Source organism: uncultured Tateyamaria sp. (genome assembly GCF_947488715.1).
Classification (GTDB): Bacteria; Pseudomonadota; Alphaproteobacteria; order Rhodobacterales; family Rhodobacteraceae; genus Tateyamaria.
This window is the reverse complement of record NZ_CANLAG010000001.1, coordinates 450,683-505,933: the sequence shown is the minus strand read 5'-3', so window position 1 is coordinate 505,933 and position 55,251 is coordinate 450,683. Positions and strand designations below refer to the sequence as shown.

At 60.8% G+C, this 55,251-nt stretch carries 57 protein-coding genes and 1 tRNA gene (1 of these 58 running past the window's edge); 23 read left to right on the top strand and 35 right to left on the bottom strand.

Features of this window, described 5'->3' with window-relative positions:
- Positions 1 to 65: 65 nt before the first annotated feature.
- The 3 genes from Q0936_RS02515 to Q0936_RS02505 form a co-directional block, all read right to left on the bottom strand.
- The gene (locus tag Q0936_RS02515) at positions 66 to 1,301 is read right to left on the bottom strand and encodes a biotin/lipoyl-binding protein (RefSeq protein ID WP_299297525.1); all 1,236 of its coding nucleotides are present in this window, start codon (positions 1,299 to 1,301) and stop codon (positions 66 to 68) included.
- The gene (locus Q0936_RS02510; protein WP_299297524.1) at positions 1,294 to 1,707 is read right to left on the bottom strand and encodes a hypothetical protein; all 414 of its coding nucleotides are present in this window, start codon (positions 1,705 to 1,707) and stop codon (positions 1,294 to 1,296) included. The genes Q0936_RS02515 and Q0936_RS02510 overlap by 8 nt, the downstream gene beginning before the upstream one ends.
- Before the next feature lie 93 nt (positions 1,708 to 1,800).
- On the bottom strand, positions 1,801 to 2,259 hold the full coding sequence (locus tag Q0936_RS02505) for an Lrp/AsnC family transcriptional regulator (RefSeq protein ID WP_299138724.1): 459 nt from the start codon (positions 2,257 to 2,259) through the stop codon (positions 1,801 to 1,803).
- 136 nt (positions 2,260 to 2,395) lie between these two features.
- Here Q0936_RS02505 and ald point away from each other — a divergent pair, with 136 nt between their 5' ends.
- Positions 2,396 to 3,514: an alanine dehydrogenase gene (gene ald / locus Q0936_RS02500; RefSeq protein ID WP_299297523.1), complete on the top strand. Its 1,119-nt coding sequence runs from the start codon at positions 2,396 to 2,398 to the stop codon at positions 3,512 to 3,514.
- Positions 3,515 to 3,628: 114 nt separating this feature from the next.
- On the opposite strand, the gene mscL is transcribed toward ald, so the two are convergent.
- Positions 3,629 to 4,057: a large conductance mechanosensitive channel protein MscL gene (gene mscL / locus Q0936_RS02495; RefSeq protein WP_299297522.1), complete on the bottom strand. Its 429-nt coding sequence runs from the start codon at positions 4,055 to 4,057 to the stop codon at positions 3,629 to 3,631.
- Positions 4,058 to 4,206: 149 nt separating this feature from the next.
- On the opposite strand from mscL, the gene Q0936_RS02490 reads away from it, so the two are divergent.
- Positions 4,207 to 4,905, top strand: coding sequence for a glutathione S-transferase C-terminal domain-containing protein (locus tag Q0936_RS02490; RefSeq protein ID WP_299297521.1), 699 nt, complete (start codon positions 4,207 to 4,209; stop codon positions 4,903 to 4,905).
- A gap of 27 nt (positions 4,906 to 4,932) precedes the next feature.
- Here the strand turns inward: Q0936_RS02490 and Q0936_RS02485 are convergent, their stop codons facing one another.
- The 3 genes from Q0936_RS02485 to Q0936_RS02475 form a co-directional block, all read right to left on the bottom strand.
- On the bottom strand, positions 4,933 to 6,537 hold the full coding sequence (locus Q0936_RS02485) for a GMC family oxidoreductase N-terminal domain-containing protein (RefSeq protein ID WP_299297520.1): 1,605 nt from the start codon (positions 6,535 to 6,537) through the stop codon (positions 4,933 to 4,935).
- A gap of 112 nt (positions 6,538 to 6,649) precedes the next feature.
- Positions 6,650 to 7,096: a YtoQ family protein gene (locus Q0936_RS02480; RefSeq protein ID WP_299297519.1), complete on the bottom strand. Its 447-nt coding sequence runs from the start codon at positions 7,094 to 7,096 to the stop codon at positions 6,650 to 6,652.
- A gap of 73 nt (positions 7,097 to 7,169) precedes the next feature.
- A complete protein-coding gene (locus Q0936_RS02475) occupies positions 7,170 to 7,799 on the bottom strand; it encodes a class I SAM-dependent methyltransferase (RefSeq protein WP_299297518.1) in 630 nt (209 codons plus the stop codon).
- An 84-nt stretch (positions 7,800 to 7,883) separates the two neighbouring features.
- On the opposite strand from Q0936_RS02475, the gene Q0936_RS02470 reads away from it, so the two are divergent.
- Positions 7,884 to 8,765, top strand: coding sequence for a LysR family transcriptional regulator (locus Q0936_RS02470; RefSeq protein ID WP_299297517.1), 882 nt, complete (start codon positions 7,884 to 7,886; stop codon positions 8,763 to 8,765).
- A gap of 13 nt (positions 8,766 to 8,778) precedes the next feature.
- Here the strand turns inward: Q0936_RS02470 and pheT are convergent, their stop codons facing one another.
- The 4 genes from pheT to pheS form a co-directional block, all read right to left on the bottom strand.
- Entirely contained in the window at positions 8,779 to 11,175 is a 2,397-nt protein-coding gene (gene pheT, locus Q0936_RS02465) for a phenylalanine--tRNA ligase subunit beta (RefSeq protein ID WP_299297516.1), read from the bottom strand.
- A gap of 85 nt (positions 11,176 to 11,260) precedes the next feature.
- Positions 11,261 to 12,082 carry a polyhydroxybutyrate depolymerase gene (locus tag Q0936_RS02460; RefSeq protein WP_299297515.1) on the bottom strand — a complete coding sequence of 274 codons (822 nt, stop codon included), beginning with the start codon at positions 12,080 to 12,082 and terminating at the stop codon, positions 11,261 to 11,263.
- 31 nt (positions 12,083 to 12,113) lie between these two features.
- Positions 12,114 to 12,326, bottom strand: a complete 213-nt coding sequence (locus Q0936_RS02455) for a phenylalanyl-tRNA synthetase subunit beta (protein WP_299297514.1) — start codon at positions 12,324 to 12,326, stop codon at positions 12,114 to 12,116.
- Positions 12,327 to 12,417: 91 nt separating this feature from the next.
- On the bottom strand, positions 12,418 to 13,491 hold the full coding sequence (gene pheS, locus Q0936_RS02450; RefSeq protein ID WP_299297513.1) for a phenylalanine--tRNA ligase subunit alpha: 1,074 nt from the start codon (positions 13,489 to 13,491) through the stop codon (positions 12,418 to 12,420).
- A 169-nt stretch (positions 13,492 to 13,660) separates the two neighbouring features.
- On the opposite strand from pheS, the gene Q0936_RS02445 reads away from it, so the two are divergent.
- Entirely contained in the window at positions 13,661 to 14,956 is a 1,296-nt protein-coding gene (locus Q0936_RS02445) for a hypothetical protein (protein WP_299297512.1), read from the top strand.
- Between the two features lie 52 nt (positions 14,957 to 15,008).
- On the opposite strand, the gene rplT is transcribed toward Q0936_RS02445, so the two are convergent.
- From rplT to pyk, 4 genes are all read right to left on the bottom strand, one after another.
- On the bottom strand, positions 15,009 to 15,374 hold the full coding sequence (rplT, locus tag Q0936_RS02440; protein WP_299138761.1) for a 50S ribosomal protein L20: 366 nt from the start codon (positions 15,372 to 15,374) through the stop codon (positions 15,009 to 15,011).
- A gap of 15 nt (positions 15,375 to 15,389) precedes the next feature.
- Positions 15,390 to 15,590 carry a 50S ribosomal protein L35 gene (gene rpmI / locus Q0936_RS02435; protein WP_027263382.1) on the bottom strand — a complete coding sequence of 67 codons (201 nt, stop codon included), beginning with the start codon at positions 15,588 to 15,590 and terminating at the stop codon, positions 15,390 to 15,392.
- 128 nt (positions 15,591 to 15,718) lie between these two features.
- Positions 15,719 to 15,940: a hypothetical protein gene (locus Q0936_RS02430; RefSeq protein ID WP_299297511.1), complete on the bottom strand. Its 222-nt coding sequence runs from the start codon at positions 15,938 to 15,940 to the stop codon at positions 15,719 to 15,721.
- Positions 15,941 to 15,969: 29 nt separating this feature from the next.
- Positions 15,970 to 17,415: a pyruvate kinase gene (gene pyk, locus Q0936_RS02425; RefSeq protein WP_299297510.1), complete on the bottom strand. Its 1,446-nt coding sequence runs from the start codon at positions 17,413 to 17,415 to the stop codon at positions 15,970 to 15,972.
- 102 nt (positions 17,416 to 17,517) lie between these two features.
- Between pyk and Q0936_RS02420 the strand changes: the two genes are divergently transcribed.
- The 3 genes from Q0936_RS02420 to Q0936_RS02410 are packed head-to-tail and all read left to right on the top strand — an operon-like array spanning position 17,518 to position 19,199.
- Positions 17,518 to 18,255 carry an N-formylglutamate amidohydrolase gene (locus tag Q0936_RS02420; protein ID WP_299297509.1) on the top strand — a complete coding sequence of 246 codons (738 nt, stop codon included), beginning with the start codon at positions 17,518 to 17,520 and terminating at the stop codon, positions 18,253 to 18,255.
- A gap of 42 nt (positions 18,256 to 18,297) precedes the next feature.
- Positions 18,298 to 18,612 carry a DUF1244 domain-containing protein gene (locus tag Q0936_RS02415; protein ID WP_299297508.1) on the top strand — a complete coding sequence of 105 codons (315 nt, stop codon included), beginning with the start codon at positions 18,298 to 18,300 and terminating at the stop codon, positions 18,610 to 18,612.
- Positions 18,609 to 19,199, top strand: coding sequence for an OsmC family protein (locus tag Q0936_RS02410; protein ID WP_299297507.1), 591 nt, complete (start codon positions 18,609 to 18,611; stop codon positions 19,197 to 19,199). The genes Q0936_RS02415 and Q0936_RS02410 overlap by 4 nt, the downstream gene beginning before the upstream one ends.
- A gap of 36 nt (positions 19,200 to 19,235) precedes the next feature.
- Here the strand turns inward: Q0936_RS02410 and Q0936_RS02405 are convergent, their stop codons facing one another.
- From Q0936_RS02405 to dgcN, 6 genes are all read right to left on the bottom strand, one after another.
- Positions 19,236 to 19,520, bottom strand: coding sequence for a hypothetical protein (locus Q0936_RS02405; RefSeq protein WP_299293818.1), 285 nt, complete (start codon positions 19,518 to 19,520; stop codon positions 19,236 to 19,238).
- Positions 19,520 to 20,413: an SPFH domain-containing protein gene (locus Q0936_RS02400; protein WP_299293815.1), complete on the bottom strand. Its 894-nt coding sequence runs from the start codon at positions 20,411 to 20,413 to the stop codon at positions 19,520 to 19,522. Before Q0936_RS02400 ends, Q0936_RS02405 begins: the two co-directional genes overlap by 1 nt.
- Before the next feature lie 100 nt (positions 20,414 to 20,513).
- Positions 20,514 to 21,374 (bottom strand): D-amino-acid transaminase, encoded by an 861-nt coding sequence (locus Q0936_RS02395; protein ID WP_299138779.1) that lies wholly within the window; start codon positions 21,372 to 21,374, stop codon positions 20,514 to 20,516.
- A 33-nt stretch (positions 21,375 to 21,407) separates the two neighbouring features.
- Positions 21,408 to 22,211 carry a hypothetical protein gene (locus tag Q0936_RS02390; protein ID WP_299293812.1) on the bottom strand — a complete coding sequence of 268 codons (804 nt, stop codon included), beginning with the start codon at positions 22,209 to 22,211 and terminating at the stop codon, positions 21,408 to 21,410.
- Between the two features lie 21 nt (positions 22,212 to 22,232).
- The gene (gene dgcA / locus Q0936_RS02385; protein ID WP_299293809.1) at positions 22,233 to 23,198 is read right to left on the bottom strand and encodes an N-acetyl-D-Glu racemase DgcA; all 966 of its coding nucleotides are present in this window, start codon (positions 23,196 to 23,198) and stop codon (positions 22,233 to 22,235) included.
- 63 nt (positions 23,199 to 23,261) lie between these two features.
- A complete protein-coding gene (gene dgcN / locus Q0936_RS02380; RefSeq protein WP_299138785.1) occupies positions 23,262 to 24,260 on the bottom strand; it encodes an N-acetyltransferase DgcN in 999 nt (332 codons plus the stop codon).
- 262 nt (positions 24,261 to 24,522) lie between these two features.
- Here dgcN and Q0936_RS02375 point away from each other — a divergent pair, with 262 nt between their 5' ends.
- A complete protein-coding gene (locus Q0936_RS02375; RefSeq protein ID WP_299138786.1) occupies positions 24,523 to 25,482 on the top strand; it encodes an L-malyl-CoA/beta-methylmalyl-CoA lyase in 960 nt (319 codons plus the stop codon).
- A 47-nt stretch (positions 25,483 to 25,529) separates the two neighbouring features.
- On the opposite strand, the gene Q0936_RS02370 is transcribed toward Q0936_RS02375, so the two are convergent.
- Complete coding sequence (locus tag Q0936_RS02370; RefSeq protein ID WP_366524811.1) at positions 25,530 to 25,934, bottom strand: lytic transglycosylase domain-containing protein; 405 nt, start codon at positions 25,932 to 25,934, stop codon at positions 25,530 to 25,532.
- A 210-nt stretch (positions 25,935 to 26,144) separates the two neighbouring features.
- On the opposite strand from Q0936_RS02370, the gene Q0936_RS02365 reads away from it, so the two are divergent.
- Positions 26,145 to 26,612: a DUF302 domain-containing protein gene (locus Q0936_RS02365; RefSeq protein WP_299295499.1), complete on the top strand. Its 468-nt coding sequence runs from the start codon at positions 26,145 to 26,147 to the stop codon at positions 26,610 to 26,612.
- 1 nt (position 26,613) lies between these two features.
- Here Q0936_RS02365 and Q0936_RS02360 read toward each other — a convergent pair whose 3' ends face one another.
- On the bottom strand, positions 26,614 to 27,066 hold the full coding sequence (locus tag Q0936_RS02360) for an Lrp/AsnC family transcriptional regulator (protein WP_299295497.1): 453 nt from the start codon (positions 27,064 to 27,066) through the stop codon (positions 26,614 to 26,616).
- Positions 27,067 to 27,138: 72 nt separating this feature from the next.
- Between Q0936_RS02360 and Q0936_RS02355 the strand changes: the two genes are divergently transcribed.
- Both Q0936_RS02355 and Q0936_RS02350 read left to right on the top strand, forming a co-directional pair.
- Positions 27,139 to 27,732, top strand: a complete 594-nt coding sequence (locus Q0936_RS02355) for a LysE family translocator (RefSeq protein ID WP_299295495.1) — start codon at positions 27,139 to 27,141, stop codon at positions 27,730 to 27,732.
- Between the two features lie 59 nt (positions 27,733 to 27,791).
- Positions 27,792 to 28,754, top strand: coding sequence for an acetyl-CoA carboxylase carboxyltransferase subunit alpha (locus tag Q0936_RS02350; protein ID WP_299138797.1), 963 nt, complete (start codon positions 27,792 to 27,794; stop codon positions 28,752 to 28,754).
- Here Q0936_RS02350 and Q0936_RS02345 read toward each other — a convergent pair.
- From Q0936_RS02345 to Q0936_RS02335, 3 genes are all read right to left on the bottom strand, one after another.
- Positions 28,751 to 29,824, bottom strand: a complete 1,074-nt coding sequence (locus Q0936_RS02345) for a PAS domain-containing sensor histidine kinase (RefSeq protein ID WP_299295493.1) — start codon at positions 29,822 to 29,824, stop codon at positions 28,751 to 28,753. The two genes, Q0936_RS02350 and Q0936_RS02345, sit on opposite strands and share 4 nt — an antisense overlap.
- A 62-nt stretch (positions 29,825 to 29,886) precedes the next feature.
- Positions 29,887 to 30,537, bottom strand: coding sequence for a GntR family transcriptional regulator (locus Q0936_RS02340; protein WP_299140116.1), 651 nt, complete (start codon positions 30,535 to 30,537; stop codon positions 29,887 to 29,889).
- A gap of 31 nt (positions 30,538 to 30,568) precedes the next feature.
- Positions 30,569 to 31,249 (bottom strand): SprT family zinc-dependent metalloprotease, encoded by a 681-nt coding sequence (locus Q0936_RS02335; RefSeq protein WP_363323278.1) that lies wholly within the window; start codon positions 31,247 to 31,249, stop codon positions 30,569 to 30,571.
- Positions 31,250 to 31,404: 155 nt separating this feature from the next.
- Here Q0936_RS02335 and Q0936_RS02330 point away from each other — a divergent pair, with 155 nt between their 5' ends.
- The 4 genes from Q0936_RS02330 to Q0936_RS02315 all read left to right on the top strand — a co-directional run bounded on the left by Q0936_RS02330 (position 31,405) and on the right by Q0936_RS02315 (position 33,145).
- On the top strand, positions 31,405 to 31,734 hold the full coding sequence (locus tag Q0936_RS02330; RefSeq protein WP_299138806.1) for a TIGR02300 family protein: 330 nt from the start codon (positions 31,405 to 31,407) through the stop codon (positions 31,732 to 31,734).
- Between the two features lie 90 nt (positions 31,735 to 31,824).
- Positions 31,825 to 31,900 (top strand) — tRNA-Ala (locus Q0936_RS02325).
- A 287-nt stretch (positions 31,901 to 32,187) separates the two neighbouring features.
- Positions 32,188 to 32,577: a MerR family transcriptional regulator gene (locus Q0936_RS02320; RefSeq protein ID WP_299295489.1), complete on the top strand. Its 390-nt coding sequence runs from the start codon at positions 32,188 to 32,190 to the stop codon at positions 32,575 to 32,577.
- The gene (locus Q0936_RS02315) at positions 32,546 to 33,145 is read left to right on the top strand and encodes a short chain dehydrogenase (protein WP_299295487.1); all 600 of its coding nucleotides are present in this window, start codon (positions 32,546 to 32,548) and stop codon (positions 33,143 to 33,145) included. Before Q0936_RS02320 ends, Q0936_RS02315 begins: the two co-directional genes overlap by 32 nt.
- Positions 33,146 to 33,151: 6 nt before the next feature.
- Here the strand turns inward: Q0936_RS02315 and Q0936_RS02310 are convergent, their stop codons facing one another.
- From Q0936_RS02310 to Q0936_RS02275, 8 genes are all read right to left on the bottom strand, one after another.
- Positions 33,152 to 33,766: a chloramphenicol acetyltransferase gene (locus Q0936_RS02310; RefSeq protein ID WP_299295484.1), complete on the bottom strand. Its 615-nt coding sequence runs from the start codon at positions 33,764 to 33,766 to the stop codon at positions 33,152 to 33,154.
- Positions 33,766 to 35,085 (bottom strand): phosphonate ABC transporter, permease protein PhnE, encoded by a 1,320-nt coding sequence (phnE, locus tag Q0936_RS02305; protein WP_299295482.1) that lies wholly within the window; start codon positions 35,083 to 35,085, stop codon positions 33,766 to 33,768. The genes Q0936_RS02310 and phnE (Q0936_RS02305) overlap by 1 nt, the downstream gene beginning before the upstream one ends.
- On the bottom strand, positions 35,082 to 35,933 hold the full coding sequence (phnE, locus tag Q0936_RS02300; RefSeq protein ID WP_299295480.1) for a phosphonate ABC transporter, permease protein PhnE: 852 nt from the start codon (positions 35,931 to 35,933) through the stop codon (positions 35,082 to 35,084). The genes phnE (Q0936_RS02305) and phnE (Q0936_RS02300) overlap by 4 nt, the downstream gene beginning before the upstream one ends.
- Positions 35,934 to 35,991: 58 nt before the next feature.
- The gene (gene phnD / locus Q0936_RS02295) at positions 35,992 to 36,900 is read right to left on the bottom strand and encodes a phosphonate ABC transporter substrate-binding protein (protein ID WP_299138855.1); all 909 of its coding nucleotides are present in this window, start codon (positions 36,898 to 36,900) and stop codon (positions 35,992 to 35,994) included.
- Between the two features lie 38 nt (positions 36,901 to 36,938).
- A complete protein-coding gene (gene phnC / locus Q0936_RS02290; protein ID WP_299295477.1) occupies positions 36,939 to 37,751 on the bottom strand; it encodes a phosphonate ABC transporter ATP-binding protein in 813 nt (270 codons plus the stop codon).
- 329 nt (positions 37,752 to 38,080) lie between these two features.
- On the bottom strand, positions 38,081 to 39,346 hold the full coding sequence (locus Q0936_RS02285) for an ABC transporter permease subunit (protein ID WP_299295475.1): 1,266 nt from the start codon (positions 39,344 to 39,346) through the stop codon (positions 38,081 to 38,083).
- Positions 39,343 to 40,149 carry an ABC transporter ATP-binding protein gene (locus tag Q0936_RS02280; protein ID WP_299295473.1) on the bottom strand — a complete coding sequence of 269 codons (807 nt, stop codon included), beginning with the start codon at positions 40,147 to 40,149 and terminating at the stop codon, positions 39,343 to 39,345. The genes Q0936_RS02285 and Q0936_RS02280 overlap by 4 nt, the downstream gene beginning before the upstream one ends.
- Before the next feature lie 113 nt (positions 40,150 to 40,262).
- On the bottom strand, positions 40,263 to 41,270 hold the full coding sequence (locus Q0936_RS02275; protein WP_299138865.1) for an ABC transporter substrate-binding protein: 1,008 nt from the start codon (positions 41,268 to 41,270) through the stop codon (positions 40,263 to 40,265).
- Between the two features lie 395 nt (positions 41,271 to 41,665).
- Between Q0936_RS02275 and Q0936_RS02270 the strand changes: the two genes are divergently transcribed.
- The 7 genes from Q0936_RS02270 (at position 41,666) to Q0936_RS02240 (ending at position 52,493) form a co-directional block, all read left to right on the top strand.
- Positions 41,666 to 43,060 carry an aminotransferase class III-fold pyridoxal phosphate-dependent enzyme gene (locus Q0936_RS02270; protein ID WP_299138867.1) on the top strand — a complete coding sequence of 465 codons (1,395 nt, stop codon included), beginning with the start codon at positions 41,666 to 41,668 and terminating at the stop codon, positions 43,058 to 43,060.
- Positions 43,061 to 43,428: 368 nt separating this feature from the next.
- Positions 43,429 to 44,886: a PLP-dependent aminotransferase family protein gene (locus Q0936_RS02265; RefSeq protein ID WP_299295471.1), complete on the top strand. Its 1,458-nt coding sequence runs from the start codon at positions 43,429 to 43,431 to the stop codon at positions 44,884 to 44,886.
- A 119-nt stretch (positions 44,887 to 45,005) separates the two neighbouring features.
- Positions 45,006 to 46,784 carry a sulfoacetaldehyde acetyltransferase gene (gene xsc / locus Q0936_RS02260; RefSeq protein ID WP_299138873.1) on the top strand — a complete coding sequence of 593 codons (1,779 nt, stop codon included), beginning with the start codon at positions 45,006 to 45,008 and terminating at the stop codon, positions 46,782 to 46,784.
- Between the two features lie 37 nt (positions 46,785 to 46,821).
- Positions 46,822 to 47,835 (top strand): phosphate acetyltransferase, encoded by a 1,014-nt coding sequence (pta, locus tag Q0936_RS02255; RefSeq protein WP_299295468.1) that lies wholly within the window; start codon positions 46,822 to 46,824, stop codon positions 47,833 to 47,835.
- Positions 47,832 to 50,642, top strand: coding sequence for a molybdopterin oxidoreductase family protein (locus Q0936_RS02250; protein WP_299295466.1), 2,811 nt, complete (start codon positions 47,832 to 47,834; stop codon positions 50,640 to 50,642). The genes pta and Q0936_RS02250 overlap by 4 nt, the downstream gene beginning before the upstream one ends.
- A 202-nt stretch (positions 50,643 to 50,844) precedes the next feature.
- Positions 50,845 to 51,621: a 4Fe-4S dicluster domain-containing protein gene (locus tag Q0936_RS02245; protein ID WP_299295464.1), complete on the top strand. Its 777-nt coding sequence runs from the start codon at positions 50,845 to 50,847 to the stop codon at positions 51,619 to 51,621.
- Positions 51,621 to 52,493 carry a DmsC/YnfH family molybdoenzyme membrane anchor subunit gene (locus Q0936_RS02240; RefSeq protein WP_299295460.1) on the top strand — a complete coding sequence of 291 codons (873 nt, stop codon included), beginning with the start codon at positions 51,621 to 51,623 and terminating at the stop codon, positions 52,491 to 52,493. The genes Q0936_RS02245 and Q0936_RS02240 overlap by 1 nt, the downstream gene beginning before the upstream one ends.
- A gap of 75 nt (positions 52,494 to 52,568) precedes the next feature.
- On the opposite strand, the gene dapA is transcribed toward Q0936_RS02240, so the two are convergent.
- On the bottom strand, positions 52,569 to 53,441 hold the full coding sequence (gene dapA, locus Q0936_RS02235) for a 4-hydroxy-tetrahydrodipicolinate synthase (RefSeq protein WP_299295458.1): 873 nt from the start codon (positions 53,439 to 53,441) through the stop codon (positions 52,569 to 52,571).
- A 136-nt stretch (positions 53,442 to 53,577) separates the two neighbouring features.
- Here dapA and Q0936_RS02230 point away from each other — a divergent pair, with 136 nt between their 5' ends.
- A protein-coding gene (locus tag Q0936_RS02230; protein WP_299295456.1) for a lytic transglycosylase domain-containing protein crosses the window boundary here: on the top strand, positions 53,578 to 55,251 show its 5' portion. 294 nt of this gene lie beyond the right edge of the window; the window shows 1,674 of its 1,968 coding nt (coding positions 1-1,674); its start codon is at positions 53,578 to 53,580; its stop codon lies off the right edge, out of view.

Here is a 55,251-nt window from a genome sequence, read left to right as displayed (position 1 = left end):
ACACGGGCTGGATAGCGGGTGCGTCTAAAGGAATACCTAATCCGCGTCGATTTTCACGACCTAATTCAGTGCCCTGTGAACACCAGTGTTTGCAGCGGCAACAACAGTGACCGGATACGCAGCCCCGCCGCATGCACCACGCCGACCGTTTCGACCACATGCAGGAACACGCGTTCCAGACCACCGATATTGGGATCGTGTGCCAAGCGGTGATGATTGTCGGTATAGGCATTGGCCATGCACCGGCTGCCGGGTGGAATGTCGTTGGCCTGCCCCGGGTAGAGGGGTTCAAGATAGGCCGTCACTGTGCCGGGCCGCCCTTGATTTTGCGCGTCCCCCAAGCGATCGGACGGACGCACCTGACCGGCGGCGATGACATCCTGAACTTCGACAATCACCATGGGCACCACCGTGAACGGTTTGGACATGCACATGATTTCGGCCACGCCGCCCTGTTTGACGACCTGTGCGGTCACTTGCGGAAAACCGGCGAGGAACCGATTGCGACCGGCATCGCTGGGCACCAGCACCCCTGCGGGCCGCAAGAGAGGGTTCACGATGTCGCCCTGCCGCAGGGACAGTTGTTCGATACGCCCGCTCACACCGGCATAGACCGTGAGTTTGGAGATCTCGGTTTCGGCTTGTTGCAACGCAGCCTGCGCGCTGGCGTGGCTGGCGGGCAATTGCACGCGGATCTTGTCATCAACGGCGCGCAGACCCGCCTGTGCTGCATCGACAGACGCCTGATTGGCCGCCACAGACGTCTGTGCCAGTTCCAGATCACGGTCGCTGACTGCGGTTGATCCACGCTGTTGCAAGGCCACCTGGCGTTCCAGATCAGCGCGCGACTGGGCCAGAGCGGCCTGTGCCTGCGCGATGCCCGCCTCGGCCTGTGCGCGTTCGGATTGGGCCAGCACCAGCGCCGCGTCGACTTCGGCCATTTGGCGTCGCGCGGTTTCTGCCGCCGCCTGTTGGCTGCTGTCATCAAGTCGGAAAATGGGGTCACCCGCGGCCACGTCCTGATTGTTGCGCACGTATACTTCGGCCACACGGCCGCCGCCTTCGGACAGGATCGTGACAGTGCGGAAGAACGAAGACACGTTGGTTGTGCTGGGGTGGTAGTAAAAGACGATTGTGATCATGCTGATGGTCAGCATCGCGCAAAGGGTAATGCCCCAGCGCAACTCGTACCACACCGTGAAAAAGTTGATCTCTTCGCCCCAACGCTTGCCCTGAAACTGACGCCGCAAAAGGTAATCGGGCAGGATGGTCACGAGGGAGCACAGCAGCAGCTCAAGCATGTGTCTTCTCCTCGTCAGGCGTATCGGACTGGGTGGGCATGTCGGGTTCCTGTGGCGCCGCATCACGCCCGGCAATGCGGGTGAGCGCCTGTGCCATCGCGTTCAGTGGCGTGACAATGTCCGGCGGGCGGAACGCGGCAAGCGCAAGGGCTGCAACCCAAAACAGGTTGTTATGCGTAAAGAGCGCAAGCATGGCCAGAACGCTGATCAGTTGAAGCTGGGTGCTGTTGCCCTTGTGCGCCATGCGTTCGGGCAGGGCGTGCAGGGTGAAATAAGCCACCCCCAAAAGCAGGATGAGCCCCACGACAAAGAAGATCATGACGGTGAACAAATAGTCGCTGCCATCCGCTGCCGTGATGAAGGATGGCAAGTGTTCGGGTGCCATGGGGTGCCGCGTGTCTGACATAAAAACCTCTGGGTGAATGCCCTATCTCAATATGCTTCGGCAGAGGCTAGTGGGGCCGATTTGACTTTGCCAGTGCAAATTGCGCCGGACCACTCAAACGGGCAGCGCGGTCGTCTTGAAAACGGTGCGCAAGGCAAAACTGGATTGCATCTGTGCCACGCCCGGCAGACGCGCGAGGTGCTGACGGTGGATGCGAGCAAAGTCTTCGGTCCCTTCGGCGACCACCTTCAGGATATAGTCCGCCGTGCCTGCCATCAGGTGACATTCCAGAACGTCGGGGATGCGCGCAACGGCCTTTTCAAAAGCCTCAAGCACTTCGTCCGCTTGGCCCTGTAGGGTAATCTCGACAAAGACAGTTGTGGGCACGCCCATCTTGCGTGCATCCAAAAGCGCGACGTAATCGCGGATGTACCCTGCCTCTTCGAGCCGCTGGACCCGGCGGTGGCAAGCGGACGCGGACAGGTGGACCGTTTCGCTGAGTTCGGCGTTGGGCATACGGCCCCGTTTTTGCAGGGCGGTCAGGATACGACGATCTGTTGCATCTAGGCTCATTGGCGCGAAATTCTCCTGCCCTTTTGTTCGTGCGCGCAACAATCTTCGACTGTTACCCGCAAACACGAACCTTCTTTCGTGACCGATTGCAAGCCTTGAGGCGCATCATGGCGACAAATTCAAAGGAGGATACCCCATGCATATCGGTTGCCCGACTGAAATCAAACCACAAGAATTCCGCGTTGGCCTGACCCCCAATGCCGCCCGAGAGGCGGTTGCACATGGCCACAAGGTGACCGTTCAGGCCGGCGCAGGCCTTGGTGCCGGGTTCGATGACGCGTCTTATGTCGCGGCAGGCGCGGCCATTGCGGCCAGTGCGGCAGACGTGTTCGCAACCGCAGATATGATCGTGAAGGTCAAAGAGCCCCAGGCCAACGAGCGCAAAATGTTGCGCGAAGGGCAGTTGCTGTTCACCTATCTGCATCTGGCACCCGACCCCGCGCAGACGCATGACTTGCTGGAGTCAGGATGCACGGCCATCGCCTATGAGACGGTGACGGATGCGCAGGGCGGCTTACCCCTGTTGGCGCCGATGTCCGAGGTTGCGGGCAAGCTGGCACCCCAGGTGGGTGCGTGGACCCTGCAAAAGGCCAATGGCGGGCGCGGGGTTTTGATGGGCGGTGTGCCCGGTGTCGGCCCTGCGCGTGTCGTCGTGATTGGTGGCGGTGTTGTCGGCACCCACGCCGCGCGCGTCGCGGCAGGCATGGGCGCGGATGTGACGGTGCTGGACCGGTCGCTGCCCCGGATGCGGTATCTGGATGATGTCTTTGGCGGCGTGTTCAAGACCAGTTTCGCGAGCGCAGGCAACACCGCTGAACTAGTTGCAGAAGCGGATATGGTTGTGGGTGCTGTTCTGATCCCCGGTGCCGCGGCCCCGAAACTGGTGACGCGCGCGCAACTCGGCATGATGAAACCGGGCGCAGCCATTGTCGACGTCGCCATCGATCAGGGCGGTTGCTTTGAAACTTCCAAGGCCACCACCCATGACGACCCGATCTACGAGGTGGATGGCATCATGCACTATTGCGTTGCCAACATGCCGGGTGCTGTGGCGCGGACATCGACGATCGCCCTTGGGAACGCGACCATGCCGTTTATGCTGGCGCTCGCAGACAAAGGTTGGCGTCAAGCCTGCGCGGATGATCCACACCTGCTTGAGGGATTGAACGTGCATGCGGGTCAGTTGACATACTACGCCGTCGGGAAGGCGCTTGGGATCGACGTTCTGGCCCCGGCGCTGGCGCTCAAACAATAAGACTGCGCCCAAGCAGAGGGATTGAGGTCCGAGTGTCCCCTGCCCTCACCAAAGAAAAAGGGCCGCCCCGCGATGTGCGGAGCGGCCCTTTGAAACAAGCGTTGCCTTGACGGTTTACTTGGCCAGCGAGTCGCGGATTTCCATCAGGATATCAAGCTCGCTGGGGCCTGCGGGGGCCTCTTCTTTGGGCTCTTCGGGCGTCTCGGTTGCGGCTTTGACCTTGTTAACATAGCGCACCAGCATGAACACCACGAACGCGATGATCAGGAAATTGATAATCGCCATGATGAACGAACCGTAGGCGAACACAGCCGCACCCGCCTCGCGCGCCGCTTCGAGGGATGCGCCGTCGGCCACGTCACCGGACAGCACGAAGTACATGTTGGTAAAGTCGATGCCACCCATGAACAAACCGATGAATGGATTGATCAGGTCGGCGACCAGCGACGACACGATTGCAGTAAAGGCCGCACCGATGATGATCCCGACGGCCATGTCCATAACATTGCCCTTGGCAATGAAATCTTTAAATTCGTTAAGCATTTCTAGTCCCTTGTTGGCTACTGCACGGTGCGTCTTGTCGCGCTTCGTGCGTGAGTGAACACCTGTTAACACATGATTTCACAGGGCAAAGGGTATTTTGCGGTCAGTTTTCCCCTATGTCTTCTGTCTATGACAACAGGAGATGTCCAATGGCTGACCTCAGCGCCTTCGCGATCACGCAAAAATGGAAACCGCAGAACCCTGATGTGCTGCAACTGTTTTCCTTTCCCACCCCAAACGGGGTCAAAGCCTCGATCGCGCTGGAGGAGATGGAAATCCCCTATGAAGCGCATCTCGTGACGCTCTCGGATGCGGATGTCAAAAGCCCGGAATTCCTGTCGCTGAACCCCAACAACAAGATCCCCGCGATCATCGACCCGAACGGGCCGGATGGCACGCCTGTGGGCTTGTTCGAATCCGGTGCGATCCTGATCTATCTGGCCGAAAAGTCCGGCAAGTTGATCGGTGAGACCGCCAGCGACAAAGCCAAAACGATCCAGTGGCTGATGTTCCAGATGGGTGGCCTGGGTCCGATGCTTGGTCAGATGGGCTTTTTTGTGAAGTTCGCTGGGTCGGCGTGGGAAGACAAACGCCCACAGCAACGATACGTCGACGAAGGCAAACGGCTGCTGGGCGTTCTGGATCGCCAGTTGGCCGACCGCGATTGGATCACAGGCCAGTATTCGATTGCCGACATCGCGATTGCGCCCTGGCTGAACGCGCTCAACTTCTATGAGGCCAAGGAGATGGTCGGCTGGGACGATCACAAGAATCTGGTGGCCTATCTCGACCGTTTCATGGCGCGGCCAGCAGTTGAAAAGGGCAAGAATATCCCGCCCCGCCCATAGCCAGCCATAGCGCGCAGCGGCCAAGCCTTACGCTGCGCGCATCCCCGCGCTGATCTTTTCAGCCATCATGATGGTTGGCGCATTGGTGTTGCCCCCGATCAGACGCGGCATCAGCGACGCATCCACCACGCGCAGACCGGTGACACCGTGCACCTTGCCCGACGGGTCGGTGACAGCCATGTCGTCAACGCCCATCCGACAGGTCCCCACAGGGTGATAGATCGTGTCGGCCCGCGCACGGATGTCAGCCTCCAACGCCGCATCGGATCCATCATGCGCATAGAGACGTTTGCCACGCCACGGATCAAGCGGCGGCGCGGACAGGATACCATCCATCTGGCGTGCGCCATGCATCAAAAGATCGAGGTCTCTTTTGTCGGACAAATATGCCGGATCGATGCGCGGCGGCTGCGCCGGGTCCGCAGACAGTAGTCCCACGTGGCCCCGGCTGTGTGGGCGCAACACGCAGACATGACAGGAGTAGCCATAGCGAAAATGGATCTTGCGCATGTGGTCATCCACGATGCCAACGACGAAATGCAGTTGCAGATCGGGACGGTCCGCATCCGGCGTTGACCTCAGGAAAGCACCACCTTCGGCAAAGGGCGAGGCGAACATCCCCGTCCCATCCTTGCGCCACCGCATGCCCGCCCGCGCCAGATCGGCCAAGCCTTTGGGCCCAAGTCCCACGACATCATCCCGCTTGGAATGAAAGCTGATGATGTAATCAAGGTGATCCTGCAAATTCCGCCCCACACCGGGCAGGTCATGCACCACGTCGATCCCGTGCTGGTCCAATTCGTCGCGCGGGCCAATGCCAGACAGCAACAACAGCTGCGGCGATCCAAAAGCGCCACCCGACAGGATGACCTCACGCGTGGCCTCAACCAGCTTGATCCGCCGCGCATGTTTGATCCGCACCCCGATGGCGCGGCCCTCCTGCATCTCAACCTTTTGTGCAACTGCACGGGTCAAAATCGTCAGGTTTGACCGGTCGCGGACCGCCTGAGGCAGATAAGCAGCAGCAGCCGAACACCGTTCACCCCGAGCCGCACCGCGATGCTGTTGTGTTACCTGATAAAGGCCAATGCCCTCTTGACGCGGCCCGTTGAAATCTTCGGTCGGGCGCAATTGCGCTTGCGCACCGGCCTCAACAAATGCGTGCGTGATTGTCCTCGGCTCGGATTGATCCGCAACCTGCAAGGGGCCGTCTGTTCCGTGCAGGTCGTCCGCCCCACGCACATTGCCCTCAGACATCCGGAAATGCGGCAAGACAGACGCCCAGTCCCAACCGTCGGCCCCCAGATCCGCCCATTCGTCGTAATCGCGTTGATGGCCACGCACGTACAACATCGCATTGATCGCACTTGATCCACCCAACGCACGCCCGCGCGGTTGAAACCCCCGTCGCCCGTTCAGCTCTTTCTGGGGTTCGGTCTTGAACGCCCAATTGTTGATCTTGGGCCGACCAGAGATCATCCCGGCCACCAACGCAGGCGCACGCACAAAGATGTCGCGCCCGTGCCCGCCGGCCTCAATCAAACACACCGAAATATGCGGGTCCTCGCTCAGCCGAGATGCCATCACACAACCCGCTGACCCGCCACCGACAATCACGTAGTCGAATTTCATGCGCCGCCTCCCTGTTGAGGCAACCCTACAGCGCACCCGTTCCAAAACAAGCGTGACCCTGGGTCGGTGGGCGGGCGCATTTGCCGTCAGGCAAACAGAGCCGCCCAGCGCCCTAACCGGGCAAAGCACCCGTCAGCACATAGCGCAGGATTTCCACGACTTGCGCGGGCTCCTGCGCAACGGCCAACGCTACTGCATCCACTTCCTTGAGTGCATGCGCATGGTCAGGGCCATGAAGAATGATCAGCGACTTGCCCAGCGCAGCGGCATAGCCCGCGTCAAAGGCCGCGTTCCATTGCTTGTACTGATCGCCAAAACGCACCACGACCACATCCGCGTCCGAAATCCCTTTGCGGGTGCGCATGGCATTGACCATCGCCCCCTTGTGATCGTGCCAATACTTGTCGGTCTCCGCGCCCAGGATCACCACACCACAGTCATCGCTTGCGGCGTGGTCGGTCACCGGCGCGGAAAATGTTACATCCAGGCCCTGCGCACCCTCGATGATCTGTTGGCGCCAATCGGTGTGAATTTCACCAGACAAATAGACATTCAGCATCCGCACGGTCCTTCTCTTGCGTTCCCGCTACCAATTGCGTCCGCACCCGGCAAAAGCAAGGGGCGAGCCTCGCTTACCGTCGCTTGGCCACCACAAAATGGTTCGGGGGCCGCACGGGGAAATTCCCTGTCTCGACGATGTCGAACCCCGCCCGCTCCAGCGTCGCATCAAGGGCCGATATCGTTTCAAACCGCACAAATGGAGCCTTCCCAAACCGCTGCATCAAAGGGATGGCCAATCGTATCAAGCTGAATTTCAGCCCCAGACTCCGCTCTCCGATGCAGGGCGTCTTTGAGATGAACAGCCCACCCGGTGGGATCAATGAATGGACGCGCGCCAATACGGCATCCAGATCGTCAATCAGATGCAACACGTTAAAGGCCATCACCACATCAAAAGCCATGCCGCTCAGATCATAGTGGAACACATCCGCTTGCATGAATCGAACACTGTCATGCCCGAACCGCGCATTGGCTTGCGCAATCATGCCCGCCGAAAAGTCGATGGCGAGGATTGACCCCGCATCCGGCGCCAGCGTCAACGCGGTGGCGCCCGTCCCGCAACCAAATTCCAACACGCGTGCGTCCGGTGCCAGGTGATCGCGGACACGGTCCAGCGTCAGTTCATAGGCGGGGACGTCATCAATCGCCTGCAAGGCGTATTTCGGGGCAATTCTGTCCCAGAATTTTGCATCGGGTTTCATCTGTGTCTCCTTTGCCTGCGCATATACTATGCCATTAGCCGCACCTGAATTGACGAGATTTGCACGGCAGCCATACAAATACGCATGGATAGAGGATTCGATTGGAACCACATGCGGGCTTTTCTGGCCACTGTCGATGCCGGGTCCTTGTCTGCGGCGGCGCGGCAATTGGGTTTGACCCAACCCACCGTTGGACGGCAAATCACGGCTCTCGAACAGGAATTGAAACTCGCCCTCTTTGAACGCACCGGGCGTGCCCTGCAACTGACGGACGCGGGGGCGGATCTGTTGGCACAGGCGCGCAGCATGTCCGATGCCGCCGCCCGGATTTCGCTGATGGCGCAGGGGCGCACACAGGCATTGGACGGCACCATTCGCGTGACCGCCTCCGACATGATGAGCGCCTATGTGCTGCCTGCCACCCTGATGCAGTTGCGCAGCGTCGCACCCCGGCTGCGCGTCGACGTGATTGCGGCGAATGACATCCGGGACATCCTCAAACGCGAGGCTGACATCGCCATTCGTCACGTCCGTCCAACCGATCCCGATCTGATTGCCCGACGGATCAGCGACGCCTCTGCCCACCTCTATGCATCGAAATCCTATGTGGCCGCACATGGGATGCCACAAGCCATTGCGGACCTTTCGGACCATGACTTTATCAGCATGGGCAATGACGACGCCTTTGTCGCTGCGATGGAGGAACGCGGGCTGCCCGTGGGTCACGACAACCTGCGCGCCGGGTCTACCAGCGGCATCACGATCTGGGAGATGCTGCGGCGTGGCTTTGGCATCTTTCCGATGTCAGACCACATTGCGGCACAATTCGACGACGTGGTGCGCCTGCTGGATGGTGTGACCGACCTGCGTTTCCCGGTGTGGCTGGTCACACATCGTGACCTGCACAACAGCAAACGGATCAGGTTGGTCTTTGACCTGCTGGCCGACGTGCTCGCCGACCAATAGGCGCGACCAGCCCTTATCCGCGCAGGGTGCCGCCGGTGGCTTTGGTCACCTTTTCCACGACCTTTTGTGCCACAGCTTCGATGTCCGCGTCCTTGAGCGTCACGTCACGCGGTTGCAGGCGCACGGTGATGGCCAGGGATTTCTTGCCCTCACCCAGGCTGCCGCCAATGAATTCGTCAAACACGCGCACATCGTCGATCAGCGCCTTGTCGGCCCCCGCAGCGGCGTTGACCAACGTCAAAGCCTCGACATCGGCATCGACCACAAAGGCAAAGTCGCGCTCGACCGATTGCAAGTCACTGATATCGAGCGCCTGACGGGTTGCGCCCGTCTTGCGTGGCATCGGAATTTCGGCAGGCCAGAGCGTAAAGGCCATGGCTGGCCCCTTGATGTCCATCGCCTCGAGAACGCGCGGATGCAGTTCACCAAATACGCCAAGCACCTTTTTCGGACCCAGACAGATTCTACCGTGGCGACCCGGGTGCCACCACTCCTGCGCACCGCGCATGATCTGCACCTTTGCCGGTGCGCCCATGGCGTTCAGCACAGCCTCGGCGTCGGCCTTGACGTCATAGACATCGACGGGTCGGGATGCGCCGTGCACGTCCTTGGGCCCTGTTCGGCCAACCAAAAGGCCGGACACCAAAAGATGCTGTTCACCCGGTTCACCACCGTGAAAGGCCGGACCGACCTCGAACAAGGCAAGGTCCATGAAACCCCGCGCCTGGTTGCGCGCAGCCGCTTGCAGCAAACCCGGCAGCAACGCAGGGCGCATATGGCTCATATCGCTGGAAATGGGGTTCTCAAGACGGGTCGTGTCATCGCCGCCGCCGAACAACACGGCCGAAGCCTGATCGATAAAGCTGTAGGTGACGCATTCGTTGTAGCCCAGCGCGGCCGCGGTGCGGCGGGCAATCTGTTCGCGACGCTGGATCGGGGTCATCACGGGCTTTGGCACACCTGTGGTCAAGCGCGGCAACGGACGGCCTTGGAGTTTGGTCAGGGATGCAACACGCGCCACTTCTTCGACGAGGTCGGCCTCGCCCATCACATCGGGACGCCAGCTGGGGACATGGGCCATATCGCCCTCGAGCCGGAAACCAAGTGCTGTCAGTGTCTGGCGCTGTTCGCTTTCTGGAATGTCCATACCAACAAGGCTTTGCACCCGCGCCGCGTCCAGCCGGTAGGCGCGGCTTGTGTCAGGGACGGCCCCCGCACTGATCATGTTGGAGGCTGTGCCGCCAGCGTGTTCGAGGATCATGGCGCAAGCATGGTCCAGCCCCACAGGCGTAAAGGACGGGTCAACGCCACGTTCAAAGCGATAGCGCGCGTCCGAGTTGATCTTGAGCGCGCGGCCCGCATAAGCGATCTGGACCGGGTCCCAATAGGCGCTTTCCACAAAGACATTCACGGTCTCTTCGGTACAGCCTGTTTCCGCGCCACCCATGATGCCCGCGATGCTTTCAGCACCGTTTTCATCGGAAATGACCATCTGACCGGGTTGAAGGGTATAGTTCTTTTCGTCCAGCGCTATGATCTCTTCGCCGCCTGTTGCACGGTGCACCCGCAGATTGCCCGCAACCTTGTCCGCATCAAAGACGTGCAGGGGGCGGTTTTGGTCATAGGTAAAGTAGTTGGTCACATCCACGAGGAACGAGATCGGGCGAAGGCCAATGGCGCGCAGACGATCCTGAAGCCACGCGGGGCTTGGTCCGTTCTGAACACCGCGGATCAGGCGACCGAAAAAGACGGGGCAGCCATCCAACGTATCCTCATCAATGCTGACGGAGATGTCAGACACGAACGCGCCCTCGACATCGGGTGCCGGGCAAAGCCGCATCGAACCGAGACCGCGTGCGGCGAGGTCGCGTGCAATGCCGCGCACGCCAAGCGCATCAGGGCGGTTGGGCGTGATCGCGATTTCGATCACCGGGTCGACCTTGGCCGGATCATTTGCAGCCAACCAATCGACGAAACGTTCACCCACCTCACCACTCGGCAATTCGATGATGCCGTCATGCTCGTCAGACAGCTCCATCTCGCGCTCGGAGGCCATCATGCCAAAGCTCTCGATGCCCCGGATCTTGCCCACGCCGATGGTGGTGTCGATGCCGGGCACGTAGACGCCCGGTTTTGCGACCACAACGGTGATACCTTCGCGGGCATTGGGCGCGCCGCAAATGATCTGTTTGGTGCCCTCATCGGTCGCCACCTGACACACGCGCAGGCGGTCGGCATCGGGGTGTTTTTCCGCACTCAGGACATGGCCGATTGTAAAGTCAGCCAGCTTTGCCCCACGGTCTTCGACGCCTTCAACTTCGAGGCCGAGATCGGTCAGAGCATAGGTGATCTCGTCCACCGTGGCGGTGGTGTCGAGGTGCTGCTTGAGCCAGCTGAGCGTGAATTTCATCGGGTGTGTCCCTTGCCTTGGCGGTTGCGTCTGCAATGGCAAAGTTCGCGCCGAGGTGCAAGCCGCGCGGGGCTTGCAAGCGCTGTCAGGGGTAGGTCGGGCGGCGGTCCAGCAATTCGTCGAGTTGCCGACCGATCCAGCCGTGCGGGATGAAATGCCCGCCCGAATGAATGTCGAGCGTCACTTTGGTTCCCTCCGCGCAATCACCCCATTCCGTGCGTGTCAGCGTCAGGAAATCCACCACGGACCAGTCGCGTGTATCCGTCACCACGTCAGTGCAACCAAGGTGATCGCGCCACAGCGAAACGGGATACTCCGTCTCGCCCTGCGGGCCGTAAGGAAAGTCCAGCACGTTGTCCTTGAGGCCATGCACGTGGCGCGCCTCTTGTGGGAACTGGGCGCAATCTTCGGATTGGCTGATCGTGCCTGAAATGCCCAGGAGCGCGCGCACGTTCATCTCTTGGCCGCGGTCGCAGGCAACACGCCATGCCATGATCGATCCGTAGGAGTACCCCGACAGAAAGATGTTATCGGGATCGATAGGATAGCGCGCCATCACGTCCGCCAGAACGTCCACCGCGAACTGCACATCGTCGGTTTCCGGGTACCACATGTCCCATGTCTTGCGGATGCCGTTGGGCGCGATCAACAACACACCCCGGCGACGCGTGGCGCCGGAAATTCGCTGGTGCTGGACAGGCAGTGCGCCCGTACGCTGCCACCCGTGGAAGTGGATCAGAACCGGCATCGGGCTGGTCCCGTCCCAGTCGTCCGGTTCCTTGACGTGATAGGACCGGTCATCCAGCACACAGGGGACATCAAGGTGGCAGGTGTCACGCTGCCATGGCCCCATGGCGGCGGCAGGCAGCGCCCAGCAAAGGGCGATCAGGCAAAACAGAAATCTCATGCGCCGCACGCTACGCATCTGCGGTCCGGTGTCACGTCACATTGTCGTGGTCGTCGCGGTTGCGCCGCTGGATCGCCTCCAACCAGCGGTCGATCAACAGGATCGGCGCCAGAACGATGGTCCAACCCGCGACGTTGAGGACGGTGAACGTGACCTTGAGATGTACGGGCATGTCCGACCGCCACAGGAATATGTGGGCAATGCCGATCACGGCGATCATCGCAAGAACAAGCCAAAGACGCATGTGGGGGAACATAGCGTGCAATGGATGGCGTGCAATGAATGCTCACCCTGCGTAGGGTGGGCGGTCTCCGCGCACCTGTGCCAAACATCGCCTACCGGCTCAGCCCGCCGTGCAAGGTCGGCACGTCCAGCGCCGCAAAGCCGTAGTGGCGCAGCCACCGCAAGTCACTGTCAAAGAACGCGCGCAAATCCGGGATGCCGTATTTCAGCATCGCAATCCGGTCGATCCCCATGCCAAAGGCAAAGCCCTGCCATTCGTTCGGGTCGATGCCTCCGGCCTGCAGGACCTTAGGGTGCACCATGCCGGAGCCGAGGATTTCGAGCCAGTCGTCGCCCTCACCAACCTTGAGTGTACCGCCCTCCCAAGAACAGCGGATATCAACCTCGGCCGATGGTTCAGTGAAGGGGAAGTGCGAGGCGCGGAAGCGCAGATCAACACCGTCCACCTCGAAATAGGACTTCACGAACTCTTCCAGCACCCATTTCAGGTTGGCCATCGAAATGTCCTTGTCGATGGCAAGGCCTTCGACCTGGTGGAACATCGGCGTGTGGGTCTGGTCATAGTCTGCGCGGTAGACACCACCGGGGCAGATGATGCGGGTCGGCGCGCCAGAGGCTTCCATCGACCGGATCTGTACCGGCGACGTGTGTGTGCGCAACACGTGCGGCGGGCGGTTGTCGCCCTCGGCGCGGTGCATATAAAACGTGTCCATCTCGGCCCGTGCAGGGTGGTGACCGGGGATGTTCAACGCATCAAAGTTGTACCAATCGGTGTCGATGCGCGGCCCCTCGGCAACGCTGAACCCCATCTCGGCAAAGATCGCGGTGACCTCTTCGCTGACCTGACTGATCGGGTGGATTGTGCCCTGCCGCTGTGGCCGGGTGGGCAGCGTCACATCAAGCCATTCGCTGCGCAGCCGTTCATCCAGTGCGGCATCCGCCAGCGCAGCCTTTTTCGCGGCCAGCGCGCTGTTGATCTCGTCCTTGAGCGCGTTGAGCGCCGGTCCTGCCACCTGGCGTTCTTCGGGCGTCATCTTGCCCAGCTCGCGCATCTTGAGGGCAACCTCACCCTTTTTGCCGACGGCGGTGATGCGGATGTCTTCCAGCGTAGCCTCGTCACCGGCCTCTGCGATCAGGGTCAGATATTTGGATTTGAGATCGTCCATGGCACCGCTGTTCCCACGTGGTTTCAGAGCGATCTAACGCTGCGCGCAGCACAGTGCAACCGGGCTTGGGTCGCCCATGGCCGCGCCCGACGTCACAGTTTCGCCCCAACGCCGTCGAATGCGGGTCAAACACGCATGTTTCAACCCATGCGCGTAAGGAGTATCGACCATGCAGTACCTCGCCCGCCAATATGAAATCCTGTTTCCGCGCCTGCCCTATCTGGTGCGGCTGGCGTTGAACCTGATGTTGCTGCCCATCATATTGGTCTGGGCCATGCCCCGCGCACTCTGGCGGTTGAGCAAAGCACACAGCCCCATCGGTGACGCAGGCATCCCGGTACCGGAGGTCGAGGACGGGCAATTTGAGCTGGACACGAAAACACGCGACGAAATCGCCCATGAACCCGCCGCCATGTTTCGTATGCGTGGCTTGGCTGGCACAGAAAAGTGGCCCGCATTCCTGACCCAGATGGCGCGATGGGACGCGGTGAATACGTCGGTCGAAGGGCAACCGCTCACCTATGTCGGCACGCGTGCTGCGCGGTGGGCGCAGTTGACGTTCCTCGAGGAAAACGACGACTGCTATGGTATGGTGGCATCAGAGCTGCCGCTTGCTTCCATTGAAAAGCTCGAAATGGCCTTTGCCGAACATCACCGTGATCCCCGTCTGGCCGCGATGCTGGCACGTGCGCACGAGGAGATGGCCTGGGCGCGGCGCGGTGGTGACTATGCCGACGCGGTGACGTCGGACGGATGGCACGGATTTGAGATGCATCTGGAACGCGCCAACGAAGTGTTGGCCGACTTTGACGTCCAGAAGGAGACGTCCTTTCTGCTGGCCTCGGTCACGCACACGGTCGCATTGTCATCGGAATGGGAGGACGCGGCCTGCGACGCCGTGTTCCAGCGCTGTCTCGCCCTGAACCCGCGGTGCTGGGTGACGATGCGCGAGCGCGCCTTTCACCTGCTGCCACGATGGGGCGGCGATTATGAGCGTTTGGAGATTGCGGCCCGGCAGGCCATGGCCGACACCTCCGAACTTGGGGCGGCGGCCTATGCCGCGTTCTACCTCGGGGTTCTGGATCGCGACGAGGGCACAATGTTTTACTGCGATCCCGCCCTGTTTGCCGAAGGGCTGGCCGACATGGCCACGGCAGAGCAGGATGATCAAGTGTTCGTCAATGGGTTGATCGAAGCCGTGATCGAGATCGTCACCCCCACAGCAAGCCTTTTCGGTGGTGGTGGCGATGTGGACATCAACGAACGCCGCGCTGCGTTCGGAAACGCCGCGGACGCGCTGTTGAAAGACCACTTTCACTGCCATGTCACAGATGTCTGGACCAGCGCGCCGCAAGAGGTCTGGAACATCGTGGCCACCGCCTATGCCGCGGAACTGGAGGCGGGATGCACAATCCGCCTGACCCATGCGGGCGGCGCGCAGATCACGCAACCTACCCCGGAATGAAAAAACCCCGGCACGAGGCCGGGGTTTTCAAAACTCAGAACTGAGGCGCCGATCAGGCGGTCAGCTGTGCCTTGGCTTGATCCACGATCGCGGCAAATGCCTCGGGCTCGTTCACGGCCAGGTCGGCAAGAACCTTGCGGTCGACTTCGATGCCGGCCAGGTTCAGACCATTGATAAAGCGGCTGTATGTCAGCGCCTCGTCATGGGCACGCACGGCGGCGTTGATCCGCTGGATCCACAGCGCGCGGAAGTTGCGCTTGCGGTTATGACGGTCACGCGTGGCGTATTGGTTGGCCTTGTCGACCGCCTGGCGGGCGACCTTGAAGGTGCTCTTGCGGCGGCCATAGTAACCTTTGGCGGCCTTGATGACCTTCTTGTGACGGGCGTGGGCGACTGTTCCACCTTTGGTACGGGACATATCAGATACCTCCTATCAGCGGTCGTAGGGCATGAAGCCCTTGACGATTTTGGCGTCGGGGGCCGACAGGGTCGTGGTGCCACGGGCGTCACGAATGAACTTGCGGGTGCGTTTGATCATGCCGTGGCGTTTGCCGGCTTGACCTGCCATGACCTTACCGGTCGCGGTCACCTTAAAGCGCTTTTTGGCGCTCGATTTCGTCTTCATCTTGGGCATTTCCGTCTCCATCGTTTGAGTTCGGTAGATGCGCGACTCGGCATGCCACTTGGGCCGGACGCGCGGAACGAGTTGGGCGTATAGGAGGTCGCCCGACCTATGGCAAGAGCAATTGCGTGCCAGCGCCTTCAGATAAAGCGGGCGATGACCCGGACAAAAACATCCGGTATTTCCTGAAGGGAGTAGCCGCCCGGTTGGGTCTGGACAGCAAGCAGGATCAGACCACCCGCAATCAGGATGGTGATCGCAGAGGCACGTGGCGCGCGGCGATCAGACAGGGCGGACAAAACGGATGGGATAGAAAACCCGGCAATCAATATGCCGAGCACCAGATACATATCGGGGCTCATAACAGACCTTAACCTTAATCGGGGAAAGGTTACTCCGGATCTGTCGAGTAAATCAAACGTTCATCACAAGGGGCCACGCGCAGGATGTTTGTCGTGCCTGTCACGTTGAAGGGCACACCCGCCGTGACGACGATCTGATCGTCGGCTGTGGCAAAGCCTTCTTCGCGGGCGGCTTTGGCAGCGCCCACCACCGCGCCTTTGAACCGGTCCATAACGCCGGTGATGGCACAGTTACAGCCCCAGCTCAGCGCCAAGCGCCGGGCCGTACCGACCAGTGGGGTCAGTGCGATGATCGGCACGCGAGGCCGTTCGCGGGCCACCAACAGTGCGGTTGTCCCGCTTTGGGTAAAGCAGCAAATCGCCTTGATGTCCGCGGTTTCCGCAATCTCGCGGGCGGCGGCCACGATGCCATCCGCAACGGACCCACGGACCGGGTTCCGGCTGGCTTCGATGATCTGGGTATAGGTCGGGTCCTGTTCGACCTCTGCCGCCACACGGTCCATCGTCGTCACGGCATCAATCGGATAGCTGCCCGCAGCACTTTCGGCGCTCAGCATGACGGCATCGGCACCTTCATAGATCGCCGTCGCCACATCGCTGACCTCGGCGCGGGTCGGCATCGGGCTTTCAATCATGCTTTCCAGCATCTGCGTGGCGACGATCACCGGCTTGGCGGCATGACGGCACTTGCGCACCAGACGTTTCTGAATAGGCGGCACATTCTGGACGGGCAATTCCACACCAAGATCGCCGCGCGCGACCATGATGCCGTCGCTCACAGCCAGAATGTCGTCAAACCGCTCAACCGCGTTGGGCTTTTCAATCTTGGACAGAACGGCAGCGCGCCCCTTGATCAGGTCACGCGCCTCTTGCACATCCGCGGGGCGCTGGACAAAGGAAAGCGCCATCCAGTCAACGCCCAACTCGGCCACAAATTCGAGGTCGGCCCGGTCTTTCTCGGAAAGCGCGGCCAGGGGCAGTTCAACATCCGGGACGTTGACGCCCTTGCGGTTGGAAATCACACCGCCAGTCACCACGACGCAGTCGGCAAAGTCCGGACCGCAGTCTTCGACCTTGAGCCGGATCTTGCCATCGTTGACCAGCAATGTCTTGCCCGGTTCGAGGGCTGCAAAAATTTCAGGGTGTGGCAGGCACACGCGGCTGCTGTCGCCATCTGCGGTGTCGAGGTCGAGGCGGAACTTGGCGCCTTCGTCCAGCATCTCGCTGTCACCGGCAAACACACCCACGCGCAGTTTGGGGCCTTGCAAGTCGGCAAGGATGCCGATGGTCGATCCGGTGTCTTCCTCGATCTTGCGAATGATCGCGTGCTTTTCCGCAATCTCGGCATGGCTGCCGTGCGACATGTTCAACCGAAACACATCCGCGCCTGCCTCATGCAGGGAGCGGATCATGTCGTATGTGTCGGATGCGGGGCCCAGCGTTGCCACGATTTTCACGTTTCGCATACGTCTCATAGTGGCAGGCCTCTCTAATGATATCGCTAACGGGGGCCTTATTGCCCAATTCACTTCCCATGGCAACTGGCCTAAACCTGCGACACATTTGGTGAAGGTTACATGACACACATCCCCTATTTCATCGACGGCGCAGATCGAAACGGCCCGTGGGTCATTACCTGTGATCATGCCACGAACCTTGTGCCGCCCCATGTCAATGGCGGCACGCTTGGCCTACCGGACGCGGAAATGGAGCGCCACATCGCCATAGATATTGGCGCGCTTGGTGTCGCGCGGGCGTTGGGTGTGTTGCTGAATGCGCCAGTTGTCAGTGCCAATTTTTCACGTCTCGTGATTGACCCGAACCGGGGTGCCGACGATCCCACCCTGATCCCCCAGCTGTATGACGGGACAATCATCCCCGGCAATCGCATCCTGCCGGACGAAGAGCGACAACGCCGGATCGACACCCTTTATGCGCCTTATCACAGTGCCATCGCGCACACCGCCGCCGGGCGTGAGGTATGCTTCCTCGCCATGCACAGCTTTACCCCGCAGCTTGTTGGCCGCCCGCCGCGACCCTGGGAGATTGGCGTGCTCTCTGCGCAAGACCGGCGTATTGCCGATCCGTTGATCCAACGCCTGACCGCGGATTTGACCACACCTGTGGGTGACAACGCGCCCTATGCGGGATTTTTCCCCGGCGATGCGATGAGCCAGCATGCCCATATTCCCGGTCGCCCGAATGTCATCCTGGAGCTACGCCAGGATTTGATCACACAGGCGGAAGGCCAACAGGAATGGGCGGCGCGTCTGGCCCCGCATCTTGACGCCGCGCGCTTGCAAGCCAATCTGTGATCTCTCACGCCCCGCCAGATCGCACACAAAAGGACCGACCAAATGGATGACCAAACCCAGCTCGAACTCGAGGCCGCCGCATTCCGTCGCCTGCGCCAACACCTGATGCAGGACCGGACAGATGTGCAGAACATCGACATGATGAACCTGGCTGGGTTCTGCCGGAACTGCCTGTCGCGCTGGTATCAGGAGGCCGCGAACAAGCGCGGCATCGATATGACCAAGGATGCCGCGCGCGAGACGTTCTATGGCATGACGATGGATGACTGGAAGGCGGACTACCAAACAGACGCAAGCGCCGCCCAGCAAGAGACCTTCAAGGATGCCTTTGCCCAGAATGTCGGGGACAAGTCGTGACATACCGCGTTGGTCAGCGCGCCGTTGACGCCCCCGAGCCCACTGCATTCACACCGGACCCGTTCAAACGGGCCAAAGCGCCCGATCCGCTGCAGTTCGAGGTGAACCTTGTGGCCGAGGCCGGAAACATGCAGCACAAGACCGGATCGGTGTCCGTGAACATCCCCGGCTTTTCACCGCTCACGCTTTATTGTGACGAACAACCCCCGGTGGGCGAAGATCAGGCACCGCCCCCGCTGGCCTATTTCTGCGCAGGCATCGGGTTCTGCCTGATGACGCACCTCACCGACATCTACACTGCGCGCAAGATCGAAATCACGTCTCTGCGGCTGGAACAACGGGTGCGTTTTGCCACCAACCTCGGGCATATGCGCGACTTGGGGCACACGACCGACGGCAGGACGGAGCTTGTCGAAACACATGTTCTGATCGAAAGCCCCGAACCCCGTGACCGGATCGAGGCATTGCTGGCGGAGGCCGAAGGAGCCTGCATGGCGCATTTTGCGCTGCGCAATCCGATCCCCTGGACCACACGGCTGGTCCACAATGGCGACACTGCGCTCAGCCACTCCGGCAACGGCGCCTGACCAAACGGGCGGAGCAATGCTCCGCCCGACGGCATATCATTCGTTGATATCGCGGTCCCAGTGTTTGACCTGTCCGCGCCGAACGCCGATGATGTTGCGCAGGGCAATGGCCGCGACCACGGACGACACTGCAAACAGCAAGAGCAGCATGGGCAACCCGGCGCCGACCCAGCCCAGCAGGCCAAAGCCAAGTGCGACCCCAACCACGGCGGCACCAACGGCCAGACCAAGAAAGACAAAGGCAGGGATGAACACTTCGATCAACGCCAGCGTCAATGCGGCAACGATCCATACCCACCAGACTGACCAGAGATCCGTCATCATTTCTTCCTCCCCGCCAACATCCCAAAGGCTTCACCGAAAGCGTCCATTGCACTGGCTGGCAGAATGACGGTCTGCTGACCATCACCCGACGCCATGGCCGACACGGCATCCACCTGTTTCAAAGCGACCTGATACTGCGCCGCTTCGATCCCGTGGGTCGCAATCGCCTCGGCCACAACCTGCGTGGCATAAGCCTCGGCCTCCGCCTCAACACGGCGCGCCTTGGCGGCTTGTTCGGCTGCATACAGCTCTGCGTCCGCGTTCAACTCGGTCGCGCGTTTGCTACCTTCGGCTTCGGTCACCGCGGCGCGACGCGCGCGTTCGGCATTCAGCTGCTGCAGCATCGCCTCGCGGGTTGCAGTGTCCAGGTTCACGTCCAGAATTTCGGCGCGCGTCACTTCGATACCCCAATCGTTCACGGCCTCTTCGACCAGGTGTTTGATCTGGTTGATCAGTTGCGAGCGGTTCGATTGGACCTCATCCAACTCCATCTTGCCGATCTCGGCGCGCACGATCCCGGCCACAGTGGTCTGGACCGCACCGTCCACGTCGCGGATCCGGTACACAGTGCGCTCAGGTTCCGTCACCCGGTAAAAGATGCTGGTTTCAACCTGTACCAGCACGTTGTCCGACGTGATTGCATCCTGGCTGGCATTCGGCAACTGACGTTCCAGCACTGACACCTTGTGACGCACAACGTCCAGAAACGGCACGATAAAGTTGATGCCCGGCCCGAGCACCGAGTGCAAACGGCCAAATCGTTCAACCACGTATTGCTCGGATTGCGGCACGATGCGAACGCCCAGAAACAGACAGACAAGCAGGAACACGGCACCCAAGATCAAGATCAGGTTCTCGCTCAGCAGGCTCAGTATAAGCTCTTCATTCATTTAATTTGCCCCTCGATGTTAATATAGTTCACATTCTGAGATGGGAATAAAAAGCCCGCTTTTCAAGAGGTAATTGAAAAGCGGGCTTTGAAGTGGTCGATCAGACTGCCGCTTTGCGGCTCTCGTCAAGGTAGATTTCACGCAAACGCGGCGCGACACGACCGGGTGTGCCATCGCCCAGCGTCTGACCATCGATTTCGACAACCGGCATCACAAAAGTCGACGCCGAAGTGATGAACGCCTCGTCGGCCTCTCGGGCCTCGTCGATGGTAAAGTTGCGTTCCTCAACCTCCATTTGCGCCTCTTGGGCAAACCGCAGCACAGCCGCGCGGGTGATGCCGTGCAGGATATCCTTGGATTTTGCGCGGGTGATGATCTTGTTGCCTTTGACAATGTAGGCGTTGTTTGACGTCCCTTCGGTGACAAACCCGTCCTGGATCATCCAGGCGTCATCGGCCCCGGCCTTTTTGGCCATCATCTTGCCCATCGACGGGTACAACAATTGCACCGTCTTGATGTCACGACGGCCCCAGCGGATGTCTTCGATGCTGATGACCTTCATCCCCTTTTTGGCGGCGGGGTTATCTGCCAGTCCGGGCTTGTTCTGTGTGAACAGAACGATGGTCTGGGGCGTCGTCTCGGGATCGGGAAAGGCGAAATCCCGATCATCCGGCGCACCCCGTGTGATCTGGAGATAGATCATCCCTTCTTCGATCCCGTTCAGACGCACCAGTTCGCGGTGCACTTCAAGCAGGTCTTCCTTGGAAATCGGAGATGCCATGTCGAGTTCGTCCAGCGAACGCTGAAGCCGCACGGCGTGGCCGTCGAAATCAATCAGCTTGCCGTCCAGAACCGATGTCACCTCGTACACCCCGTCCGCCATCAGGAACCCACGGTCAAAGATCGACACCTTGGCCTCGTTCTCGGGCAAGTAGTCGCCATTTACATAAACAGTGCGCATGTCTCTTATCCTTCTTGTCCGGGCCGCGCCCGTTTACCGTGCAGTGGCGAATCGAGCGTCGCCTGCGATCAATTGCATTTTCTGTCGCGCATTGGGTTTGTTGCCCCACGCCATTGTCACTGCGCCGTCCGTCGCATCATGCAGGATCAGGCACACGGTGCCACGGGGTTTGCCCGTCGACGCCCAATACCCGTCAAACATGCACACAAGCCCTTCGGATGTGACGGTCCAGCTGTCAAAATATGTTTTGAGCAGCCCACCGCTGCCCATAGCAATCTGTTCCGCATAGACATCTTCAAAGACCACAGCGAAGCCTTTGGCCTTGAGTGACATGATGCTGCGGTTTTCCAGAGCTTTGCGCAGCGCCTTGTCCTCGCGCAGCCCCGCTGGAGACGAGAGCGCCGTTTGGTGTTGCGCTGCGGCGGCAGGGACATTGCCCGCAAAGTCGAAATCGACCCGACCGAACAGCGCGGCCGCCTGACGGCCGTTTACAGGTCTGTAAACCTTGGACACCTTGCGCGTCTCAACGACCTCAGGGACCATACGTTTGCCTGCCAGTTCGAACAGAAAACAGTCACGCTTGCCCGGTCGCAGTTCGGACTGACAAAAGTTGACCGCCCGTGCGCCAGCATTTTCCGCACTGTCGTAGCCCCAGGACCGGCCCCATGCACCGTCCGGCGAAATCGCAAATGCGGTCACATCAGGCTCGCCGGACAACTCGGCCAGCGCCTTGGCCTGTTTCTTGGTCAGCACAACGGTCCACGGCTGCTGCGCCATCGCCGCTCCGGACGCCAGTGTCAGGATAAGGCCCAAAAACAGTCCAAACCAATTTGGCATTTGCGCCCCCTTATCGTTCAATCAGCCCCACAGCGCCGCCTTGGGCGGATGCACACCGGCATCATCAAATGTCAGCGGGGTGTCCCTGTCTTCGGCCAACAGCAATGGGCCGTCAAGGTCCACGATCGACGCCCCTTGCGCCAACAGGGTCGCAGGCGCCATCGCGAGGGACGATCCAACCATGCACCCGATCATGATGCCGTAGCCCTGAGCGAGCGCTTCGGCCCGCAGCGCCAGGGCCTCTGTCAGCCCACCGGCCTTGTCCAGCTTGATGTTGATGAGGTCGTATTTGCCCTTCAGATGGGGCAGGCTCGCCCGATCATGGCAGCTTTCGTCGGCACAGACCGGCACAGGCCGTTCCATCCCCAACAACGCGTCGTCCTGATCAGCGGGCAGGGGTTGTTCCACCAGATCAACGCCCAAACGCACCAGATGGGGTGCAAGGTCGGCATAGACTTCGGCGGACCACCCCTCGTTGGCGTCCACGATGATCCGCGACTTTGGTGCACCGGCACGCACCGCCTCCAGACGCGGCATGTCATCGGGCGTGCCCAGTTTGATCTTGAGCAGCGGGCGGTGCGCATGTGTGACCGCTTGCGCCTGCATCGCCTCTGGCGTGTCCAGCGACAGCGTATAGGCCGTGATCTCGGGGCCCGGCACGGGCAACCCGGCCATGTCCCACATACGTTTCCCGGCCTGCTTGGCCTCAAGGTCCCACAATGCACAATCGACAGCATTCCGTGCGGCCCCTGCGGGCAGCAAGTCGTAGAGCGCCTCGCGCGATACAGTCTCCGGCAAACCCGCGATTTCAGCCATGACGCTGTCCAACGTTTCGTCATAGCGGGTGTAGGGCACACACTCGCCCCAACCGTTTGCATCGCCATCCGAGATGCGCACAGTCAGCACATTCGCTTCTGTCCGAGACCCACGGGAAATGGTGAAAACCTGCGCCAATTTGAACGCGTCTCGGGTCACTTCGATGCGCATATCCCGCCCTCGCCTTGCCAAATACCAGCCAACGCGGGGCCATGAGGCCCCGCTATCTCTGCGTCAGGATGCCAGCGCATCCACCAGCTTGCCAGCGCCAAAACGGAACGGGTCCGTTGCGGGCAGGCCCATGCGATCTTCGATCTCTTTCAGGCAGGCTTGCGCCGCCGCCTCATCCAAAGCCTTCGTGTTGACCGACACACCCGCCACAAAGCAATCCGGGTTGGCCACACGCGCCAAGGGCAGTGCCGTGTCACGCAGTGTCTCCAACGACGGCAAACCGTAGTGCGGCAGTCCGCGCATGTGTGTCCGCGTGGGTTCGTGGCACAGCACCAATGCATCCGGCTGACCGCCATGGATCAACGCCATGGTGACCCCGGAATAGGACACGTGGAACAGGCTGCCCTGCCCTTCGATGTGATCCCAGTGATCCGCATCGTTGTCGGGTGTCAGGTATTCAACGGCGCCGGCCATGAAATCGGCAATCACAGCGTCCAACGGCACACCCTTGCCCGTGATCAAAATACCAGTCTGCCCAGTTGCGCGGAAATCGGATTTCATCCCCCGGTCGCGCATCTCTGCGTCCATGGACATGGCGGTATACATCTTGCCACAGGAACAATCCGTCCCAATGGCCAAAACCCGCTTGCCTGTCCGTTTCTTGCCGTTGGCAATGGGATAGGCGATTGTCGGCACCCGCACGTCATGCAGCGTACCGCCATTGACCTTGGCTGCCGACTGCAATTCGTTTTCGTCGCGCAGCAAGTTGTGCAGGCCAGCCGCCAGATCATACCCCATCTGCAAGGCTTGAACTAAAACGACCTTCCACTCATCCGAAATCACGCCACCCCGGTTGGCCACACCAATGACCAGTGTTTTCGCACCGGCCTTCAGCCCTTCTTCGAGGGACATGTCGGCAAGGCCCATATCCGCACCACAGCCCGGCAGTCGGAATTGACCCACTGCATTCTCGGGGCGCCAGTCCTTGATGCCTTGCGCCACTTTCGCAGCCAGTTGGTCAGGCGCGTCGCCCAGGAACAAAAGATACGGTGTCTGAATCATGTCGCATTTCCCCATAGCAGTTCCGCGCGATTTTACCGGTTTTCTGCGCAAAACCATTGCGAAGCGCGCTCTGACGCAGTCCTTAACCGTAGATTTCAGCGCCAATTAGCAAATTGTTCGAAGAAACTTGCGCGAAGCCGCCATGAAACGCACACGCCGCCGACTCGAATGCTGCACCTGCAAAATGATGGTTGCGTACCGCTACGCAATTTAATAGCTGCGTGACAGAGAAAAACGAAACAATGTTGCCAAGGGGTCGCCCATGTCCTTCCGCCTTCAACCCACACCGCCTGCACGCCCCAATCGCTGCCAACTCTTTGGCCCCGGATCTCGCCCTGCCATTTTCGAAAAAATGGCTGCCTCCGCTGCCGATGTCATCAACCTGGACCTCGAAGACAGCGTGGCCCCCTCCGACAAGGACAGCGCTCGCGCCAACATCATTCAGGCCATCGGCGACATCGACTGGGGAACCAAGACGCTGTCGGTGCGCATCAACGGCCTCGATACACCCTACTGGTATCGTGACGTCGTCGACCTGCTGGAACAAGCGCCCGACAGGCTAGACCAGATCATGATCCCAAAGGTCGGCAATGCAGCCGATGTCTATGCCGTCGACGCCCTCGTCACTGCCATCGAAACCGCCAAGGGCCGCACAAAACCCATCACATTCGAAGTCATCATCGAATCCGCAGCAGGCATCGCCCACGTCGAAGAGATCGCAGCCGCTTCTCCCCGCATGGCCGCTATGTCGCTGGGCGCCGCAGATTTCGCGGCCTCCATGGGCATGGCAACCACCGGAATCGGCGGAACACAAGAAAACTACTACATGATCCGCGACGGCCAGAAACACTGGTCCGACCCATGGCACTGGGCACAAGCAGCCATCGTCGCCGCATGCCGGACACACGGCGTCCTGCCGGTGGATGGTCCCTTTGGCGATTTCTCTGATGACGACGGCTTCCGGGCACAGGCACTGCGCTCGGCAACACTGGGCATGGTCGGCAAATGGGCCATCCATCCCAAACAGGTCGCCATCGCCAACGAAGTCTTTACCCCATCAGAGGCCGCTGTGGCCGAAGCCCGCGAGATCTTGGCAGCAATGGACGCAGCCAAGGCCAAGGGTGAAGGCGCCACGGTCTACAAAGGGCGGTTGGTCGATATTGCGTCGATCAAACAGGCCGAAGTCATCGTGCGGCAATCCGAGATGATCGCCGGCGCGTGACAATAGGGATGGTGGGTGGGGTGTCTTTGGCCACAGGCCAAAGCACGTCAGCCCCCATCCTCCACAGACCAATCCTTGCGCCCATCAACACCTGTCTCGGCAATCAACCCCAAGCGCTTGGCTTCGTAATAATACCCCCGCGCGTACCACATCACGGCGGCATCCATGTCGCCCCCTGACACCAACCACGCACCGCGCAAATACCGGACTGCAAACTTCAAATTCGTCTCCGCATCCAACAGCGCATCGGGTTCTCCGCGAAACCCCATGCTGCGCGCTGTCGCTGGCAGAATCTGCATGAGCCCATAATAGGTACCATTTCGCGCCTCCGGCCTGTGCGTGCTCTCGCGCACAATCACCCGCTGCACCAACGCCACAGGCACGTCGTTCCGCGCCGCCGCTGCTTCGATCTGCGCGCGCAATGCGACTGTTTCGTTCGGGTATAGCGGCACAGCCTCCAAAACCGGCGCGGGTTCAGGGCGTCCACACGCAGTCACGATTACAATGCACAGGAAAACAAGCCATCTCATTGCACTGCGATACAGCACAGCCCAAACGCCCGCAAAGACCGCCTGCCTTCATAGGCAGGGAACCGCACAGAGACGTGATTGGGCATCTTCGCCCAGCCATTGTTGACTGTCCCAAACAGTAAGGACCCCGATATGACACGCCTGTTCGCCGCTCTTGCCCTGATCCTGTGCACACAGACCGCCCACGCCGAGATGGCACAACGCGCGGGCTGGTCCGTCACACCCAGTTCAAAATCCTATGACGCCCTGATCGCTGATGTGAAATCGGCCGCCAAGGCGCACAAAATGGGCGTCGTCACGCAAGCAGGCCCAACAGGGGCCGCCAGACAAAGGGGCATCACCATCCCCGGCAACCGCGTGATCGGTCTGTTCAACAACGTCTACGCCGTTAACATCCTGAACCTGTCGACCGCCGCCATGATCGAAGCGCCGGTACGGGTCTACGTCACTGAAAACCAGGATGGCACGGCCACTCTCAGCTACAAACTGCCATCGACCGTCTTTGCACCCTACGTGGACGAGGCTGGCCCAGAGCTTGCCACACTTGCGACCGAACTCGATGGGATCTTTGCAGCGATCAGCGCACAAGCCACACAGTGACCTATGCGCGCTCATCCTTTGGGGATCCGATCACCACATAAGTCGTAATGCCGTTCACCTGCGGCAGCGCGCCCAACATATCCGTGTGAAACGACTTGTAGCTGACCAGATCCGCGCATTCGACACGCAACAAATATTCCACATTTCCGGTGATGTTGTGGCATTCCCGCACCTCGGGTGCATGGGCAATAGCCCGTTCAAAGGCTTCCTGACTGGCCTTCGTATGACTGTTCAGACCGACACCGATATACGCGACAAACCCCGTGCCCAATTTGGTCCGGTCCAGAACGGCGCGGTACCCGCTGATGACGCCTGTGCGCTCCAACTCCTGAACACGGCGCAGACACGCAGAGGGCGACAGCCCCACCCGTGCCGCAAGGTCGATGTTGCTGATCCGGCCGTCTCGACCAAGCTCTGACAATATATTGTCGTTTATCGCGTCAACCTTCGCCATTCATTGCGTAGCTTTCCGCATGCCCTACAAATTTGCAATCCTAAGCGGCGCGCTTCTTGCCATTTGTTGCACATGACACTTGAACTCATCAGCGCTTTGGCCGTCTTTGCCTTTGTCAGCTCGATCACGCCGGGCCCCAACAACCTGATGCTCATGGCGTCGGGCGCGAATTTCGGCTTTCGCCGGACGATCCCACATATGCTGGGGGTCGGTCTCGGCTTTGTCTTTATGGTGCTGCTTGTGGGGGCCGGGCTGGTGCAGGTGTTCGATGCCTATCCAGTCAGCCACACGATCCTCAAAGGGGCGTCCGTGCTGTACCTACTGTGGCTGGCCTGGAAAATCGCGCATGCCGCGCCGTCCGACGCATCGTCCAACACCGGCACGCCGATGACATTCCTACAGGCCGCCGCATTCCAATGGGTCAATCCAAAGGCATGGACCATGGCCCTGACGGCTGTCACCGTCTACACGCCCGACACGTCGGTGTGGGCGATTGCCATCGTCGCGGCAGTCTTTGGTGCCATCAACTTGCCTGCGGTCAGTTCATGGACGTTGCTGGGGCAACAGATGGCGCGCATCCTCACCAATCCTGCGCGTTTGACCGCTTTCAACTGGTCCATGGCTGTATTGCTGGTGGCATCGCTCTACCCGGTCCTCTTTCCCTAGCGTTGCAAATTGCGACGCGCCCCGCCATATAGCGGCAAACCAAGAGGCGGAGATCGCGCGTGACGCAATATCTGGAATTCGAAAAGCCGTTGGCCGAAATCGAAGGCAAGGCCGAAGAGCTGCGGGCACTCGCGCGCCAAAACGAGGACATGGATGTCTCGGACGAGGCCACCGCCCTCGACGCCAAGGCCGAAGTATTGCTGGCCGACCTCTACAAGGATCTCACGCCATGGCGGAAATGCCAGGTGGCCCGCCACCCGGATCGTCCGCATTGCACCGACTATATCGAGGCGCTGTTCACCGAATACACACCTCTGGCCGGGGATCGCAATTTTGCCGACGATCACGCCGTTATGGGCGGTCTGGCTCGTTTCGACGACCGCCCCGTCGTTGTGATCGGCCATGAAAAGGGCAATGACACCAAATCCCGGATCGAACGCAACTTTGGCATGGCCCGCCCCGAAGGTTACCGCAAAGCCATCCGGCTGATGGACATGGCACACCGATTTGGCCTGCCGGTGATCACGCTGGTGGACACCCCCGGCGCCTATCCCGGCAAAGGTGCGGAAGAGCGCGGCCAATCCGAAGCCATTGCCCGGTCGACCGAGAAATGCCTGCAAATCGGCGTGCCCCTGATGTCGATTGTCATTGGTGAGGGCGGATCAGGTGGTGCTGTTGCCTTTGCCACAGCCAACCGCGTGGCGATGCTGGAACACTCTGTCTATTCCGTGATCAGCCCCGAAGGCTGTGCGTCGATCTTGTGGAAAGACGCTGAGAAAATGCGCGAGGCGGCAGAGGCATTGCGCCTGACGGCACAGGACCTCAAGCAGTTGGGTGTGATCGACCGTATCATCCCGGAATCCGTTGGCGGCGCCCACCGCCATCCTGCGGCCACGATTGCATCGGTCAGTGCCGCAATCGCCGGCATGTTGACGGAACTGGACGGCAAGGACCCCAGCGCCCTGATCGCAGACCGCCGCAAAAAATTCCTCGACCTGGGGCAAACGGGGCTGGCGGCCTAACCGACGCCAGTTGCCTGCATATCCGCGCCTACGACGATACCCGGCAGTTCAAACAGCACTTCTGCGCCAACATCGCGCTGTGCAACGGTGACACGCCCGCCGCGTGACCGCGCAAGGCGGCGCACCCCCAACAAGCCATATCCGCCAATGGATTCGACCGGCCCTGCGTCCGGTCCATACGCATTGACGGCCACATCGCCGAAACCATCCCCATCATCGAGCACAGAAAACACCAGGCGCTGTGCGTTCATCTGAGTGACACCGATCTGTATGTGGACCGAGGGCTTGCCCGAGAACTTGATGGCGTTGTCGATGAGATTGCGCAGGATGATCTGGACTACGGTGTAATCGGCCTGAACCTCAACACGCGGAAATTCCGCACTGTGTGACCGCATCGGGTCCAGCAGAACCATGACATCGTCACACAACGCCCCGAAATCAAATGTCGTCGTCTGGTCCGGCGCATTCGCAGCGAGCGCCTGCGCCATGATGTCAGAGACAACAGACAACGCTTTGTCTGCGATTTTATCAATCATATCAATTAACTGAACTTTGCCGTCACCATGATCCACAAAGTCCTGGCGCATCACGGAGGCCAGCGTTTTCAGATTGCCGATCGGACTGCGCAAATCATGCGCGGCCAGACATACCAGGTCTTCCATCTCGCGGGCCGCCGCGTGGGCCATCGCTTGCGCTTGTATCTGCTCGCGGTGGTCGGTGATGTCCTTGGATGTGCCAACCATATAGCTCAGGGCGCCCGCATCGTCATAGACGGCGCGCAACCGCGTATGGACCCAGGTTGTCGCGTCCTTGATCGGCAGCGCAACCTCGTACTCGGTGGATTGGGCATCTGACCACGCGCGGCACTGTCGCCTGTAAACGGAATAGGCCGCGCGCCCGGAAAATATCTCGTAAGCCGGTTGATCGCGCACCTGGTCCAACGTCTTGCCCAGACTGTTCAGACCACACGCATTGAGAAAATGATAAATCGGGCGACCCGCCGCATCCGCCTTCAGGACAAAGATCGCCTCGTCCACGAAATCATAACTCGAAAAGTCTTGCGTCTGCATCGGTCACCCTCGTTCAGTGCAACGAGACATATACCGGGCAAGTCTACCAAACGCTTAACGTGTCAGGTGGCGAGCATACGCAACCCTTGGGTGACGTCGGATCGGACCGCAAGCCGCAACCCCGGCTCGTCCCCCGCACGCAGGGCCGCAATGATCAGACGGTGATAGCGCGGCGGCTCAGTGCGCCGCAATCTGCCATAGAGCGACCGCATCGTCGGTCCCATCTGCAACCACACGGTCTCTGCCATGGCCAGCATCGCGGGTGCCTGCGCCCGCAGGTACAGTGTGCGATGGAATTCGAGGTTCGTGCGGATATAGCTCACGGCATCACGGTGCGCGACAGCCTCGGCCACCGCGCCGTTGATGGATTGAAGCCGCTCAATCAATGCAAGATGCGCACGCGGCAACGCCCGCGTTGCGAGTTCGACCTCGATCAACGCCCGCAGCGCGGCCAATTCCTCGATCCGTTCATTCGACAGCTCGGGCGTCGACATGCGCCCGGACGGCGACAGCGTTAACGCACCCTCAGCCACGAGGCGGCGGGCAGCCTCGCGCACAGGTGTCATGGACACATCGTACTGTTTGCCAATCCCGCGCAGTGTCAGGGCCTGCCCCGGCGGGATGTCGCCGTGCATGATCCGTGTCCGCAACCGCCGATACACGCGATCATGGGCGGCTGTTGTGCTGTCTCTTGGGCGTGGCGATACTTGCATGGGCATTTGTGATCACAGGCAGAACCGTGGGTCAATCGCCAAATCGGTAGCGGTGCAGGTCGTTGCCATCCGTGCGCAACCACCGACGCATTTCGGTATAGGGTCCGTGGATGCGTTCAACCTCGGCCCAGAACGCGGGCGAGTGGTTCATCTGGGCCAGATGCGCAACCTCATGTGCCGCCACATAGTTCAGCACGGGCACCGGCGCGAGGATCAAGCGCCACGAAAACATCAGCCGCCCAGTCGAGGAACATGACCCCCAACGGGACCGGGTGTCTCGAATACTGAGGCCGGAATACGACTGACCCAACCGCGCTGCATAAACGTCACAGGCGGCGGCCAAACGGTCACGTGCATGCGCCTTGAGATATCCCAGCAGGCGACGCGGCACCGCGTCTACTTTTCCCGGCACCAGAAGGGCGTCATCCGTCAGCTCAACAGTACGGCCGCGCCCCGGATCAATCCGCCGCGGCATCCCCTCGACGGGCAGAACTGCGCCAACGGTGACACGCACTTCACCGGGTCGCGCTTCCAAATGCTTGCGAATCCACCGCTCTTTCTGGTGGGCAAAGGCCAGCGCCTCGTTCGTTGGCACCGCATTTGGCGCTGTCAGGGTCACCCGTCCATCCAATTGGGAAATACGCAATGTGATGCGCCGCGCCCGCGCAGATCGGCGCAAGGTCAGCGGGATATCCGGATCCCCTTGAAGCACATGCTCCGCCACCCCATTTCCCCCATTGCGTCATAAGGCTTTGACTCCGTCCCGGCCTTATGGCACTTGCCCAGAATCGCCGCAATATGGACGTCCTGCACCGCGCGCTGTCGCGCCATCGCACCGCAGGCCACACGAGACACGAAGGATCACCGATGCCAAAGGAAGAATGGGGCACCAAACGCCTGTGCCCAACCACGGGTAAACGGTTTTATGACATGAACCGGAATCCCATCGTCAGCCCCTATACAGGCGATGTGGTCGAACTGGACAGCACCAAGACGCGCATGATTGCAGCCGACGCCGAAGATGCCGTAACAGCCAAAGCCAAGGCTGCAACCGCGTCCGAGGACGAGGATCAGGTGCTCGACGATGATGACGTCGATGTGGAACTGGACGACGATTTGCTGGACGACGAAGAGGACGAAGATACAGTCCCCCTCGAAGAACTGGCCGACGTCGCATCCGAGGACGACGAGTCCTGAAAACCAAGGGTCGAACGGGGTCTTTTTCGCTTGATCCCGTTCGGCAAAGCGCCTAATCAGCGGCGCACGGCCAAACGGCCAACCAGGAATGGGGCATTAGCTCAGCTGGGAGAGCGCCTGCATGGCATGCAGGAGGTCAGCGGTTCGATCCCGCTATGCTCCACCATTCCTCGCCATCAAGACATGTGACAACTGCATCCGCAGGCGCTGACTTACGGGCAACGGCTGCGCCGTCACCCTGAGTGCAGCGGTTCGATCCCGCTATGCTCCACCGTTCCTCGCCACCAAGACATGTTAAAGCTGCATCCGTGGGCGCCGACCGACGGGCATCGGCTGCGCCGTCACCCTGAATGCAGCGGTTCGGTTGCGCAGATCCACCAGATTTTTCCGCTTGCGCTGGAGCAACTCCAGCTTGCTAGGGTCCTTTTGGCGATGCTGTGAAAGGACCCAACCATGAAGATTACAGAAGTCTCCGGGAAATGCGGGCGGAGCATCGACACCATCCGCTACTATGAGAAATCCGGCGTCTGTCCGCCCATCGCGCGGGCACCAGATGGGCAACGTCGGTTCACCCCTGAAAATCTGGACTGGTTTGTCTTGCTCGCGTCCCTGCGCAACACCGGCAAGCCCACCGCACGGATGAAGGCGTTTGCCAATCTGTACCGCCATGGCGATGCGACCATTGCCGACCGAAAAGAGATGTTGGAAGCGCATGGCGCCCATCTCGATCAACAGCAGCAGCACCTTGATCAATGCCGTGCGCTGCTGGGGCGCAAGATTGAGCGCTATGAGCAGATCATGGAGGCATGGCATGAGGATTCTTATCGTTGGCGCCTATGGTGACGTCGGGCGCGCGGCCTGCGCCGCATTGGGCGAGCGGCATGACCTGATCCGTGCGGGCCGCTCACGCGGGGATGTGACACTCGATATGTCGGACGCTGCGGCAGTGACTGCGATGTTCTCCCATATCGGGCAGGTCGATGCCGTTGTCAGCACTGCAGGTGAGGTGCGGTTTTGCCCGCTTGCGGATCACGACCACGACACGATGCTTTACGGCATGCGACACAAGGTGATGGGCCAGATCAATCTGGTCCTGTGCGGACTGAACACTGTTGCCGACGCGGGCTCCTTTACCCTAACCAGCGGGATCCTTGACCGCGATCCAGTGCGCGGAGGCATCGGCGCGGCCACGGCAAACGGCGCGCTGTCGGGGTTCGTTTCCGGCGCGGCCATTGAAATGCCACGCGGCCTCCGGCTGAACGTGGTCAGCCCCGGCCTGCTCGACACGTCGCAGGACCGCTATGGTGCACTCTTTCCAGGTCACGCGCCGGTACCGGCCGAGGATGTTGGACGCGCCTATGTCAAAGCCGTCGAAGGCGCAGGCACCGGACAGGTCATCACCGTGCCATAGTGCCCATCAGCCTCCGTATTTCTCCAGAAACGCTTCGGCGGGCAGCCTGCGAAAATCATCCAAAGCGCCGCGCAAACGGTCGTGGGGCCAGTCCCACCACGCCAGCGCCACAAGGCGCTCGGCAATGCCCTCTGGCTGCCGGTCACGCAATTGCACGGCAGGGGTGCCCGCCACAATCGTGTAAGGCGCAACGTCCCTGGTCACGACCGCGCCCGCTGCGACCACGGCACCATCACCCACAATCACTTCTGGCTTTATCATCGCCCCATGCCCCAGCCAGGTATCGTGGCCCACGGTCGCGCGGCGGGACCTGCGATGGGCAAAGAACGCCTCGTCCCGCCCGGCATCGTCCCAATAGTCATCTGACCGGTAGAGAAAGTGGTGACAGCTCGCCGTATGCAGCGGGTGATCTGTCGCCCCAATCCGGACAAAGCTCGCAATGTTGGAAAACTTGCCCACAGTCGCGTTCGCAATGTCGGCATAGCGGTCACAATAGGAATAGTCGCCCAATGTCGCATAGACGATCCGCGATCCCTTGCCGACTTCGACATAGTGACCAAACGTGGTCTCGGTCACCTCCACATCTGCATGCAGAAACACATCCTTGCCGAGGCGCGCCATCAGTGTTTGCCTTCACTGCGCCCAATCAGACGACCGCGCAGCCAACCAGAGAACCAGTCCATGAACATCACCATCAGCACAACCAGGACGATGTAATAGGCGACCTCTTCCCAATCTTTTTGCGTCTGCATCGCTTGCGTCAGCAGCAGACCAATGCCGCCCCCTGTGATTGCACCGATGATCGTCGCGGACCGGGTATTCGATTCCAGGAAATAGAGGATCTGCGCCAACAGCACCGGCACAATCTGTGGGATCACCCCAAAGCGGTAACGCTGCATCGGCTTGGCCCCGGTCGACGCGACACCTTCGATCTGTTTGGCGTCCACGTTCTCCAACGCTTCGGAGAAAATCTTGCCGAACGTGCCCGTGTCCGTGATCAGGATTGCCAAGGCACCGGTCAACGGCCCCGGACCAAAGGCCCGCGCCAGAACGATAGTCCAGATCAACGCATCAACGCCGCGCACAAAGTCAAAGAGCCGCCGCGTCACACCCCGCACCAGCGCCAAGGGGGCAAAGTTGCGCGCCACCATGAATGCCAGCGGCAGCGCGATCATTGCAGCGCCAAATGTGCCCAGAAACGCCATCAGGATGGTCTCGCCAATGGCCCAGACAACGTCGGCATGCCGCCACATGGGATTGCCCCAGAAGTCACCCCATGCTCCGGCCACATTGGACTGCGCGGGGTCGATCTGTTCTCCGAACAGGATCTGGGTCACCGGCACCCCGTGATAGGGCGAGGCCAGTGTGAAAAAGAACAGCTCCCAACCGCCCTGATACCGGAACACTTCGGTCTTGGACCGCGTCAGTGTCACCCGCCCATTGTCGGTGGTGATGGTCACCCGGCGCGGGCTGGCATTGATCCAATCGGGCAGCGTACCGCTGAGGTTGGTGACAATCTGACCGTCGGCCAACACGGCGTCGATCACGCCAAACGTGGGTACTTCGATCCGGGTGGCGTTGCCCGGCAGCAATGTCACCATTGCCCCGTCACCCAATGCGATGCGCAACGCATCATCCCCGCCTGTCACCCATTCGGGGCGCGCACCATCGGGATACCGCCCCTTGCGCTCGCCCTCGACCGCATAGTCGACCGCACCCGACCGGTTGGACCGTGTCACATGCGTCTTATAGGACCAACTGTCGGACACCAACGTGACTGCGTTGTCCCACTTGGCCCGCTGTGCCAGACCCAGAACGTCAAAGGCGAAAAAGACGTAGACAAGATAGGCCAGGATCACCGCAGGCACCGCACAGGCAATCAGCCTCTTGCGCTGGATCAGCCCGTCAGCATCCAGTTTCAATGTTGCAACGTCGCTCATGCCCGCGCCCCCTTGGTCAAACGGTCGCGGTAGCGCGACGACACCTGGTCAAAGGCCACGATGGTGGCAAAGAGCAGGATAAAAATAGCCGCCGCCTCGTCAAATCGGCCCGGCCCCCAAGCCATCGCATTGCGCAGCTCATAGCCGATCCCGCCTGCGCCAACGAAACCCAGGATCGCCGAGGCGCGGATATTGATCTCGAACCGCAGCAAAGCATAGCTGAGGTAGTTGGGTGCAATCTGCGGGATCACGCCCAGCAGCATTTGTTGCGACCATGTGGCCCCGGTCGATTTCAAACCATCGACGGGTTTGAGGTCGGCATTCTCGGCCACTTCGGAAAACATCTTGCCCAATGCGCCCGCGGTGTGGATTGCAATGGCAATCATCGCAGGCACAGGCCCGCCGCCCATGACGAATATCAGCATCAGGGCAATGACGATCTCGGGGATGGCACGCATCAGGTCCATGAACCGCCGAAAGACCGGAATGGCGCGCGGCCACCGCGCCAGACCGCGCGTGGACAACAGCGACAGAAACAGCCCAGCAACCGCGCCGACCAATGTGGACACAGCAGCAATGTTGATCGTCTCGATCAGCGCCGGGATGTATTTGACCAAAAGACCCGGCAGGTCGGCCCGCTTGGCCCAGGCCTCGGACAGGACATCAGCGGGATAATCGCCAATGTTGTGCAACCCGTCCCAAAACCCACCCGCGTTGCGGTCGTCAGCGATGTTGAACCCGCTGATCATCAGCAGGGCAAACACCGCGAGCGTCAAACCGCCGTACAGGCGACGACGGTTTACAAGGGCCATATAGTTGGCCTGTATCTGCGCAGTGGCGTCGGTCATGGGGATGCTCGATTTGAAAACGGGGCCGCCTGTCTGGCGACCCCGTGTGATGTGGAAATCAGTTGCTGATCTTGGCTTTGCGCGCCTCGATCACCGATGTGTAGGTGTCATGCGTCACCGGCTGAAAACCGAGCGTTTCGCCAGCCGCCACAGCGTAGGCACAGTCCTGGTCACGCTCGTGCAGACCGTCGACCAGCGCCGTCATCGTGGCACGCACATCCGCAGGCAACGCCTTGCGCAGCACGATGGGACCTTCGGGGATGACCTTGGATTTCCAGATCTGCGTCAGCTCGTTCATGTCGACCAGACCGGCATCAACCGCCTTGCGCAATGCGCCGGAGTTATAGCCGTCTTCCCAGTCGCCCTGACCGTCAGCCCAGGTCACGCCTGCGTCGATGTCACCGTTGAACACAGCGACGATGGTCTGCTCGTGGCCGCCGGTGAATTTGACCTCACCAAAGTAGTCGTCGGATTCCATTGTTGCGCCTGTGGCCTCGGGGATCTCGATCGACGGGATCAGATAGCCAGAGGTCGAGTTCGGGTCGCCAAAGCCAAAGTCCTTGCCCTTCATGTCATCCAGCGATGTGATGCCGGATTCGGTGCGGGCAAACCCGATGGAATGATAGCCGATGGACCCGTCCACGTTCACCTTGACCAGAACCGGCTCGACCGCTTCGGGGTCTTGCAGGAATGTCGCCGCGTAGGACGACGCACCCAGCCACGCCATGTCGATGGTGCCGCCCAACAGGCCCTGGATGACACCGTTATAGTCGGCAGGCGCGAACAGCTTGACCTCAACGCCCAGCGCGTCTTCGGTGTAACCTTGCAGGCAGGAATACGAGTTCAGACGGTCCTGGGCGTTCTCGCCGCCCAGGATGCCGATGCGAAATTCGTTGATGGTCTCGGCATATGCGACACCGCTCAGCGCGGTTGTGGCGGCCAGGGCCAGGGCAAAAGTCGTTTTCATGGGTCGTCTCCGTCAGTTGGACATGGATTGTAAAAAAGTCAGGCCGGAACGCGGATTGCCGCACCGGCCTGGTTCAGCGTCTCGATCTCGGTCGAGGTCGCAGCTTCGGAAAAATCGGCGCCCGCGCCGTAGATGTCGCGCGCAACACCAGTGGTCAGTTGTGCAGGCGTGCCGTCGAACACGATCCGCCCATCCCGCATCCCAATCACCCGGTCGCAATAGCGGCGCGAAGTATCCAGCGTGTGCAGGTTGCAAATCACTGTCCGCCCATCTTCGTCATGGATGCGGCGTAGGGCCTCCATCACGATCTGGGCGTTCATCGGATCAAGCGACGCGATGGGTTCATCCGCCAGGATAATGTCCGGGTCCTGCATCAACGCGCGCGCAATGGCGACCCGCTGCTGCTGACCGCCGGACAAGGCCTCGGCCCGTTTGGGCGCTTGTTCTGCGATGCCCAGACGATCAAGGATGTCGATGGCCGTGTGGATGTCGGCCTGCGGGTATAAGTTGAACATCGTGGCCAGCGTCGACCGACGGTTCAGCGTGCCGTGCAGCACGTTGCTAACCACATCCATACGCGGCACCAGATTGAACTGTTGAAAGATCATCGCACAGCGCGATTGCCAGTCCCGCCGCCGCGCACCAGACAGGTGTGTGACGTCCTCACCATTGTAGGTGATGCGCCCCTCGGTCGGCTCGGCCAAGCGGTTGATCATGCGCAACAACGTGGATTTGCCCGCACCAGACCGCCCAATGATCCCGATCATGGTCGGTTTGTCGGTCACGAATGACGCGGCATCCACAGCGGTCTTGTCGCCAAAGCGTTTCGTCAATCGGTCGATTGCCAGCATGTGAGCCCCCGTTTGTGCTTGGGGGCCGGAATACGCACCGTCCATGTCTGATCGGTGACAGTTTTGAAACCTGACGGTTACAGTCTTGCAAAGGATTTGTGACGCGCAGCGCCTGAGCCGGGTGTCATACAGACGTTACCAAATCGGGCTAGGTGCCGGCCGCGCGGCACGCGTCGGACACCCCGACCTTTGGCTGCACACACATTTCACACAGCATTTCAGTGACTCTGTCGCCCCCTGTCATAGGGGGCGACAATTCCCGCTGCCCGCCCATAAAAAACGGCGCCCGTTGGGCGCCGCTCTTGATCTTGCATGGGATGGGGTGGCGTTTAGCCTTTGCCCTTCCAAGGCACCAACAGCCGTTCGGCCCAGCGCATCAGCATGTCGATGCCGAAACCGATGATGCCGATCAGGATGATACCCATGATCACGATGTCCGTATTCTGGAACTTGGACGCGACCATGATCATCATGCCAGCACCCTGTTCGGCGGCGACCAGTTCGGCGGCCACAACCGTTCCCCAACAGACGCCCATCGCAACCCGCGCCCCGGTAAAGATCTCGGGCAACGAGTTGGGCACAATCACGTGCCGCATGATCTGCGCCTTGGACGCACCCAGACTATAGGCCGCATGCACCTTGGAGATTTTGACGCCGGACACACCGGACCGCGCCGCAATCGCCATAATCCAGAGCGCAGCAAGGAACAGCAGGATGATCTTGCCGGTTTCACCAATGCCCGCCCAAATGATCACCAGAGGGATCAGCGCCAAGGGCGGCACCGGACGCATGAATTCCACGATTGGGTCAAACCACCCCCGGAACCAGTTGCTCAGACCCATGGCATAGCCCAGCGGAATACCAACAAGCGCACCAAAGAAGAACCCGACAACAACGCGGAACAGCGAATAGCCCAGATGCTCCCACAATGTGGACCCACGGAACCCCTCGCTTGCGATCTCGCCAATCCGCTTGACCACAGCCTCAGGTGCCGGAAGCCAGATGGGCTCCATCTGCCAGCCCTTGTTGGGCTGAATGTTCGGCGTGCCTTTGTCGGAAATCGTCACCGTGGCAAAGCCCACATCGACCGTGTCTCCGGGCTGTACCTTGGATCCGTTGATCTCGACTACCTCGGCACCGTCACCGCGGCCCAGCTCATCGTTGCGGTCCACCCGCAACAGGCCCGACCGCCACATGCCGATGGCCACGCTGTCATCCTTGGCCCAGCCGTCACCGGGGGCCACTTCGGGCGCATCGGTGGGCGTATCGATAGGATGCACCACAACCGTGACCGTGGCTGTGTCACGCTCATTTCCCGCCTGAGCGGTGTATTCAAACGTACCAGTGCCCTCGAACGGACCCGGCGCATGCAGGAATTTTGGCAACAGGGCCGACCCGGTAAACATCCCCCACAGCAGGAAAATGGTCAGGATCGAAATCACACTCGCCGCCCGATTGGGCGTCACGGCGCTTTCATCACCAAACGTCACCGTCTTGAGCGATCCATAGTCGGAAATCGCCGACCGCTGCGCGATCTTGGTGACAACGAAAAAGGCGACCACAAAGATCGCGACGTAAATCAAAAACGGGATCATGTCGCTGCCTCCGTACGGCCCATAATTTCTTCTTCCATATCCCAGATCATGCCCAGAATCTCTTCGCGACGCTCCGAGAACTCGGGATGTTTCTTGACCTCACGCAGATCGGCATCAACGCCCATCTCCGCAAATGGCAGGCGGTATTCCTTGTGAATACGGCCAGGGCGCGGGGCCATGACCAGCAAACGCTCGCCCAGCAACAATGCCTCTTCGACGGAGTGGGTGATCAGGATGATTGTCTTGCCCGTCTCTTTCCACAGCTTCAGCACAAGGCTCTGCATCTTTTCGCGGGTCAGCGCATCCAGCGCGCCCAAGGGTTCGTCCATCAGGATCACGTCGGGATCATTGGCCAGACAGCGGGCCAAAGCCACACGCTGCTGCATGCCCCCCGACAACTCGTAAACGGCCTTTTCCTTGAAGTCCTGCAAACCCACCACATCCAGCAGGTGATCCACGATCTCCGCCTTGTCGGTCTTGGGCATGCCCTTCATCGACGGGCCAAAGCCCACATTCTCACGCACGCTCATCCATTCAAAAAGCGCGCCTTGCTGGAACACCATGCCGCGTTCGGCATCGGGTCCGCTGATCTCGTGACCGTTCAGGATCATCTTGCCATCGGTCGGCGCCAAAAAGCCCGCAACGATGTTCAATAGAGTGGTCTTACCGCACCCCGACGGGCCAAGCACGCTCAACAGCTCTCCGGCCTTGAGGTCCAGCGACACATCTTGCAGCGCCTGAACATGCCCGCCATTGGGCAAATCAAAGCGCATCGAAATACTTTGGATAGATAATCCGGACATAGGTTCCCACCTGTGGCTTGGGTGTTAAAGCACCCGGTAGGGCGGGGTTCACCCCGCCTCGGTATGAAAAAGGGCCCGCGCGCACATGGCACGCGAGCCCCTTTCCGATGATCTTACTTCGCTGCGGCGAGGGGCGCTGTGTTCACAGTGCCTTCATAGCTGTCGAGCGCGCTGTCGATGGAACCCGCGTTCACGAACACGTCGGCCACACCTTTCATGAAGGCAGGAGCCGTACCACCGAGCCATGCTTCGCTCAGTTGCTCTTCAACCGTGGGGAACTTGAAGGTCGCTAGCGTTGCGGCTGTCGCATCTTCGTCCATACCAGCGTCCTTGGCGATCACGGGCAGCATTTTCGCCTGGTTGGCCTCATCGGCCCACATTGCGTTGGCTGCGGCTGTGACAGACAGGAACTGGCTCAGCAGCTCGCCTTCTTCGGCGATGAAGTTTGCAGGGGCAGTTGTGGCGTCAAACACCAGGATGCCCAGCTCTTCTTTTTCCGCACCGGTCAGCAGCACGTTGCCGGACTCTTTCATGCGACGCAGTGCGCCACCCCAGCCACATGCCATGTCGACCGAACCCTGTGCCAGGGCGGCCGCACCTTCGGCGGGTGCCATGTCAACAACGTCCAGCGATGCCAGATCCACGCCAAAGTGGTTCATTTGGCTCAGGAAGCCGTAGTGCGCGGCTGTGCCCAGTGGCACGGCGACTTTCTTGCCGGCCAGTTCGCCTGCGGATTCCTTGTCGATCTCCAAACCCGAGGACACGACACAGTTGTCGTTCTCGGAATAGGACACGGCCACATCAACGATCTGGATGTCCTGACCGGCGGAAGCTGCAACCACGAACGGCGGCACACCTTGGCTGACCGAGATCTGAACGTCGCCCGACGCCATCGCCGCGGACATCGCGGTGCCGGTGTCAAAGCTCACCCAGTTGATCTTGGTGCCCCCCATGGCCTCTTCGTACATGCCCGTTTCTTTGGCGAACTGGAACGGCATCGGCCATTCCAGGAAATAGGCGACGGTGATCTCACCGCCATGACCGGCGGCGACGGCACCTTGTGCGCCCGCCAACATTGCGGTGGCTGCAACGGCACCCATCAGCTTGGTCTTGAATGTCATCTTGTTACTCCCGTGGTTCATGCAGCCATCTGAGCTGCACGTTTTTTGGATAGGTTCGGGCGGTGATCCGCCTCTGGTGGCGCGCGACACGCGCTGCGCTGGCGTGATCGGAGCCCAAAATTTGCGCCGGATCAACGTAAAATGAAACAAAGCGCCACAAATCCTACGACTTGAAACCGGCCTTTGGGATTCCGAAAACTGCGCCAGAGGCTTGAAAACAAGGCAAATTGACGGGTCAACCAAATACAAATCTATACCAAAAGGGTAAAACTGGATGTACTTATTGGGTTAAACTGGCCCTACTGTCGTGACTAGATTCTCAGCGATGTAAAAGTTGACGGGCGAAATACGCCCTTATTTCATTGGGTCCCCCAAACATCGAAAGGTCAAATGCTATGGACGGAACGTTCAACGAAAACGACATCAGCCGCGTTGTCGAGGCCGACCGCGCAAATGTGTGGCACCATCTGGTTCAACACCAGCCATTCTTTACCGGCGCGGACCCGAAAATCATTGTCGAAGGCAAGGGCCTCCGCGTGTGGGACCAAAAAGGCATCGAACATATCGACGCGGTGTCCGGCGGTGTCTGGACCGTCAACGTAGGCTACGGCCGCGAAAGCATGGGCGACGCCGTGCGCGACGCCATCGTTAAAATGAACTTCTTTGGCGGCACCGTCGGCACCATCCCCGGCGCGCTCTTTGCCGAAAAGCTGATCAGCAAGATGCCGGGCCTCGACCGCGTCTACTATGTGAACTCCGGTTCCGAGGCGAACGAGAAAGCCTTCAAGCTGGTCCGCCAGATCGCGCACAAGCGCTACGGTGGCAAAAAGCACAAGATCCTGTACCGCGACCGCGACTACCACGGCTCCACACTGGCCGCGATGTCGGCGGGTGGCCAGGACGAGCGCAACGCGCAATACGGCCCCTTTGCGCCCGGCTTTGTCCGCGTGCCGCACTGCCTCGAATATCGCAAGCACGAACAGGAAGGCGCTCCAGAGCAGAACTACGGTGAATGGGCCGCCAACCAGATCGAAGAGGTCATCCTGCGCGAAGGCCCCGATACGGTTGGCGCACTCTGCCTCGAACCTGTGACTGCAGGCGGCGGTGTGATCGAAGCCCCCGACGGCTACTGGCCCCGCGTGGCAGAGATCTGCAAGAAATATGACATCCTGCTGCACATCGACGAGGTCGTTTGTGGTATCGGGCGCACCGGCACATGGTTTGGCTACCAGCACTACGGCATCCAGCCCGATATGGTGACAATGGCCAAGGGTGTCGCGTCCGGCTATGCGGCCATCGCCTGCCTTGCGACCACAAACGAAGTCTTTGACATGTTCAAGGACGACACCTCGGACCACCTGAACTACTTCCGCGACATCTCGACCTTTGGCGGCTGCACGGCTGGCCCTGCGGCGGCGATCGAGAATATGCGGATCATCGAAGACGAGGATTTGCTGAGCAACACAGTGGCCATGGGCGACTACATGCTCGACGAGCTGCGCGCCCTTCAGGACAAGCACAGCGTGATCGGCGACGTGCGCGGCAAGGGTCTGTTCCTCGGGGCCGAACTGGTCGCAGATCGTGACACCCGCGAACCTGCGCAGGAAAAGATGGTGCAGGCCGTTGTTGGCGACTGCATGAAGCAAGCGGTGATCATCGGCGCGACCAACCGGTCACTGCCCGGTCGGAACAACACGCTCTGTTTCTCGCCCGCCCTCATCGCCACCAAGGATGACATCGACCAGATCGTCTCTGCCGTCGATGGCGCGCTGACACGCGTGTTTGGCTAACGCCTCTCTCGGGCAGCTAATTTGAAAAAGGCGGGGATCTCCCCGCCTTTTTTCTTGCCTGGCGCGCAAACACCGGCTGCGCGCCGATCTCTGCTCAAACAGTCCATGCTCTCCCCGCAGTGTTACCGCCAGATTCGTGCGCACCAACTTTGCGCCAGGATGACAAACGCCCTACACCCGGGAACGCACTGGCCCGATCATGGGCTTCGATAACGCGCGGCCATCATTTTTCGCATTTTTGAAACTTTTTGTCTCATTTTTGTTGCAATGCAAATAGAATCGCTCTAATATGATAATTGAGGATGCTTTAATTCATTTGGATTTACATCCAGATTGATTCCTCTATAGGTCCAGATTAGTGTGACCATATGACCCTCCCTGTCGAAACGTTCTTTCTGTCGCCGAACCATCAGGGCACCTTGCAAAGTCAGGTGCAGCAGATGATTGCGCACGGCATCCTTTCTGGTCGTTTCGGCACCGGGGAAAAGCTGCCTTCGACGCGCAAACTGGCCGCGCACCTGGGCATCAGCCGGATCACAGTCACCCTCGCCTACACCGAACTGGTGGCCTCCGACTACCTGACCGCACGCGGGCGCTCAGGGTATTATGTGTCCACCAACGCGCCCGTGCCACCCGTGTTTCAGCCACAACTGGAAACCGGCGATTCCGTCGACTGGACCCGCGCCATCGGACAACGGTTTTCCGGCGGCATGACACTGAACAAACCACAGGACTGGGCGCGCTTTCGGTATCCCTTTATCTACGGGCAAACCGACCCCCAATTGTTTGACCACGCCAACTGGCGGCAATGCGCCCTTCAGGCCCTGGGGCAACGCGATTTTTCGGCGCTGACTTCGGACTATTTCGATCAGGACGATCCGCAACTGATCGAGTTCATTCAACGCAACACCCTGCCCCGGCGCGGGATCGCCGCGAATGCCGATCAGATCCTGATCACCATGGGCGCGCAGAACGCGCTGTGGCTCGCCGCCCAAGTCTTGCTGACCCAGCGCCGCACCGCTGCCTTTGAGGACCCGTGCTATCCTGCCTTGCGCGAAATTTTGACGCAGTCCCGGTGCCATATGGCCCCTGTGCGCGTGGATCGGGACGGCCTGCCACCCGATGCTATCCCGCCTGAAACGGACGTGATCTTTACAACGCCCAGCCACCAATGCCCCACCACGGCGACCATGCCCATGGGTCGGCGACAGGCTCTGCTGGACCGCGCCCGTGACCTCGACGCCCTCATCGTCGAGGACGATTACGAGTTCGAAATGTCCTTTCTCGAACCACCTTCACCGGCGCTCAAATCCATGGATAGCGATGGCCGCGTGATCTATGTTGGCAGCTTCTCAAAATCCCTGTTTCCGGGGCTGCGGCTGGGCTATCTCGTGGGCTCCGAACCCTTTGTACGCGAGGCCCGCGCACTGCGCACATCTGTGCTGCGACACCCGCCCGGACACATCCAGCGCACTGCCGCTTATTTCCTGTCGATGGGCCACTACGATGCCCAGATCCGCAAGATGGGCGCCGCCCTGCACACCCGCCGCAGCGCCATGCAAAAGGCCATCGACGAGACTGGCCTCGACATTGCGGGACTGGGCGCGTTTGGCGGCTCGTCCTTCTGGATGCGCGCGCCCGAGGGACAAGACACACGTACCCTCGCCCACAACCTGCGCAACAACGGCGTCCTGATCGAACCGGGCCACGCCTTCTTTGCGAGCGAGGCGCAACCGCGCACATATTACCGCCTTGGCTATTCCTCGATACAAGCAGACAGGATCGGCCAGGGCATCGCATTGATCGGCCAAAGCCTTGGACTTTGAACTGGTATTATTTGGCTGAAAAATCTGGCCCTAACGCCGTCACGCACGACCCAGTATCGTGCTTTCAATCTGTCCGGGGCGATTCGACGCCCCCATTTTTTATTTTGGAGAGCGCCGCCATGAAGATGACAACCGAAGAAGCCTTTGTAAAAACGCTGCAGATGCACGGGATCGACAATGCGTTTGGCATCATCGGCTCGGCCATGATGCCGATCTCGGACATCTTCCCCGATGCCGGGATCAAGTTCTGGGACTGCGCCCACGAGACATCCGGCGGCATGATGGCTGACGGCTTTACCCGCGCCACTGGCAAAATGTGCATGATGATCGCGCAAAACGGCCCCGGCATCACGAACTTCGTCACCGCTGTGAAAACTGCCTACTGGAACCACACGCCCGTTCTGCTGGTCACACCGCAGGCCGCGAACAAGACCATCGGCCAGGGTGGCTTCCAGGAAATGGAACAGATGAACCTGTTCGCCGATTGCGTCGCCTATCAGGAAGAGGTCCGTGACCCATCGCGTATCGCCGAAACCCTGAACCGCGTCATCATGCAAGCCAAGCGCGCCTCGGCCCCTGCTCAGATCAACATCCCCCGCGACTTCTGGACCCAAGTGGTCGACATCGACCTGCCCGTCATCGTGGACTTTGAACTGCCCCAGGGTGGTGACACCGCCGTGGCCGAAGCCGCCAAGATGCTGAGCGAAGCGAAATTTCCCGTCATCCTGAACGGTGCTGGTGCGGTTCTGTCCAAGGGCGGCATCGAAGCCTCACGCGTTCTGGCCGAGAAGCTCGACGCGCCTGTATGTGTTGGTTACCAGCACAACGACGCCTTCCCCGGCAACCACCCGCTGTTTGCAGGTCCGCTGGGCTACAACGGCTCCAAGGCTGGCATGCAGTTGATCAGCCAAGCGGATGTTGTTCTGTGCCTTGGCACACGCCTCAACCCGTTCTCGACCCTGCCCGGTTACGGCATCGATTACTGGCCCACAGACGCCAAGATCATTCAGGTTGACCTGAACCCTGACCGCATCGGCCTGACCAAAAAGGTCACCGTGGGTATCGTGGGCGACGCGGCCAAAGTGGCCAACGGCATCACCGCACAACTGGCGGATGACGCGGGCGACACCAACCGCGCCGAGCGCAAGAACACCATCGCGACCACCAAATCCGCATGGGCGCAGGAACTGACCTCGATGACCGAGGAACAGGACGATCCCGGCACCAACTGGAACGAGCGTGCGCGTGCTGCGAAACCTGACTGGATGGCCCCCCGCATGGCATGGCGTGCCATCCAGGCCGCGCTGCCTGTCGAAGCGATCATCTCCTCCGACATCGGCAACAACTGCGCCATCGGTAACGCCTATCCTTCGTTCAACGAGTCCCGCAAGTATCTGGCCCCCGGCCTGTTCGGCCCCTGTGGCTACGGCCTGCCGTCGATCGTGGGTGCGAAAATCGGCAAGCCCGACGTACCAGTTGTCGGCTTTGCTGGTGACGGCGCCTTCGGCATCTCGGTCAACGAACTGACAGCCATCGGCCGTGGCGAGTGGCCTGCCATCACGCAGATCGTCTTCCGCAACTACCAGTGGGGCGCGGAAAAGCGGAACTCGACCCTGTGGTTCGACGACAACTTTGTCGGCACAGAGCTGGACGAGCAGGTGTCTTACGCCGGTATCGCCAACGCATGCGGCCTCAAAGGCGTCGTCGCCCGCACTCAGGAAGAGCTGACAGCGGCGCTGGACCAAGCGATCAAGGACCAGATGGAAAACGGTGTCACCACCCTGATCGAAGCGATGATCAACCAGGAACTGGGCGACCCCTTCCGCCGCGACGCGATGAAGAAGCCCGTCGAAGTGGCTGGTATCTCCAAAGACGACATGCGTCCGCAGGTCGTGTAATCCACGTGGGTTGTATCAAAAAAACAGGACGGGCCGCATGAGCGTACTGGGCACACTCCAGAGCCGCGCTGCGGCCCATCCCGCACACATTGTGCTGAGCGAAGGCCACGATCCCCGGATCGTGGCTGCCGCCGTATCCGCCACGTCCACCGGACTGGCCCAGATTTCTCTGGTCGGAGACACGGCAACCATCGCCGCAGAGCTGAGCGCCCAGAGCGCCGCCACCTCCGACACATTGCACATCGCGGACCCCGCGACCTCCGATCTCACTGACGGCTTTGCCGACGCCTTCCATGCGCTGCGCCAGCACAAGGGCGTCACACCCGAAAAAGCCGCCGAACTGGTGCGCGATCCGCTGGTTTTTGCCGCGATGATGGTCCGTGAGGGCCAGGCCGATGGCACAGTTGGCGGCGCTGTTGCCACGACGTCCGACACCGTACGCGCCGCCCTGCAAGTCATCGGCAAGGCCAAGGATGCAGCCCTCGTGTCCAGCTTTTTCCTGATGGTGCTGCCTGACGGGCATCCCTCCGGACGCGACGCCATGATCTTTTCCGACAGCGGTCTCGTGATCGACCCCAGCAGCGAAGAACTCGCCGCCATCGCAGCGCAGTCTGCGGGGTCTTACACTGCCCTTCTGGGCGGCACCCCCAAGGTGGCGATGCTGTCATTTTCGACGATGGGCAGCGCCCGCCATCCAAACGTCACCAAAGTGTCGGACGCCGCGAAACTGCTGTCCGAACAGCGCCCCGACATCGCGTCCGACGGCGAGATGCAGTTTGACGCCGCATTCGTCCCCGACGTCGGCGCCAGCAAGGCCAAGGGATCAGACGTCGCAGGCCATGCCAACGTGATGATCTTTCCCAATCTCGACGCAGGCAATATCGGCTACAAGATCGCCCAACGGGTCGGCGGCTGCACCGCCATCGGTCCCGTTCTGCAAGGGCTCGCGAAACCTGCCAATGACCTCAGCCGCGGCTGCACCGCTGATGACGTGGTCCACATGATCGCCGTCACGGCCCTACAGGCCGCCGCAAACCAGGAGACCACATGAACCAGCCCAAGCTCGATCTGTCGCCCAAGGTCTCTGACGAGGTCCGCAAAACCACCTGTTACATGTGCGCCTGCCGCTGCGGCATCAACGTGCACCTCAAGGACGGTAAAGTCGCCTATATCGAAGGCAACCGCGACCACCCGGTGAACCAGGGCGTGCTCTGCGCCAAGGGCTCGGCAGGGATTATGCAGGTCAACGCACCCTCGCGTCTGCGCAAGCCGCTGAAGCGTGTTGGCGAACGCGGCTCGGGCGAATTCCAAGAGATCGAATGGGACGAGGCGCTGCAAATCGCCACCGATTGGCTGGCCCCGGTCCGCAAGAGCGATCCGAGCAAGCTCGCATTCTTCACAGGTCGAGACCAATCGCAGTCCTTCACCAGCTTCTTTGCCCAGAACTTCGGCACGCCAAACTACGCGGCACATGGCGGTTTCTGCTCAGTGAACATGGCGGCCGCCGGCATCTACACAATGGGCGGCGCGTTCTGGGAATTTGGTCAGCCCGACTGGGACCATACCAAGCTGTTCATGCTGTTCGGCGTCGCCGAAGACCACGACAGCAACCCGATCAAGATGGGCATCGGCAAGATCAAGGCCCGCGGCGCGCGCGTCATCGGCGTGAACCCAATCCGTACCGGATACAATGCCGTAGCCGACGATTGGGTCGGCATCACGCCCGGCACCGACGGGTTGTTCATTCTGTCTATGGTCCACTGCCTGATGAAAGCAGGTAAAATCGACCTGAATTACCTCGCCCAATACACCAACGCGCCCTGCCTCGTGAACGGCGACGAGAAATCGCCCGAATTTGGCCTGTTGCTGCGCGATGACGAAGGCAAAGAGCTGGTGATGGACCGCGCCACCGGCAAACTGACGCCCTTCGATCAGAAAGGGGTCAAACCCGACCTCGCCGCCACGCACCGACACGCAGGCATCAGCCACCGCACTGTCATGCAGCACATGGCCGAACGGTATCTGTCCGACGAATACACACCCGAAGCGGTGGCCGACCGCGTCGGCATTTCTGCGGGACGCATCCGTGCCATCGCTAACGAAATTGCCCGCGTGGCGTTCGAGGAAGCGTTCGAGCTGGACCAGGAATGGACCGACTTCCGCGGCGAAACGCATAAAACCATGCAGGGCCGCCCGGTCTCCTTCCACTCCATGCGCGGCATCAGCGCCCACGCCAACGGGTTCCAGACCTGCCGCGCCCTGCACGTGCTGCAAATCCTGCTGGGCAGCGTCGAAGTCCCCGGCGGCTTCCGCTTCAAACCGCCCTATCCCAAACCGGCCACAGCGCACCCCAAACCGCACTGCAACACGACGCCCGATTGCCCGCTCGACGGCCCGCACCTTGGCTTTGTGCACGGCCCCGACGATCTGGCGCTGAAAGAAGACGGCACACCCGCCCGCATCGACAAGGCGTTCACCTGGGAAAACCCGATGAGCGCCCACGGCCTCATGCACATGGTGATCTCGAACGCCCATGCAGGCGATCCCTACAAGATCGACACGCTGTTCATGTATATGGCCAACATGTCGTGGAACTCGTCCATGAACACCCGTGGCGTCATCGACATGCTGACGGACAAGGACGAAAGCGGCGACTACGTGATCCCGCGCATCATCTATTCGGATGCGTATAGCTCGGAAATGGTCGCCTATGCCGACCTGATCCTGCCCGACACCACGTATCTGGAACGCCACGACTGTATCTCGCTGCTCGACCGCCCCATTTGCGAGGCCGACGCCGCCGCCGACGCCATCCGCTGGCCCGTGATCGAGCCCGACCGCGACGTGCGCGGGTTCCAATCGGTGCTCTGCGAACTCGGTGCCAAACTCGGCCTTCCTGGCTTTACCAACGAGGACGGCAGCCAGAAATACGCCGATTACGCCGACTACATCGTCAACCACGAACGCAAACCCGGCATTGGCCCGCTTGCCGGGTTCCGCGGTGACGGCGATCAGGCCGGACGCGGTGACGTAAACCCCGACCAGCTCGACAAATACATCGAAAACGGGGGCTTCTTCGTCGAACACATCCCGGACGGTGCGAACTACTACAAACCCTGGAATGCAGGGTATCAGGACTGGGCGGTCAACCTCGGGCTTTACGACAGCCCGCAACCCTACCTGTTCTCGCTCTATGTTGAACCCATGCGGCGCTTCCAATTGGCGGCTGAGGGGCACGGCGACCGCCAGCCTCCCGACCATTTGCGCGAGCGGATCAAGACTACGATGGACCCGCTGCCGATCTGGTACGATCCCGCGCCAGAAAACCGGGTGGACGATTTCCCGATCACCGCGCTCACACAGCGCCCCATGGCGATGTACCACTCGTGGGGGTCACAAAACGCATGGTTGCGCCAACTGCACGGGCATAACCCGCTCTACCTGCCGACCAAACTGATGCAGGACAACAACCTGACCGACGGCGACTGGGCCAAAGTGACCTCGCCCCACGGCGAGATCACCGTCCCGGTCCTCGAAATGGCCGCGCTCAACGAAAACACGGTCTGGACGTGGAACGCCATCGGCAAACGCAAAGGCGCATGGGCCCTCGACGAAAACGCGCCCGAAGCGACCAAAGGCTTCCTGCTCAACCACCTGATCCACGAACTGCTGCCACCCAAAGGTGACGGCCTCCGCTGGGCCAACTCGGACCCCATCACCGGGCAGGCCGCGTGGTTCGACCTCAAGGTCCGCATCGAAAAGGCCGACGCACCCGCCGAATCCCAACCCGCGATGAAACCCATCAAATCGCCCGTTGGCAAAGGCCCACAACACCTCGCCTGGAAGGTCGGCAAATGACCGGCGTCGGGCGAACATTGATCGCCATCGCGGCCTTTGTGGCGGTCGCGGTCGGCTCATTAATCTACTTCATCGCAAACTGGGACATGTCCAAGGCCGAACCAATCGGAGCCCTACACAACACCTCTCCCTTCCTTTCGCTCGAAATACCTCGGGGTCTGGGGCAGCGCCCCGGTCCTGCCCCCGCAGCAGGAGCATTCGCATGACCACCCTTCCCCAATCCACCACGCGCAAGCTTGGTCTCGTCATCGACCTCGACACCTGCGTCGGCTGCCACGCCTGCGTGATCTCGTGCAAAGGCTGGAACACCGAAAACTACGGCGCGCCGCTGTCCGACACGGATGCCTATGGCAGCGACCCATCGGGCACTTTCCTCAACCGCGTGCACAGTTTCGAGGTCAAACCACCTGTGCTCAAGGATCAACCCGCGCCCGAGGCGCAACTGATCCACTTCCCCAAATCCTGCCTGCACTGCGAGGACGCGCCTTGCGTCACCGTCTGCCCCACAGGCGCCAGCTACAAGAGGGTCGAGGACGGAATTGTTCTGGTCAATGAGTCGGACTGCATCGGCTGCGGCCTCTGCGCCTGGGCCTGCCCATACGGCGCCCGCGAAATGGACCAGGTCGAAAAGGTGATGAAAAAATGCACCCTCTGCGTCGACCGGATCTATAACGAAAACCTGCCCGAGGAAGACCGCGAACCGGCCTGTGTGCGCACCTGCCCCGCCGGTGCCCGCCACTTCGGTGACTTCGCGGATCCCGACAGCAACGTGTCCAAGCTCAGCGCCGAACGCGGCGGCATGGACCTGATGCCCGAACAGGGCACCAAACCCGTCAATAAATACCTGCCGCCCCGCCCCAAGGACACCCTGTCTGAGGGCGCAGGCGACATCGACATCCTTGCCCCCTATCTCGAACCCGTGGCCCAAGAGGCATCAGGCTTCCTCGGCTGGCTCGACAAGACACTGGAGAAACTCTGATGCACCCGGCACCATCCGTCATTTTCTTCACCGTGTTCTCGGGTCTCGGCTTTGGTCTGCTGACCTTTCTCGGGCTTGGCATCCCGGATGTCACCGGCTGGACCGCTTTCGCCTTCTTCGCCATCGCCTATCTCTGCGCCGTGGGCGGGTTGATCTCGTCCACCTTCCACCTGGGCCACCCCGAACGCGCGCTTAAGGCGTTCACCCAGTGGCGCTCCTCATGGCTCAGCCGCGAGGGCTGGTGCGCCGTCATCGCCCTGATCACCATGGCAATCTATGGCGCGGGCCTCGTGTTCTTTGGCCAACGCTGGGGCCTGTTCGGCGTGATCGGCGCGTTGTTTTCGCTGCTGACCATCTTCACCACATCCATGATCTATACCCAGCTCAAGACCATTCCACGTTGGAACTCGCCGCTCACACCGGCCATGTTCCTCAGCTACGGCCTCGCAGGTGGCGCGCTGCTGGCCGGACAGATCACATGGGCCATGGGTCTTTTGGCGATCTCCGCCGTGATCCAGGTCCTGCTCTGGGCCAAAGGTGACGGCGCACTGGCGGCCTCCGGATCAACGCTCGCAACCGCAACGGGCCTCGGCACCGAAGGCGGCGTGCGGGCCTTTGAACCACCGCATACCGGCACCAACTACCTGCTGCGCGAATTTGCCTATGTCGTTGGACGCAAGCACAGCCTCAAACTGCGCATCATCGCCATTGTCCTGATGGCCGTGATCCCGATTGTTCTGCTGGCTGCACCGTTCTCGCACTGGGTAGCCCTGCTGGCGGTCGTCAGCTACGTGGGCGGCGCACTTGCCTCACGCTGGCTCTTTTTTGCAGAGGCCGAACACGTGGTCGGCCTCTACTACGGCAAACGCTAGACAGAGTATCGGTGCGCAATAAATGCGCACCCTACCCCAACTCTATAGGGTGCGCGCTCTGCGCGCACCTTTTCTTTACATCACGCCGGCATGCACCAACGCGGCATCCACCATCGCCTTGGTCTCATCCGACAGGCTGGTCAACGGCAAACGCACCTCATCCGAACACAGGCCCAGACGCGACATCGCGTATTTCGCACCCACCAGACCCGGCTCCGTAAAGATCGCCTTGTGCAGCGGCATCACCTTGTCCTGGATCTCCAGCGCAGTGGCATAGTCGCCAGCAAGGCAAGCCGCCTGCATCTTGGCCAGCAGCCCCGGCACAGCATTCGCAGTGACCGAGATACAGCCGACACCGCCCTGAGCGTTGAACCCATGCGCGGTGGCGTCTTCGCCCGACAGTTGGATGAAATCAGGGCCACAGGCCATACGGGTGTCACACACGCGGGCCAGGTCGCCCGTCGCATCCTTGACCCCGACGATACGGGGCAGTTTGGCCAACTCAGCCATGGTCGCAGGCGACATATCAATCACTGACCGACCGGGAATATTGTAGATGATGATCGGGATATCCGCACAATCATGCAGCGCGGTGAAATGCGCGATCAGGCCCCGCTGTGTCGGCTTGTTATAATAGGGCGTGACGACCAGCGCCGCATCCGCACCGACCTTTTCGGCAAACTGCACAAACCGAATGGCCTCGACCGTGTTGTTCGACCCGGCACCGGCAATCACCGGCACACGACCCGCCGTGGCCTTGACCACAGTGTCGATGACGGTCTCATGCTCTTCATGGCTCAACGTCGGGCTTTCGCCAGTGGTGCCAACGGGCACAAATCCATTTGTGCCTTCGCCAATATGCCACTCGACCAGCTTCTTGAGGCATTCCAGATCCAAAGCGCCGTTACGAAACGGCGTGACGAGGGCAGGCATAGAACCTTTAAACATTCTCACGCTCCTTTTTTACGTGTGGCAGGCAGAGGGCCTGGTATGAAATGGCATATATCCCGATCGTGAGTTGAAACGTCACAGGACGGCCATATGCTCAGAGGCTCTAGCCCCGCATGACAAGGAATTGCAAGAGATGAGCCGGATTGCCCTCGCCCTGGTGCTGCTTTTTCTGTCGGTTGTGGCCTCGATGGCCGAACGCCCCCGCCCGCTGGGCTGGGCCATGGATGCGCTGCGCGGTGGCGACTGGGATGCAGCGGCGCGACTGGCCGCACGGGACGGCCCCGTGGCCGCCGACATCATCGAATGGCAACGCCTGCGCGCCGGGCGCGGGACCTATGCCGAGGTCACCGCCTTTCTCGACCGCCGCCCCGACTGGCCGGGCCTGCCCTTTCTGCGGCGCAAGTCCGAGGACGCCGTCGCCGCAGCAGGCGCAAACGCCGTGCTCGCATTCTATGACACCGACGGGCCGCAAACCGCCCAGGGCGCGCTGGATTATGCCGCGGCCCAGATCGCAGCAGGCAACGCAGGCGAGGCCGAGGCGACGCTGGTGCTGGCATGGCGCAGCATGCGCATGTCCACCTCGACACAGGCCACGTATATCGCGCGTCACGACAGCCTGATCGCGCCGCATCACACCGCTCGTCTGACCGCGATGCTGTGGGACGGTGCGCGCGCCGACGCCACCCGGATGCTGCCGCTGGTGCCTGAGGGTGCGGCGGCGCTGGCCCGCGCGCGGCTCGCGCTCCAGACCCTGTCGGACGCCGTAGATGCCCGCATCGACGCAGTGCCCGAGGCGCTCGCACAAGATCCCGGCCTGGCCCATGACCGGTTCGAATGGCGCATCCGCAAGGGGCGTTGGGCTGATGCCAAGGCGCTTCTGCTCGACCGGTCCCGATCCGTGGAAACGCTTGGCGACCCCACCGCTTGGGCCAACCGCCGCCGCGCCATGGCACGGGATGAAATGCGCGACGGCGATCCCGCGCGCGCCTACCAACTCGCCGCGCGGCATTTCCTGACCGAAGGGTCAAACTACGCCGATCTTGAATGGCTGGCCGGGTTCATCGCCCTGCGCCAACTGGACGATCCCGAACTGGCGCTGGCGCATTTCCAGAACCACCGCGCCGCCATTGCATCGCCCATTTCCCGTGGGCGAGCGGGGTACTGGATCGGGCGCGCCCATGAGGCCGCAGGCCAGCCGGACGCCGCGCAGGCATCCTATGCCGACGGCGCACAGTTCCAGACGACATTCTACGGCCTGCTGGCTGCCGAACGTGGCGGGTTGCCTGTCGATCCCGATCTCGACGGGTCCGAAACGGTTGCCGACTGGCGAACCTCTGATCTCGCCCGCCGCGATCTCTTCGAGGCCGGGCTGCTTTTGCAGGCCTCAGGCGAATTGAGCCTCGCCGAACGGTTCTGGACTCACCTGGCCGAAGATCTCGACCGACCGACCGCCGCCATGCTGGGCCAGGCCGCCATCGACGCAGGCCAGCCGCATCTGGCCGTGATGATCGGCAAACGCGTGGCACAGCGCGGCATCACCCTGCACGCGCCCTACTATGCGCTGCACCCGCTGGCGCAGGCCGACCTGCCCATGGCGCCCGAAATGTCGCTGGCCATCGCCCGACGCGAAAGCGAATTTGACCCGGTCGTACAATCGGGCGTCGGCGCGCGCGGGCTGATGCAGATCATGCCCGCCACCGCCGCCGAGGTGGCCGATGACCTTGGCCGCAGCGCCGAACACAGCACCGCGCGGCTCACCGCCGATCCTGTCTACAATGCCGAACTGGGGTCAGAGTTCCTCAGCCAG

Excerpts from the sequence above, each read along its gene's own strand:
- Q0936_RS02515 (WP_299297525.1), bottom strand. The coding sequence starts at position 1,301 with ATGCTTGAGCTGCTGCTGTGCTCCCTCGTGACCATCCTGCCCGATTAC.
- Q0936_RS02510 (WP_299297524.1), bottom strand. The coding sequence starts at position 1,707 with ATGTCAGACACGCGGCACCCCATGGCACCCGAACACTTGCCATCCTTC.
- Q0936_RS02505 (WP_299138724.1), bottom strand. The coding sequence starts at position 2,259 with ATGAGCCTAGATGCAACAGATCGTCGTATCCTGACCGCCCTGCAAAAA.
- ald (WP_299297523.1), top strand. The coding sequence starts at position 2,396 with ATGCATATCGGTTGCCCGACTGAAATCAAACCACAAGAATTCCGCGTT.
- mscL (WP_299297522.1), bottom strand. The coding sequence starts at position 4,057 with ATGCTTAACGAATTTAAAGATTTCATTGCCAAGGGCAATGTTATGGAC.
- Q0936_RS02490 (WP_299297521.1), top strand. The coding sequence starts at position 4,207 with ATGGCTGACCTCAGCGCCTTCGCGATCACGCAAAAATGGAAACCGCAG.
- Q0936_RS02485 (WP_299297520.1), bottom strand. The coding sequence starts at position 6,537 with ATGAAATTCGACTACGTGATTGTCGGTGGCGGGTCAGCGGGTTGTGTG.
- Q0936_RS02480 (WP_299297519.1), bottom strand. The coding sequence starts at position 7,096 with ATGCTGAATGTCTATTTGTCTGGTGAAATTCACACCGATTGGCGCCAA.
- Q0936_RS02475 (WP_299297518.1), bottom strand. The coding sequence starts at position 7,799 with ATGAAACCCGATGCAAAATTCTGGGACAGAATTGCCCCGAAATACGCC.
- Q0936_RS02470 (WP_299297517.1), top strand. The coding sequence starts at position 7,884 with ATGGATAGAGGATTCGATTGGAACCACATGCGGGCTTTTCTGGCCACT.
- pheT (WP_299297516.1), bottom strand. The coding sequence starts at position 11,175 with ATGAAATTCACGCTCAGCTGGCTCAAGCAGCACCTCGACACCACCGCC.
- Q0936_RS02460 (WP_299297515.1), bottom strand. The coding sequence starts at position 12,082 with ATGAGATTTCTGTTTTGCCTGATCGCCCTTTGCTGGGCGCTGCCTGCC.
- Q0936_RS02455 (WP_299297514.1), bottom strand. The coding sequence starts at position 12,326 with ATGCGTCTTTGGCTTGTTCTTGCGATGATCGCCGTGATCGGCATTGCC.
- pheS (WP_299297513.1), bottom strand. The coding sequence starts at position 13,491 with ATGGACGATCTCAAATCCAAATATCTGACCCTGATCGCAGAGGCCGGT.
- Q0936_RS02445 (WP_299297512.1), top strand. The coding sequence starts at position 13,661 with ATGCAGTACCTCGCCCGCCAATATGAAATCCTGTTTCCGCGCCTGCCC.
- rplT (WP_299138761.1), bottom strand. The coding sequence starts at position 15,374 with ATGTCCCGTACCAAAGGTGGAACAGTCGCCCACGCCCGTCACAAGAAG.
- rpmI (WP_027263382.1), bottom strand. The coding sequence starts at position 15,590 with ATGCCCAAGATGAAGACGAAATCGAGCGCCAAAAAGCGCTTTAAGGTG.
- Q0936_RS02430 (WP_299297511.1), bottom strand. The coding sequence starts at position 15,940 with ATGAGCCCCGATATGTATCTGGTGCTCGGCATATTGATTGCCGGGTTT.
- pyk (WP_299297510.1), bottom strand. The coding sequence starts at position 17,415 with ATGAGACGTATGCGAAACGTGAAAATCGTGGCAACGCTGGGCCCCGCA.
- Q0936_RS02420 (WP_299297509.1), top strand. The coding sequence starts at position 17,518 with ATGACACACATCCCCTATTTCATCGACGGCGCAGATCGAAACGGCCCG.
- Q0936_RS02415 (WP_299297508.1), top strand. The coding sequence starts at position 18,298 with ATGGATGACCAAACCCAGCTCGAACTCGAGGCCGCCGCATTCCGTCGC.
- Q0936_RS02405 (WP_299293818.1), bottom strand. The coding sequence starts at position 19,520 with ATGACGGATCTCTGGTCAGTCTGGTGGGTATGGATCGTTGCCGCATTG.
- Q0936_RS02400 (WP_299293815.1), bottom strand. The coding sequence starts at position 20,413 with ATGAATGAAGAGCTTATACTGAGCCTGCTGAGCGAGAACCTGATCTTG.
- Q0936_RS02395 (WP_299138779.1), bottom strand. The coding sequence starts at position 21,374 with ATGCGCACTGTTTATGTAAATGGCGACTACTTGCCCGAGAACGAGGCC.
- Q0936_RS02390 (WP_299293812.1), bottom strand. The coding sequence starts at position 22,211 with ATGCCAAATTGGTTTGGACTGTTTTTGGGCCTTATCCTGACACTGGCG.
- dgcA (WP_299293809.1), bottom strand. The coding sequence starts at position 23,198 with ATGCGCATCGAAGTGACCCGAGACGCGTTCAAATTGGCGCAGGTTTTC.
- dgcN (WP_299138785.1), bottom strand. The coding sequence starts at position 24,260 with ATGATTCAGACACCGTATCTTTTGTTCCTGGGCGACGCGCCTGACCAA.
- Q0936_RS02375 (WP_299138786.1), top strand. The coding sequence starts at position 24,523 with ATGTCCTTCCGCCTTCAACCCACACCGCCTGCACGCCCCAATCGCTGC.
- Q0936_RS02365 (WP_299295499.1), top strand. The coding sequence starts at position 26,145 with ATGACACGCCTGTTCGCCGCTCTTGCCCTGATCCTGTGCACACAGACC.
- Q0936_RS02360 (WP_299295497.1), bottom strand. The coding sequence starts at position 27,066 with ATGGCGAAGGTTGACGCGATAAACGACAATATATTGTCAGAGCTTGGT.
- Q0936_RS02355 (WP_299295495.1), top strand. The coding sequence starts at position 27,139 with ATGACACTTGAACTCATCAGCGCTTTGGCCGTCTTTGCCTTTGTCAGC.
- Q0936_RS02345 (WP_299295493.1), bottom strand. The coding sequence starts at position 29,824 with ATGCAGACGCAAGACTTTTCGAGTTATGATTTCGTGGACGAGGCGATC.
- Q0936_RS02340 (WP_299140116.1), bottom strand. The coding sequence starts at position 30,537 with ATGCAAGTATCGCCACGCCCAAGAGACAGCACAACAGCCGCCCATGAT.
- Q0936_RS02330 (WP_299138806.1), top strand. The coding sequence starts at position 31,405 with ATGCCAAAGGAAGAATGGGGCACCAAACGCCTGTGCCCAACCACGGGT.
- Q0936_RS02320 (WP_299295489.1), top strand. The coding sequence starts at position 32,188 with ATGAAGATTACAGAAGTCTCCGGGAAATGCGGGCGGAGCATCGACACC.
- Q0936_RS02315 (WP_299295487.1), top strand. The coding sequence starts at position 32,546 with ATGAGGATTCTTATCGTTGGCGCCTATGGTGACGTCGGGCGCGCGGCC.
- Q0936_RS02310 (WP_299295484.1), bottom strand. The coding sequence starts at position 33,766 with ATGGCGCGCCTCGGCAAGGATGTGTTTCTGCATGCAGATGTGGAGGTG.
- phnE (WP_299295482.1), bottom strand. The coding sequence starts at position 35,085 with ATGAGCGACGTTGCAACATTGAAACTGGATGCTGACGGGCTGATCCAG.
- phnE (WP_299295480.1), bottom strand. The coding sequence starts at position 35,933 with ATGACCGACGCCACTGCGCAGATACAGGCCAACTATATGGCCCTTGTA.
- phnD (WP_299138855.1), bottom strand. The coding sequence starts at position 36,900 with ATGAAAACGACTTTTGCCCTGGCCCTGGCCGCCACAACCGCGCTGAGC.
- phnC (WP_299295477.1), bottom strand. The coding sequence starts at position 37,751 with ATGCTGGCAATCGACCGATTGACGAAACGCTTTGGCGACAAGACCGCT.
- Q0936_RS02285 (WP_299295475.1), bottom strand. The coding sequence starts at position 39,346 with ATGATCCCGTTTTTGATTTACGTCGCGATCTTTGTGGTCGCCTTTTTC.
- Q0936_RS02280 (WP_299295473.1), bottom strand. The coding sequence starts at position 40,149 with ATGTCCGGATTATCTATCCAAAGTATTTCGATGCGCTTTGATTTGCCC.
- Q0936_RS02275 (WP_299138865.1), bottom strand. The coding sequence starts at position 41,270 with ATGACATTCAAGACCAAGCTGATGGGTGCCGTTGCAGCCACCGCAATG.
- Q0936_RS02270 (WP_299138867.1), top strand. The coding sequence starts at position 41,666 with ATGGACGGAACGTTCAACGAAAACGACATCAGCCGCGTTGTCGAGGCC.
- Q0936_RS02265 (WP_299295471.1), top strand. The coding sequence starts at position 43,429 with ATGACCCTCCCTGTCGAAACGTTCTTTCTGTCGCCGAACCATCAGGGC.
- xsc (WP_299138873.1), top strand. The coding sequence starts at position 45,006 with ATGAAGATGACAACCGAAGAAGCCTTTGTAAAAACGCTGCAGATGCAC.
- pta (WP_299295468.1), top strand. The coding sequence starts at position 46,822 with ATGAGCGTACTGGGCACACTCCAGAGCCGCGCTGCGGCCCATCCCGCA.
- Q0936_RS02250 (WP_299295466.1), top strand. The coding sequence starts at position 47,832 with ATGAACCAGCCCAAGCTCGATCTGTCGCCCAAGGTCTCTGACGAGGTC.
- Q0936_RS02245 (WP_299295464.1), top strand. The coding sequence starts at position 50,845 with ATGACCACCCTTCCCCAATCCACCACGCGCAAGCTTGGTCTCGTCATC.
- Q0936_RS02240 (WP_299295460.1), top strand. The coding sequence starts at position 51,621 with ATGCACCCGGCACCATCCGTCATTTTCTTCACCGTGTTCTCGGGTCTC.
- dapA (WP_299295458.1), bottom strand. The coding sequence starts at position 53,441 with ATGTTTAAAGGTTCTATGCCTGCCCTCGTCACGCCGTTTCGTAACGGC.